At 53.7% G+C, this 57,671-nt stretch carries 53 protein-coding genes, 1 tRNA gene and 1 pseudogene (1 of these 55 running past the window's edge); 32 read left to right on the top strand and 23 right to left on the bottom strand.

The window, feature by feature from the left end:
* From glnS to chiQ, 3 genes are all read left to right on the top strand, one after another.
* A protein-coding gene (gene glnS, locus NA389_RS07435; protein WP_001287186.1) for a glutamine--tRNA ligase crosses the window boundary here: on the top strand, positions 1–757 show its final stretch. Its footprint begins 911 nt before the window's first position; 757 of the gene's 1,668 nt are visible here — the last part of the coding sequence; the start codon falls outside the window, past its left edge; the stop codon is at positions 755–757.
* Positions 758–1,208: 451 nt separating this feature from the next.
* Positions 1,209–2,615 carry a chitoporin ChiP gene (gene chiP / locus NA389_RS07430; protein WP_001258803.1) on the top strand — a complete coding sequence of 469 codons (1,407 nt, stop codon included), beginning with the start codon at positions 1,209–1,211 and terminating at the stop codon, positions 2,613–2,615.
* Positions 2,616–2,664: 49 nt separating this feature from the next.
* Entirely contained in the window at positions 2,665–2,997 is a 333-nt protein-coding gene (chiQ, locus tag NA389_RS07425; protein ID WP_000722262.1) for a ChiQ/YbfN family lipoprotein, read from the top strand.
* Between the two features lie 48 nt (positions 2,998–3,045).
* On the opposite strand, the gene tcuC is transcribed toward chiQ, so the two are convergent.
* The 9 genes and pseudogenes from tcuC to ybfF form a co-directional block, all read right to left on the bottom strand.
* Positions 3,046–4,350 (bottom strand): tricarballylate/proton symporter TcuC, encoded by a 1,305-nt coding sequence (tcuC, locus tag NA389_RS07420; protein WP_000057014.1) that lies wholly within the window; start codon positions 4,348–4,350, stop codon positions 3,046–3,048.
* Between the two features lie 50 nt (positions 4,351–4,400).
* The gene (gene tcuB / locus NA389_RS07415) at positions 4,401–5,540 is read right to left on the bottom strand and encodes a tricarballylate utilization protein TcuB (RefSeq protein WP_000811136.1); all 1,140 of its coding nucleotides are present in this window, start codon (positions 5,538–5,540) and stop codon (positions 4,401–4,403) included.
* Positions 5,527–6,930 carry an FAD-dependent tricarballylate dehydrogenase TcuA gene (gene tcuA, locus NA389_RS07410; RefSeq protein ID WP_000228705.1) on the bottom strand — a complete coding sequence of 468 codons (1,404 nt, stop codon included), beginning with the start codon at positions 6,928–6,930 and terminating at the stop codon, positions 5,527–5,529. The genes tcuB and tcuA overlap by 14 nt, the downstream gene beginning before the upstream one ends.
* A gap of 97 nt (positions 6,931–7,027) precedes the next feature.
* On the bottom strand, positions 7,028–7,954 hold the full coding sequence (tcuR, locus tag NA389_RS07405; RefSeq protein WP_000423371.1) for a tricarballylate utilization LysR family transcriptional regulator TcuR: 927 nt from the start codon (positions 7,952–7,954) through the stop codon (positions 7,028–7,030).
* A 114-nt stretch (positions 7,955–8,068) separates the two neighbouring features.
* Positions 8,069–8,521 (bottom strand): ferric iron uptake transcriptional regulator, encoded by a 453-nt coding sequence (gene fur / locus NA389_RS07400; protein ID WP_000131699.1) that lies wholly within the window; start codon positions 8,519–8,521, stop codon positions 8,069–8,071.
* Positions 8,514–8,599 (bottom strand): annotated as a pseudogene (locus NA389_RS07395) (fur leader peptide). Before NA389_RS07395 ends, fur begins: the two are co-directional and overlap by 8 nt.
* A 203-nt stretch (positions 8,600–8,802) precedes the next feature.
* Positions 8,803–9,333: a flavodoxin FldA gene (gene fldA, locus NA389_RS07390; protein WP_001018621.1), complete on the bottom strand. Its 531-nt coding sequence runs from the start codon at positions 9,331–9,333 to the stop codon at positions 8,803–8,805.
* 150 nt (positions 9,334–9,483) lie between these two features.
* Entirely contained in the window at positions 9,484–9,777 is a 294-nt protein-coding gene (ybfE, locus tag NA389_RS07385; protein WP_001040939.1) for a LexA regulated protein, read from the bottom strand.
* 133 nt (positions 9,778–9,910) lie between these two features.
* Positions 9,911–10,681 carry an esterase gene (gene ybfF, locus NA389_RS07380; protein WP_000773249.1) on the bottom strand — a complete coding sequence of 257 codons (771 nt, stop codon included), beginning with the start codon at positions 10,679–10,681 and terminating at the stop codon, positions 9,911–9,913.
* A 184-nt stretch (positions 10,682–10,865) separates the two neighbouring features.
* On the opposite strand from ybfF, the gene seqA reads away from it, so the two are divergent.
* Both seqA and pgm read left to right on the top strand, forming a co-directional pair.
* Positions 10,866–11,408: a replication initiation negative regulator SeqA gene (gene seqA / locus NA389_RS07375; protein WP_000848399.1), complete on the top strand. Its 543-nt coding sequence runs from the start codon at positions 10,866–10,868 to the stop codon at positions 11,406–11,408.
* Positions 11,409–11,432: 24 nt separating this feature from the next.
* Positions 11,433–13,073 (top strand): phosphoglucomutase (alpha-D-glucose-1,6-bisphosphate-dependent), encoded by a 1,641-nt coding sequence (gene pgm, locus NA389_RS07370; protein WP_000974372.1) that lies wholly within the window; start codon positions 11,433–11,435, stop codon positions 13,071–13,073.
* A gap of 114 nt (positions 13,074–13,187) precedes the next feature.
* Here pgm and NA389_RS07365 read toward each other — a convergent pair whose 3' ends face one another.
* From NA389_RS07365 to kdpF, 10 genes are all read right to left on the bottom strand, one after another.
* Positions 13,188–13,673, bottom strand: a complete 486-nt coding sequence (locus NA389_RS07365; RefSeq protein ID WP_000070056.1) for a pyridoxamine 5'-phosphate oxidase family protein — start codon at positions 13,671–13,673, stop codon at positions 13,188–13,190.
* 64 nt (positions 13,674–13,737) lie between these two features.
* Positions 13,738–15,057 carry a putrescine-ornithine antiporter gene (gene potE / locus NA389_RS07360; RefSeq protein ID WP_000042658.1) on the bottom strand — a complete coding sequence of 440 codons (1,320 nt, stop codon included), beginning with the start codon at positions 15,055–15,057 and terminating at the stop codon, positions 13,738–13,740.
* Positions 15,054–17,252, bottom strand: a complete 2,199-nt coding sequence (speF, locus tag NA389_RS07355) for an ornithine decarboxylase SpeF (RefSeq protein WP_001292402.1) — start codon at positions 17,250–17,252, stop codon at positions 15,054–15,056. The genes potE and speF overlap by 4 nt, the downstream gene beginning before the upstream one ends.
* 380 nt (positions 17,253–17,632) lie before the next feature.
* Positions 17,633–17,737 (bottom strand): leader peptide SpeFL, encoded by a 105-nt coding sequence (gene speFL / locus NA389_RS07350; RefSeq protein WP_015632840.1) that lies wholly within the window; start codon positions 17,735–17,737, stop codon positions 17,633–17,635.
* A gap of 277 nt (positions 17,738–18,014) precedes the next feature.
* A complete protein-coding gene (kdpE, locus tag NA389_RS07345; RefSeq protein WP_000186053.1) occupies positions 18,015–18,692 on the bottom strand; it encodes a two-component system response regulator KdpE in 678 nt (225 codons plus the stop codon).
* Positions 18,689–21,373 (bottom strand): two-component system sensor histidine kinase KdpD, encoded by a 2,685-nt coding sequence (kdpD, locus tag NA389_RS07340; RefSeq protein ID WP_000997492.1) that lies wholly within the window; start codon positions 21,371–21,373, stop codon positions 18,689–18,691. The genes kdpE and kdpD overlap by 4 nt, the downstream gene beginning before the upstream one ends.
* The gene (kdpC, locus tag NA389_RS07335; protein WP_023214137.1) at positions 21,370–21,954 is read right to left on the bottom strand and encodes a potassium-transporting ATPase subunit KdpC; all 585 of its coding nucleotides are present in this window, start codon (positions 21,952–21,954) and stop codon (positions 21,370–21,372) included. Before kdpC ends, kdpD begins: the two co-directional genes overlap by 4 nt.
* A gap of 8 nt (positions 21,955–21,962) precedes the next feature.
* Positions 21,963–24,011 carry a potassium-transporting ATPase subunit KdpB gene (kdpB, locus tag NA389_RS07330; RefSeq protein WP_000088026.1) on the bottom strand — a complete coding sequence of 683 codons (2,049 nt, stop codon included), beginning with the start codon at positions 24,009–24,011 and terminating at the stop codon, positions 21,963–21,965.
* A 20-nt stretch (positions 24,012–24,031) separates the two neighbouring features.
* A complete protein-coding gene (gene kdpA, locus NA389_RS07325) occupies positions 24,032–25,711 on the bottom strand; it encodes a potassium-transporting ATPase subunit KdpA (RefSeq protein ID WP_000730068.1) in 1,680 nt (559 codons plus the stop codon).
* The gene (gene kdpF, locus NA389_RS07320) at positions 25,711–25,800 is read right to left on the bottom strand and encodes a K(+)-transporting ATPase subunit F (protein ID WP_001670793.1); all 90 of its coding nucleotides are present in this window, start codon (positions 25,798–25,800) and stop codon (positions 25,711–25,713) included. The genes kdpA and kdpF overlap by 1 nt, the downstream gene beginning before the upstream one ends.
* Before the next feature lie 336 nt (positions 25,801–26,136).
* On the opposite strand from kdpF, the gene NA389_RS07315 reads away from it, so the two are divergent.
* Together NA389_RS07315 and phrB are read left to right on the top strand one after the other, a co-directional pair.
* Positions 26,137–26,343: a YbfA family protein gene (locus tag NA389_RS07315; RefSeq protein ID WP_000401433.1), complete on the top strand. Its 207-nt coding sequence runs from the start codon at positions 26,137–26,139 to the stop codon at positions 26,341–26,343.
* Positions 26,344–26,453: 110 nt separating this feature from the next.
* Positions 26,454–27,875 carry a deoxyribodipyrimidine photo-lyase gene (phrB, locus tag NA389_RS07310; RefSeq protein WP_001142021.1) on the top strand — a complete coding sequence of 474 codons (1,422 nt, stop codon included), beginning with the start codon at positions 26,454–26,456 and terminating at the stop codon, positions 27,873–27,875.
* Positions 27,876–27,913: 38 nt separating this feature from the next.
* On the opposite strand, the gene NA389_RS07305 is transcribed toward phrB, so the two are convergent.
* Positions 27,914–29,395, bottom strand: a complete 1,482-nt coding sequence (locus NA389_RS07305) for an MFS transporter (protein WP_001041123.1) — start codon at positions 29,393–29,395, stop codon at positions 27,914–27,916.
* A 328-nt stretch (positions 29,396–29,723) separates the two neighbouring features.
* Here NA389_RS07305 and ybgI point away from each other — a divergent pair, with 328 nt between their 5' ends.
* From ybgI to nei, 5 genes are all read left to right on the top strand, one after another.
* Positions 29,724–30,467, top strand: a complete 744-nt coding sequence (gene ybgI / locus NA389_RS07300; protein ID WP_000798844.1) for a radiation resistance protein YbgI — start codon at positions 29,724–29,726, stop codon at positions 30,465–30,467.
* Positions 30,468–30,482: 15 nt separating this feature from the next.
* Positions 30,483–31,139 carry a 5-oxoprolinase subunit PxpB gene (gene pxpB / locus NA389_RS07295; RefSeq protein WP_001188366.1) on the top strand — a complete coding sequence of 219 codons (657 nt, stop codon included), beginning with the start codon at positions 30,483–30,485 and terminating at the stop codon, positions 31,137–31,139.
* Entirely contained in the window at positions 31,133–32,065 is a 933-nt protein-coding gene (pxpC, locus tag NA389_RS07290) for a 5-oxoprolinase subunit PxpC (protein WP_000932036.1), read from the top strand. Before pxpB ends, pxpC begins: the two co-directional genes overlap by 7 nt.
* Entirely contained in the window at positions 32,055–32,789 is a 735-nt protein-coding gene (pxpA, locus tag NA389_RS07285; RefSeq protein ID WP_001017913.1) for a 5-oxoprolinase subunit PxpA, read from the top strand. The genes pxpC and pxpA overlap by 11 nt, the downstream gene beginning before the upstream one ends.
* A 121-nt stretch (positions 32,790–32,910) precedes the next feature.
* Entirely contained in the window at positions 32,911–33,702 is a 792-nt protein-coding gene (gene nei, locus NA389_RS07280) for an endonuclease VIII (protein WP_001113962.1), read from the top strand.
* 54 nt (positions 33,703–33,756) lie between these two features.
* On the opposite strand, the gene NA389_RS07275 is transcribed toward nei, so the two are convergent.
* From NA389_RS07275 to NA389_RS07265, 3 genes are all read right to left on the bottom strand, one after another.
* Entirely contained in the window at positions 33,757–34,803 is a 1,047-nt protein-coding gene (locus NA389_RS07275; protein ID WP_001122054.1) for an AbrB family transcriptional regulator, read from the bottom strand.
* A 136-nt stretch (positions 34,804–34,939) separates the two neighbouring features.
* Positions 34,940–36,223 carry a citrate synthase gene (locus tag NA389_RS07270; protein ID WP_000785811.1) on the bottom strand — a complete coding sequence of 428 codons (1,284 nt, stop codon included), beginning with the start codon at positions 36,221–36,223 and terminating at the stop codon, positions 34,940–34,942.
* Positions 36,224–36,448: 225 nt separating this feature from the next.
* The gene (locus tag NA389_RS07265) at positions 36,449–36,580 is read right to left on the bottom strand and encodes a hypothetical protein (protein WP_418142699.1); all 132 of its coding nucleotides are present in this window, start codon (positions 36,578–36,580) and stop codon (positions 36,449–36,451) included.
* A gap of 382 nt (positions 36,581–36,962) precedes the next feature.
* On the opposite strand from NA389_RS07265, the gene sdhC reads away from it, so the two are divergent.
* The 20 genes from sdhC to NA389_RS07165 all read left to right on the top strand — a co-directional run bounded on the left by sdhC (position 36,963) and on the right by NA389_RS07165 (position 57,670).
* Positions 36,963–37,367, top strand: coding sequence for a succinate dehydrogenase cytochrome b556 subunit (gene sdhC, locus NA389_RS07260; protein WP_000263340.1), 405 nt, complete (start codon positions 36,963–36,965; stop codon positions 37,365–37,367).
* Positions 37,361–37,708, top strand: a complete 348-nt coding sequence (gene sdhD, locus NA389_RS07255; protein WP_000254356.1) for a succinate dehydrogenase membrane anchor subunit — start codon at positions 37,361–37,363, stop codon at positions 37,706–37,708. Before sdhC ends, sdhD begins: the two co-directional genes overlap by 7 nt.
* Positions 37,708–39,474: a succinate dehydrogenase flavoprotein subunit gene (gene sdhA, locus NA389_RS07250; RefSeq protein WP_000775561.1), complete on the top strand. Its 1,767-nt coding sequence runs from the start codon at positions 37,708–37,710 to the stop codon at positions 39,472–39,474. The genes sdhD and sdhA overlap by 1 nt, the downstream gene beginning before the upstream one ends.
* Before the next feature lie 16 nt (positions 39,475–39,490).
* Entirely contained in the window at positions 39,491–40,207 is a 717-nt protein-coding gene (gene sdhB, locus NA389_RS07245) for a succinate dehydrogenase iron-sulfur subunit SdhB (RefSeq protein ID WP_001537859.1), read from the top strand.
* Between the two features lie 525 nt (positions 40,208–40,732).
* Positions 40,733–43,534: a 2-oxoglutarate dehydrogenase E1 component gene (gene sucA / locus NA389_RS07240; RefSeq protein ID WP_001181500.1), complete on the top strand. Its 2,802-nt coding sequence runs from the start codon at positions 40,733–40,735 to the stop codon at positions 43,532–43,534.
* Between the two features lie 14 nt (positions 43,535–43,548).
* Positions 43,549–44,757, top strand: coding sequence for a 2-oxoglutarate dehydrogenase complex dihydrolipoyllysine-residue succinyltransferase (gene odhB / locus NA389_RS07235; protein ID WP_000099858.1), 1,209 nt, complete (start codon positions 43,549–43,551; stop codon positions 44,755–44,757).
* 141 nt (positions 44,758–44,898) lie between these two features.
* The gene (gene sucC, locus NA389_RS07230) at positions 44,899–46,065 is read left to right on the top strand and encodes an ADP-forming succinate--CoA ligase subunit beta (protein WP_001048590.1); all 1,167 of its coding nucleotides are present in this window, start codon (positions 44,899–44,901) and stop codon (positions 46,063–46,065) included.
* Positions 46,065–46,934 carry a succinate--CoA ligase subunit alpha gene (sucD, locus tag NA389_RS07225; protein ID WP_000114631.1) on the top strand — a complete coding sequence of 290 codons (870 nt, stop codon included), beginning with the start codon at positions 46,065–46,067 and terminating at the stop codon, positions 46,932–46,934. The genes sucC and sucD overlap by 1 nt, the downstream gene beginning before the upstream one ends.
* A gap of 1,581 nt (positions 46,935–48,515) precedes the next feature.
* A complete protein-coding gene (cydA, locus tag NA389_RS07220; RefSeq protein ID WP_000884369.1) occupies positions 48,516–50,084 on the top strand; it encodes a cytochrome ubiquinol oxidase subunit I in 1,569 nt (522 codons plus the stop codon).
* A 15-nt stretch (positions 50,085–50,099) separates the two neighbouring features.
* A complete protein-coding gene (gene cydB / locus NA389_RS07215; RefSeq protein WP_000568258.1) occupies positions 50,100–51,239 on the top strand; it encodes a cytochrome d ubiquinol oxidase subunit II in 1,140 nt (379 codons plus the stop codon).
* 14 nt (positions 51,240–51,253) lie between these two features.
* Positions 51,254–51,367 carry a cytochrome bd-I oxidase subunit CydX gene (gene cydX / locus NA389_RS07210; RefSeq protein ID WP_000270278.1) on the top strand — a complete coding sequence of 38 codons (114 nt, stop codon included), beginning with the start codon at positions 51,254–51,256 and terminating at the stop codon, positions 51,365–51,367.
* Entirely contained in the window at positions 51,367–51,660 is a 294-nt protein-coding gene (ybgE, locus tag NA389_RS07205; protein ID WP_000148790.1) for a cyd operon protein YbgE, read from the top strand. The genes cydX and ybgE overlap by 1 nt, the downstream gene beginning before the upstream one ends.
* 228 nt (positions 51,661–51,888) lie before the next feature.
* The gene (gene ybgC / locus NA389_RS07200; RefSeq protein WP_001046240.1) at positions 51,889–52,293 is read left to right on the top strand and encodes a tol-pal system-associated acyl-CoA thioesterase; all 405 of its coding nucleotides are present in this window, start codon (positions 51,889–51,891) and stop codon (positions 52,291–52,293) included.
* The gene (gene tolQ / locus NA389_RS07195; protein WP_000131318.1) at positions 52,290–52,982 is read left to right on the top strand and encodes a Tol-Pal system protein TolQ; all 693 of its coding nucleotides are present in this window, start codon (positions 52,290–52,292) and stop codon (positions 52,980–52,982) included. Before ybgC ends, tolQ begins: the two co-directional genes overlap by 4 nt.
* Positions 52,983–52,985: 3 nt before the next feature.
* The gene (gene tolR, locus NA389_RS07190) at positions 52,986–53,414 is read left to right on the top strand and encodes a colicin uptake protein TolR (RefSeq protein ID WP_000124676.1); all 429 of its coding nucleotides are present in this window, start codon (positions 52,986–52,988) and stop codon (positions 53,412–53,414) included.
* A gap of 64 nt (positions 53,415–53,478) precedes the next feature.
* Positions 53,479–54,657 (top strand): cell envelope integrity protein TolA, encoded by a 1,179-nt coding sequence (tolA, locus tag NA389_RS07185; protein WP_000030589.1) that lies wholly within the window; start codon positions 53,479–53,481, stop codon positions 54,655–54,657.
* Positions 54,658–54,780: 123 nt separating this feature from the next.
* Entirely contained in the window at positions 54,781–56,073 is a 1,293-nt protein-coding gene (tolB, locus tag NA389_RS07180; protein ID WP_001562341.1) for a Tol-Pal system beta propeller repeat protein TolB, read from the top strand.
* Between the two features lie 34 nt (positions 56,074–56,107).
* Complete coding sequence (pal, locus tag NA389_RS07175) at positions 56,108–56,632, top strand: peptidoglycan-associated lipoprotein Pal (protein ID WP_001176621.1); 525 nt, start codon at positions 56,108–56,110, stop codon at positions 56,630–56,632.
* A 9-nt stretch (positions 56,633–56,641) separates the two neighbouring features.
* Complete coding sequence (cpoB, locus tag NA389_RS07170) at positions 56,642–57,430, top strand: cell division protein CpoB (protein ID WP_079917121.1); 789 nt, start codon at positions 56,642–56,644, stop codon at positions 57,428–57,430.
* Positions 57,431–57,594: 164 nt separating this feature from the next.
* Positions 57,595–57,670 (top strand) — tRNA-Lys (locus NA389_RS07165).
* The last annotated feature ends 1 nt before the right edge of the window (position 57,671 follow it).

The following is a 57,671-nucleotide window of genomic DNA, read 5'->3' as shown; positions in this document are numbered from 1 at the left end:
GGCTTCTATTCGTGAGTTCTGCAAACGCATCGGCGTCACCAAGCAGGACAACACCATTGAGATGGCGTCGCTGGAATCCTGCATTCGCGAAGATCTGAACGAAAACGCGCCGCGCGCAATGGCGGTAATCGATCCGGTAAAACTGGTTATCGAAAACTACCCGCAGGGTGAGAGCGAAATGGTTACCATGCCTAACCATCCGAATAAACCGGAGATGGGCAGCCGTGAAGTGCCGTTTAGCGGTGAGATCTGGATCGATCGCGCAGATTTCCGCGAAGAAGCGAACAAGCAGTACAAGCGTCTGGTGATGGGCAAAGAAGTGCGTCTGCGTAATGCCTACGTTATTAAAGCGGAGCGCGTAGAGAAGGATGCCGAAGGGAATATCACCACCATCTTCTGTACCTATGATGCCGATACGCTGAGTAAAGATCCGGCTGACGGGCGTAAAGTGAAAGGCGTAATCCACTGGGTTAGCGCAGCACATGCGCTGCCGATTGAAATCCGTCTCTACGACCGTCTGTTCAGCGTGCCGAACCCGGGCGCCGCGGAGGACTTCCTGTCTGTTATCAACCCCGAATCATTAGTGATTAAGCAGGGGTATGGCGAGCCGTCGCTGAAAGCGGCGGTAGCAGGAAAAGCTTTCCAGTTTGAACGTGAAGGCTACTTCTGCCTCGACAGCCGCTATGCAACGGCCGATAAGCTGGTCTTTAACCGCACCGTGGGCCTGCGTGATACCTGGGCGAAAGCGGGCGAATAAGCACTGCACCTACAGGCGAATACTGTAAAAATACCTTATCAACGCCGCGTTCTGCGGCGTTTTTTCTCTGCATTTCTAAGTCGATTCTCTTTTTTGCGAGGCGAATTAATTATTCTCTGAAAATTATTGATCTGATAAATGATTATTAATCTAAATGTTATAAGCGTCAGGTCAACAGGAGACAATTATTTTCATGCCTATGGAAAACAAGTCAATTTTCTTTCTGGCGGTCTGCTTCCCCCACCAGCAGCCGAATGTAACAGAAAGCAATTAAATATGTGCGGTTGCTCATATTATTACATACTGGTTACAGAAAGAGATTGATAATTCGCATCGCGAAAAATAGTCTATTTAACGTAGTAAATGAGGTTTCTCAGCGCTACTTTTTATTTTTATTTTTTCGCTGTTCGCTTTTGTCGGCAGCAATTTATACGTCAAAGAGGATTAACTTATGCGTACGTTTAGTGGCAAACGTAGTACGCTGGCTCTGGCTATCGCCGGTATCACAGCAATGTCGGGGTGGATCGTTGTTCCGCAGGCGCAAGCCTCCGGCTTTTTCGACGACTCCACGTTAACGGGCGGCATCTATTATTGGCAGCGTGAACGCGATCGCAAAGATGTGACCGACGGCGACAAATATAAAACTAACCTTTCTCATGCGACCTGGAACGCTAACCTGGATTTTCAGTCTGGTTACGCTGCGGATATGTTCGGTCTGGATATCGCAGCGTTTACCGCGATTGAAATGGCAGAAAACGGCGACAGCGGTCATCCAAACGAAATTGCCTTCTCGAAAAAGAATAAAGGCTACGACGAAGACTATTCCGGCGATAAGAGCGGTATCAGTCTTTATAAAGCCGCCGCGAAATTTAAATATGGCCCGGTCTGGGCGCGTGCCGGTTATATTCAGCCTACCGGTCAGACGCTGTTAGCGCCGCACTGGAGTTTTATGCCGGGTACCTATCAGGGTGCGGAAGCCGGCGCCAGTTTTGACTATGGCGATGCGGGCGCGTTAAGTTTTTCCTACATGTGGACTAACGAATATAAAGCGCCGTGGCATACCGAAATGGATAAGTTTTATCAGGCGGATAAAAAAACCAATGTGGATTATCTCCACTCCATCGGCGCGAAGTACGACTTCAAAAATGATCTGGTGCTGGAAGCGGCGTTTGGTCAGTCCGAAGGCTATGTCGATCAATATTTCGCGAAGGCCAGCTATAAATTTGATTTAGGCGGCAATCCGTTCACCACCAGTTACCAGTTCTACGGCGCGCGCGACAAAGTAGACGATCGCAGCGTGAATGATATTTACGACGGTACGGCCTGGCTGCAGGCGTTGACCTTCGGCTACAAAGTCGCGGAAGTGGTTGACCTGCGTCTGGAAGGCACCTGGGTGAAAGCGGACGGTCAGCAGGGCTATTTTCTGCAACGTATGACGCCAACCTACGCCTCTTCAAACGGTCGTCTGGATATCTGGTGGGATAACCGCTCCGACTTTAACGCTAACGGTGAAAAGGCGGTTTTCTTCGGCGCGATGTATGACCTGAAAAACTGGAATCTGCCGGGCTGGGCTGTGGGCGCGTCTTACGTTTACGCCTGGGATGCTAAACCGGCAACCTGGCAAAGTAACCCGGATGCTTACTACGACAAAAACCGCACTATCGAAGAGTCCTCATACAGTCTGGATGCGGTCTATACCCTGCAGGAGGGGCGTGCCAAAGGCACCATGTTCAAACTGCACTTCACCGAATATGACAACCACTCCAATATTCCAAGCTGGGGCGGTGGTTACGGCAACATCTTCCAGGATGAACGTGACGTGAAATTTATCGTTATTGCGCCATTCACTATTTTCTGATGTCAGATGCGGCAGGCTGCCGGTCTGCCGCGCTGTTGAGGAACGACCTATGAAAAAAATTTTACTCATCGCCAGCATGACCGCCGGTTTGACGGCCTGCGCGTCATCATCCGCGCCGGAAGAAGATAGTCGGCTGAAAGAGGCGTACAGCGCCTGTATCAATACCGCACAGGGCTCGCCTGAGAAGATAGAGGCCTGCCAAAGCGTGCTGAATGTCCTTAAAAAAGAGCGTAAACATCAGCAATTTGCTAACGAAGAAAGCGTGCGGGTACTGGACTATCAGCAGTGCATTCAGGCGACGCGCACGGGTAACGATCAGGCGGTCAAGGCTGACTGCGATAAGGTCTGGCAGGAAATTCGCAGTCATAATAACGTGCAATAAAACCCTGCCTTGCCACCCACGGGCGAATGTTTTCCGCCCGTGGTTTTTTCAGGCTTTATTTTCTGCCGCGATATAGCCGCGACTCAGACGTACAAACAGCATCGCCGTCGCGGCAAGTCCACATAACGCTGCGCACATCAGCCACCAGCCGGGCGAGCTTTTATCGCCGGTTAACTTTACCAGCGCGGTAGAGATGGCCGGCGTCAGGCCGCCAAAAATCGCCGTCGCCAGGCTAAAGGCCAGCGAGAAACCAACGGTACGCACATAGACTGGCATCACTTCGGTTAACGCCGCGACCATTGCGCCGTTATACATGCCAAAAAAGAAAGAGAACCACAGCAGTACCAGCGTCATGCGGGTAAAGTCGGGCGCGGCGGTCAGCCACTGCATGACGGGCCAGGTGGTGATCAGCGCCAGCAACGTAATGCCCATTAACACGGCGCGACGGCCAATCCGGTCGGAAATCGCGCCGCCAATGGGTAACCAGATAAAATTGGACACCCCCACTAACATGGTGACGATCAAACTGTCCCGCGCGCTGAGATTAAGCACGGTTCTGCCATAGGTCGGCGTATAAACGGTGATAAAATAAAACGTTGTGGTGGTCATCGCCACCAGCAGCGTTCCGGCTGTAATAATGCGCCAGTTTTTGGCGATAGTTGCAAAAATTTCCCTGGTGTCGGGGCGATGCTTGCGTTGTAAAAACGCTTCTGTTTCTTGTAATGAACGACGTAAAACAAAAATCAGCGGAATGATCATACAGCCGATAAAGAACGGAATTCGCCAGCCCCACTCCGATATCGCGTCGTGTCCCAGCGTGATATTCAGGCTATAACCAATCAACGCGGCGACAACAATCGCGACCTGCTGACTGGCGGATTGCCAACTGGTATAAAACCCTTTATTGCCTGGCGTTGCGATTTCGGACAGATAGACCGAGACGCCGCCTAACTCAACGCCCGCAGAAAATCCTTGTAATAACCGGCCCAACAGCACCAACGCAGGCGCTGCCAGGCCGATCGTTTGGTAGCCGGGGACGAGGGCGATGAGCAACGTACCGCAGCCCATAATCGCCAGCGTCACCATCAGCCCTTTACGACGTCCGATTCTGTCAATATAGGCGCCAAGCACAATCGCGCCGACGGGGCGCATTAAAAAACCGGAGCCAAAGACGGCAAAGGTCAACATTAATGAGGCAAATTCGCTTTCCGCCGGAAAAAACGTTCTGGCGATATAGGTGGCGTAAAATCCGAACAAGAAAAAATCAAACTGTTCAAGAAAATTGCCGCTTGTCACGCGCAGTATTGCGCCGAACGTGCCGGCGCGCGATGTTGCAGGTGTGTGTTGTGCCATAGGGTTTGCTCTCCACTGTCTTTATTGTTTTATGGGTAAGATGTTGCGGGTCAGTTGCCTGTATCCCCCGCATGTTTTCCGCGTCGCTTCTCAATTGCCCATTTGAGTAAGGCCGCGCAGCGGAAAAATCCGTGGGCGAATTTTCCGTAGGGAAGGGTGAGAAAGAGCGCCATCACCACGCCTAAATGGAGCGCCAGCAGTATGCCCATTCCGCTGGTGTCTCTGCCTGCCAGCAGCGCCAGCCCGGTAAGACTGGTTAAGAACAGCAGCAGAATAAAGCTGCGATCCATGGGTTTCTGGCGCGCATCGCCATGTAACGGCGACCGCCGCAGATTGAGCCACAGTAGCCCGGCCGGGCCGATAAGCAGACCGATACCGCCCAGCGTGCCGAGCATGACCGGCAGGCTAAAAAACGGGTAGGGCGCTTCCCAACCGGCGACATAGTGATAGCCCGTCGCCACGACCGTGGCGGCAAAACAGAGCATAAAACCGTAGAAGGTAAAGTGATGAAAGCGACGGCGCAGCAGCGTGAACGCATCGTCCGCTTCGTTACAACCTTTGCCGTGACCGCCGTCGAGATATTTCAGCGTTAACGCATTGTGCGACGCTTCCGCAATCTCCGCCGAACGCGGTACGCCCGGCGAGATCTCACGCCAGAAGCGAATTACGCCCGCCATAAGCAAACCGATTGCCAGCACAAAAACTGAGCCAAACATCCATGCCAGCAGGCTATGCGGAAAAATTTGATAGAAGTCACCGGCCAGCGGTGGATGAATCAGCGACCCTTTCAGCGCCATCGCCAGTAATAAAAAGAGCGTCAGACCGACTATCAGCGCCAGCGCGACGGTGATCCCCGCCCGGCGGTATAACGCGCCAAAAGCGGCGGGCTGGGCATACTGTTGATACGTCTCCAGGCGGGCTTGCGCCATCGCTTTCGGCACGTTAATGGCAAATTCATGGGGCGGCGCGTACTGGCACGCGTGCAGGCAGGCGCCGCAGTTATGACATAAATTCGCCAGATAATGAATATCGGCTTTACCGAATTCGAGCCGCTGGGTCATCGCCGGAAATACCGCGCAAAAACCTTCGCAGTAGCGACATGCGTTACACACTTGCATGACGCGTTCGACCTCGGCTTCCGGTTCGGTAAGCACGGTGGCCTCAATGATTAATTTTTCAAGCTGTTTCATGCTGCGCCTCCTTGTGCGCCGCGCGGGCGGCTTCTATTCCCGCAATGCGGCCAAAGGTTGTGCCGATAGACATGCCTACGCCTGCGGTATACCCCTTGCCCAGTACATTTCCTGCCATCATCTCGCCGGCAACAAACAGGTTGCGGCTTGGATGACCGGCAAAATGCACTGCGGCACGTTCGTTAACTTTCAGGCCCAGGTAGGTAAACGTGATGCCGGGTCGCAGCGCATAACCGTAGTAGGGCGGCGCATCAAGCGGGCGCGCCCAGTGGGTTTTCGCCGGCGTCAGGTTTTTGGTGGCGCAGTCATCAAGCAAGGTATGATCAAAATGACCGGGTTGGCAGGCCTGGTTATACTGCGTGACGGTATGGGTAAATTTTTCCGCGTCCAGCCCCAACTGGCAGGCCAGTTCTGCCAGCGTATTGGCCTGCGCGCCAGGAAAAACCGGCGGCATAAAGTGGCCGATGGCTTTGCTGTCAATAATCGAATAGCCAATTTGTCCTGGCTGTTGAGCCACCAGCCGCCCCCAAATGGCGTAACGCTTCGGCCAGAAATCTTCGCCTTCATCATAAAAACGTTCGGCGTCGCGATTCACGACAATACCCAGCGATACGCAATCCACGCGAGTACAAATACCGCCGTCGTACAGCGGCGCCCTGGCATCAATCGCTACGCAGTGCGACTGGGACGGATCGCCAATGATATCCGCGCCGGCATCCATCATAAATTTGAGTAATACGCCCTGGTTAAAACGCGTGCCGCGAATCAGGAAATTATCCGCGGGCCATTCGCCGCGGGCGTTTTCTCCCCAGGCTTCCCGCAGCCATTCACGGTTTGATTCGAAACCGCCAGCCGCTAATACGCAGGCTTTGGCGGTAATACGTTCGCTACCCGCCAGCGCTGCCACGAATTCGCCGTCATGAAGTTCAAGCGCGTGAACCGGCGTGTTATAGCGAATCTGTACGCCCAGCCGTTCGGCGCTACGGTAATAGGCATTGACGAGCGCTTTCCCGCCGCCCATAAAAAACGCATTGGTGCGCGCAACGTGGAGCGCCCCAGACAGTGGCGGTTGAAAGTTAACGCCATGTTTGCGCATCCAGTCGCGGCATTGCGAAGAGGTGCGAATGACCAGCCGCGCCAGCGCCTCGTTGGTGTTGCCGTCGGTGACTCGCCACAGATCCTGCCAGAATTCCTCTTCAGGATAGCTTTCTACCAGCACATCCTGCGGCGCATCATGCATACAGCGCAGGTTTCGTGTGTGCTGAGAATTTCCGCCGCGCCATTCCCGCGGGGCAGCCTCCAGCAGCAGAACCGATGCGCCCGCTTCCCGTGCGGTCAGGGCGGCGCATAATGCGGCATTGCCTCCGCCTATCACCAGTACATCAACCATCTTATACTCCCGTACCATTTAACTATTTGTTAAATTTGTAATTGAAATGTATACGGATAAATAAGCGGCGCGCTATCAGGTAGCGCTAAACAGGGGTTTAGTAAGCGTAAAGGGTTGCGCCTGGCCATTCACCGGCGTCGACTAACTGACGCATAACTTTGGTAAGGACTACTCTGGCGGCAAGGCCGGCGGGCGTCAGTTCATCATCCGACAGGCTGACTAAAAAATTGGGGCGGCTGAGTACCGGATTATGGACGCCGATCACGCGTAGCGCGTCGTTATCCAGATGAGAAATCGCCGCGCCGGGCTGCAACGTGGCGCCAAGACCGTCGCGCACGGCGCGCATCAACAACGCCAGGCCGTCAATTTCCGCGACGATTTCAACGTTAAGCGCATGTTCCTGGCAGACAGCGTCCAGCCTGCCGCGCAGCCCGTGTCCCTGGCTTGGCATAATGAGCGGAATGCCTGCCAGTTGTTCAGGTGTGATCGGGTTATCAGGAAGCGCCGCCAGCAGGGCATGGGAGCCAATCAGAAAAAGCTGTTCTTCAAGGATCGGTCTGGCGCTCCAGCGCAGGATTTTATCTTTTTGAAAGACAACGGCTAAATCAATCTGGCGGGTATTGATCATTCTTTCCAGATTACCGGACAAGCTTTCCACCACATGCAGTCGGACATCGGCATAGTTTTCCTGCATGGCATGGATAAACGGTATACCCAGTATGGAGGCGGTACTGGGGGCCATTCCTACGCTCACATGACCGGAAAGGCGCGCTTCTCTGGCGGCGAGAATCGCGTCGTCAGCATGACGCAGGGCGAGTTGCGCCTGTGAATAAAAGGCCAGCCCGGCGTTGGTTGGCGTTACGCCGCGCGAGGTGCGCTGCAGCAGACGGATGGCGAGCTCGTTTTCCAGACGGGACATCTGTTGACTTAATGCTGAAACGCCAATATCAAGATCCTGTGCGGCGCTGCCCATACTGCCGGTTTCAATAATACGCACGAAATAGCGTAACTGGCGAAGCTCCATTCCTGCTCTCCTGAGATGCGATAGCGTTTTTTACATTAAATCAACATCAAGCGGCAGGAAAGAGGAGGATATAAAAAAGCCAACCGGGCGGTTGGCTCTTCGAAAGATTTACACTTATTTAGTCGCGTCATCGTGCGCGTGCTCGTCTTCGCGGCAGTCGCCTTCAGCGCAGTGGCCGTAAAGATAGAGGCTGTGATTAGTTAAACGAATACCGTGTTTCGCCGCAATTTCACGCTGGCGCGCTTCAATAGAGTCATCACTAAATTCAATCACTTTTCCGCAGTCAAGGCAGATAAGATGGTCGTGATGATGCTGTTGCGTCAGTTCAAAAACGGATTTACCGCCTTCAAAATTATGGCGGGTCACGATACCGGCATCGTCAAACTGGTTCAGCACACGGTATACGGTTGCCAGACCGATTTCTTCACCCATGTCGATCAGGCGTTTGTATAAATCTTCCGCACTGACGTGATGGTTATCTGGTTCCTGAAGAACTTCCAGAATTTTTAAACGAGGAAGCGTTACTTTCAGGCCAGCCTTCTTTAATGCGGTATTGTTGTCAGTCATGCGGAATCTGTCCTGTTGCTAAACGATTCACTTCATTAGAGAAGTGACAGAAATTGCACTCAAGATAATGCGTATCATTATAGGACTGCCATGCCGAAATGAAAACCGCAAGTCTCTCGCAGATGTTAATAAAACTGTGGTTTTGCCTGCAAATTCTGGCGCCACCTGATTACACCCGGACATTGTACAGGGATGGGTGCGAAAGTTACAAATTTGTAGCAATTATTTTGATTGGTCTTGTCTATTGATGCGGCGCAGATATAACGCTGCGCCGCATAAGATTAGGCGTTGAGGATGTCGTCGAGGTGCAATTCAGCTGAAACTTGCTTAACCCATTTTTCAACACGCTCGGCGGTCAGTTCAGGCTGACGGTCTTCGTCAATCGCCAGGCCGACAAAATGATCGTCGTCAGCCAGACCTTTAGAGGCTTCAAAATGATAGCCTGCGGTTGGCCAGTGACCCACAATCGTGGCGCCGCGCGGCTCAATAATGTCGCGAATCGTGCCCAGCGCATCACAGAAGTATTCCGCGTAGTCTTCCTGATCGCCACAGCCAAACAGCGCCACCAGCTTACCGTTAAAGTCAATCTCTTCGAGAGTCGGGAAGAAGTCATCCCAGTCACATTGCGCTTCGCCATAGTACCAGGTTGGGATGCCCAGCAGCAGAATGTCATACCCTTCCAGGTCTTCTTTACTGCTTTTTGCAATGTCATGCACATCGGCAACGTCTTTACCAAGCTGTTTTTGAATCATTTTTGCGATATTTTCGGTATTACCGGTGTCGCTGCCGAAAAAGATGCCAGTGATTGCCATGAGTAAAATAACCTCTTGAAACTTATTGAAATGGTGGTGGCGAATTGCCCACGGATAAGGGCAATCATAGCAGAACAGGCAGATATGCGGAAACAGCAATCACGCGGGACTGCACGCTCTGCTACACGAAATATGAAACAAAACTTATTTTCAGACTAAACCCTGGCCGCGCAGCGCCATAAGCTGCTTCATTAATATTTCTTCAATGAGCTCGCTGCGGCTAATGTTGCGCGCTTCGGCCAGCTCATTCAGCGCGTCAACCGCTTGTGCGTTGAGTTTTAATTCGACACGCTTGAGGCCACGAACTTTGTCGCGTTTTAACTGGTTGCGCTTGTTGATGCGTAACTGTTCATCGCGCGAAAGCGGATTCGTTTTAGGTCGTCCCGGGCGACGCTCGTGCGCGAACAGATCTAATGTCGTACGGTCCGTTTGTTCTTTGGCCATGATTTTGGTGACTTCGGGGGAAACAATCAGCCAGGCTTATGCCCGGATGGATAGCGCGCCATCATACATCAGCGAGGAAGCGACGCCAACGCCCGCGCGCGTAATCGCGCACAGGCGATGAGTTTTTAATCAGTTAGCGTTTATCGTGCAGATAACGGCGGATGGCGCGCAGAACCGCCTCTGGTTTTTCAGCATGTACCCAGTGGCCCGCGCCGGCGATCACATGCGCGCGCGCCAGAGGGAATTGCGCCAGCAGCGCGTCGCGGTACGCTTCGGTCACGTACGGCGAGTTACCGCCTGGAATAAACAGCGCCGGATATTCCCAGGGCGGAATGGTTTCCCAGCCGACGATATGCGGATACTGCTCCCATAATACCGGAACATTAAAACGCCATTCGCCTTCAGCCCAGGATTTTAACAGAAACTGGATCACGCCTTCTTCGTTGAGGTGCTGGCGCATAATCCCTGCCGCCTGTTGGCGGGATGTCGCGTCGGATTCGCTGACGGCGTTAATGGCCGCGAAAATGCGATCGTGGCGGCGAACGTGATAATCCACGGGGGCGATATCAATCGCGACCAGACGATCGATGCGATCGGGCGCCAGCGCCGTCAGCGCCATTACCGCTTTTCCGCCCATGGAATGACCAATAAACGTCGCTTTTTCAATCTGCTGCGCGTCAAGCGTATCCAGAAGATCCTGGGCCATTGCCGGATAATCCATGACCGGATCGCGCGGCGATAAACCATGATTGCGCATATCGACCTGAATAATGTCGTGATCGGTCACCAGATCGCGCGCCAGTACGCCGAGGTTGTCCAGGCTGCCAAACAGACCATGAACGAGAACGATGGGGGAATTATTGTGCAGGTTTTGTGCAGATTGCGCTCGGATGTTTAATTTCATGGCAAAGTTCTTTTTTTCGCTCTGTCGGGTTAGGGTATTATGTTGACCATTCTGCCACTGGGCTGCAACCTCTAAGGTTTACTCCGAGTTTTTTTGTCAGCCGGGCTTAACGCTATCCGCTGTTGGGATTTGTTCCTATAATCCCAATGACTTGTATTCAGCAAAGACATCGCACTGGATTAAGATGAAAACGATTGAAGTTGATGATGAACTCTATAGCTATATTGCCAGCCACACCAAGCATATCGGCGAGAGCGCATCCGACATTTTACGGCGTATGTTGAAGTTTTCCGCCACGACACAGCCAACGACTTCAGCGGTGAAGGGGACGCCTGCGGCGCAACCCGTTGCCGAAGCGAAACCGGTCAACCCGGTAAAAGACAAAGTTCGCGCGATGCGTGAGCTGCTGTTGTCTGACGAATATGCCGAGCAGAAAAAAGCGGTCAACCGCTTTATGCTGATTCTGACTACACTCTATTCACTGGATCACCACGCGTTTGCGGAGGCGACGGAGTCGTTGCATGGCCGCACGCGCGTCTATTTTGCGGCGGATGAACAAACGCTGCTGAAAAATGGGAATCAAACTAAACCTAAGCACGTTCCCGGCACGCAGTACTGGGTGATCACCAACACCAACACCGGCCGTAAATGCAGCATGATCGAACACATCATGCAGTCAATGCAATTCCCGGCGGAATTGATTGAAAAGGTTTGCGGAACAATTTAATCCTTGCATTAGAAGGACCAGGCAATGGCAATCCACAACCGCGCAGGACAACCCGCGCAACAGAGTGATTTGATTAACGTCGCCCAACTGACGGCGCAGTATTATGTACTGAAACCGGAGGCAGGGAATGCAGAACATGCCGTGAAATTTGGCACTTCCGGCCATCGCGGTAGCGCAGGTCGTCACAGTTTCAACGAACCGCATATTCTGGCGATCGCCCAGGCGATTGCTGAAGAGCGGGCGAAGAATGGCATTACCGGCCCCTGCTATGTGGGGAAAGACACCCATGCGCTCTCGGAACCGGCCTTCATTTCCGTGCTGGAAGTGCTGGCGGCAAACGGCGTAGACGTTATCGTGCAGGAAAATAATGGCTTCACGCCAACGCCTGCCGTGTCAAATGCTATCCTGGTCCATAACAAAAAAGGCGGCCCGCTGGCTGATGGTATTGTCATTACGCCGTCGCACAACCCGCCGGAAGATGGCGGTATTAAATATAATCCGCCCAATGGCGGCCCGGCGGACACCAACGTCACTAAAGTGGTAGAAGATCGCGCCAATGCGCTGCTGGCGGATGGCCTGCAAGGCGTTAAGCGCATCTCTCTGGATGCGGCAATGGCCTCGGGCCACGTTAAAGCGGTAGATCTGGTGCAGCCATTTGTCGAAGGGCTGGCGGATATCGTTGATATGGCGGCGATTCAGAAAGCCGGTCTGACGCTGGGTGTCGATCCGCTGGGCGGCTCCGGTATTGAATACTGGAAACGTATCGCTGAGCATTACAAGCTTAACCTGACGTTAGTTAACGATCAGGTTGATCAAACCTTCCGCTTTATGCACCTTGATAAAGATGGCGCGATCCGTATGGATTGCTCCTCCGAATGTGCGATGGCGGGTTTGCTGGCGCTGCGTGACAAGTTTGACCTGGCCTTCGCCAACGACCCGGACTACGACCGTCATGGCATCGTGACGCCTGCAGGGCTGATGAACCCGAACCATTATCTGGCGGTCGCCATTAACTATCTGTTCCAGCATCGTCCGCTGTGGGGCAAAGACGTGGCTGTCGGTAAAACGCTGGTCTCTTCCGCGATGATTGACCGCGTGGTGAATGATTTGGGACGCAAGCTGGTAGAAGTGCCGGTTGGCTTCAAATGGTTTGTTGACGGTTTGTTCGACGGCAGCTTTGGTTTCGGCGGGGAAGAGAGCGCGGGCGCTTCGTTCCTGCGTTTCGACGGTACGCCGTGGTCTACCGATAAAGACGGTATCATCATGTGCCTGCTGGCGGCAGAAATCACCGCCGTTACCGGGAAAAACCCGCAAGAGCATTACAATGAACTGGCAGCGCGTTTTGGCGCGCCGAGCTATAACCGTCTGCAGGCGGCAGCGACCTCGGCCCAGAAAGCGGCATTGTCTAAACTGTCTCCGGAAATGGTCAGCGCCAGCACGCTGGCAGGCGACCCGATCACCGCGCGTCTTACCGCAGCGCCGGGTAATGGCGCATCGATTGGCGGCCTGAAGGTAATGACCGATAACGGCTGGTTCGCCGCGCGTCCATCCGGTACGGAAGACGCTTACAAGATCTATTGCGAAAGCTTCCTGGGGGAAGAACATCGCAAGCAGATTGAGAAAGAAGCCGTTGAAATCGTTAGCGAAGTATTGAAAAACGCCTGATGGGCGATATGGAAGAAAAAGGAGCCGTAAGGCTCCTTTTTTATATTAACGGCGCTGCGCTTATCAGGCCTGTAAACCGCCTCCAGGCCGGATAAGGCGCTTGTGCTATCTGACTTATTCGCTCTGAGTCGCCAGATGTCGGCGGCAGGTGAGGGCGTCGCATTCAATACGCACCACGCAAACCGCTTTCATCATATCTTCCCGATAACTGAAGGTTTTTCCCGGATCGGTCTGACGCATAATGACGTCCAGGCCGTAGCGCATCTCCTCGCGTGTTTGCAATATCGATGCCAGTCCGGTGGCGAAAACGCTGGTGTAGGCGTAGCTATAATCACAGGGGTCATCGGCACGTAGTAATGCATGGTCGCCGTCCATTTCAATGCATACTGCCGGGTTCTTACGTAACAGACGCATCTTTTTCCCGGTGCGTGCGCCGTGAAAATAAAATATCCAGCGTCCGTTCTGATACTCGTAGCCAAAATTTACGGGGACAACATACGGACAGAGATTGTCGTTAAACCCTATCCGACACACTTCGTGTTTACTGAGAATAGCCAGTATTTCTGCTATATCAGTGACTTCCCGTTCTGGATTACTCATTTCTATTATCTTATTCAAAGTGTGAAAATGCCCGGACTACCGTTACCGCAGCCCGGGCGCGCCATCAGCCGTGTTTATTTTTCAATTCAAAACGCGGTGAGACCAGGCCGTATAACGTCCAGCCGAGGAAGGTCACAATTGAGCCGTACAGCATGGCTTCTTCACCGGAGGAATAGAGCGCGTAGAAGCTATACATGGCACCAACGAAGGCCACGAAGTTAGCGACTTTCGCTTTTGATGACGGCACATTCGCCATTTTCTGAATGATAACCAACGCGGCCATCGACAGAATATACGGAATAATGTTCGTCACCACCGCCAGGTTAACCAGGACGTTAAACTGACTATTCAGCGACGGGCTAATGGTCATCAGCGACAGGCCAGTCTGAATAATCACAATAATCAGCATCCCCTGTACCGGCGCGTCGACTTTCGTTACACGAGAGAAGACTTTCGGGAAATAGCCTTCGTCAGCGGAGGATTTAAAGACCTGGGCGATAGTGAACTGCCAGCCCAGCAGCGAGCCGCAGCAGGACATTACCATCAGCGCCATGATCACTTTACCTACCGCAGGCGTGAACATCTGTGCAAACGCCAGACCAAACGGCGCCGTGGAGTTCGCCAGATCCATGTTCGGCACAATCCCGGCAATCACGTTAGTCGAAACGATATAGATGACCGCCGCGCCCAGCGTACCGCCCAGTACCGCAATGGGGACGTTCTTTTCCGGATTCTCGACCACGTCTGCGTTGGCGCAGGCGGATTCCAGTCCAAGAAATGCCCACAACGTCATGGCGATGGAAGAACCGACCGCGCTAAAGAACGGAACATGGTGCGGGTTCCATGACGCTACGTACATGCTGGGGCTAAACCAGAACCAGCCAATGATGCACAGGCCGACAACCGGAATGATGACGCCCCAAACGGTAACGCTACTGATCTGTCCGGTAATACGCGCGCCGCCAAAGTTTGCGATGGTACAAACCCACAATACGGCGATAGTCGCCAGACCGATCTGGAGCGGCGTCAGCGCGGCGCCGAACAGTTCGGTACCATAGCCGACAGCGGAGATGGCGATAGCCACGTTGGCGATCAGCAGCGAGACGCCGTAGGTATAGTTCGCCATAAAGTTGCCGGATTTACCGAAGGCATATTCGGCGTAACCGCCCATGCCGCCGGATTTACGGCTAAACATACCGCATTTCGCAAACGCCCAGGCCAGTGCCATCGAGCCGACGGCGGTGACCAGCCAGGAGATAATGGATATCGTGCCGACTTCAGACAGTTTGGTCGGTAGCATGATGATCCCGGAGCCCATCATGTTGACCATAGTCAGAATTGTGAGCTGCACGACACCCATTTTATTGGATTTAGGTTTACTCATAATTTTTCCTCCTTCAGCAGGGAGCGCTGCGCGTCACGAGGTTTAATGACGTAGCACCAGACCTGCTTACGGCCGTCGTGTTCTTCGATATAAACGCCCTGCAGTTCAGGCGCAAAGCCCGGCAGCAGGTTGATCCCTTCTTCCAGGGCGCTGAAGTAACGCAGGACAGAACCGCCCCAGATTTCACCCGGAACTACACACAGCACTCCCGGCGGGTAAGGCAGAGCGCCTTCAGCCGCGATACGACCTTCCGCTTCCGGCAGGCGAACCAGTTCGACCTCGCCGCGCAGATAGGCATAGTTGGCCTCTTGCGGATTCATACTGACTTTCGGGAAATGCGATTTACGGAACATCTCTTTTTGCAGCTGTTTCACGTTGTGCCGCGCATAGAGATCGTGCATCTCCTGGCAAAGCTGACGCAGGGTGTAGCCGGCATAACGCGCTTCATGCTGTTTGTAGATGGACGGTAATACTTCCGCTAACGGCGCATCAGCTTCCAGCAGTTTTTCGAAACGAGCCAGCAGGGCGACAAGCTGTTGTAACTTCGCCATGTCTTCTGCCGGCGTCAGCAGGAACAGAATGGAGTTGAGGTCGCATTTTTCCGGCACAACGCCGTTCTCGCGCAGGAAGTTGGCGAGGATCGTGGCAGGAACGCCAAAGTCTTCATATTCGCCGCTCGCTGCATTAATGCCCGGTGTGGTGAGCAGCAGTTTGCAAGGGTCGACAAAGTACTGATGTTCGGCATAGCCTTCAAACGCATGCCAGTGTTCTCCCGGAACGAAGTGGAAGAAGCGCAGATCGCTGGCGATCTCTGACGTCGGGTATGACTGCCACGGCTTACCATCAATCAGTTCCGGTACGAACGGACGGATGTGATGACAGTTTTCGAGGATCAATTTACGGGCATCGATGCCGTTAACCACGCAATCCATCCACATATTGCGACCGCTGACGCCTTCGTGCATTTTGGCGTTAACATCCAGCGCGGCGAACAGCGGATAGAACGGGCTGGTGGAGGCGTGCATCATAAAGGCGTTGTTCATGCGCTTATGCGGAACGTAGCGCGATTGCCCTTTGATATGGCTATCTTTTTTATGGATCTGCGAGGTCTGGGAGAAACCGGCTTGTTGTTTGTGAACGGACTGCGTCACCAGAATACCCGGATCGTTTTCGTTCAGTTCCAGCAGCAGCGGCGAACAATCAGCCATCATCGGAATAAATTGTTCATAGCCGACCCAGGCGGAGTCAAACAGGATGTAGTCGCACAGATGACCAATTTTATCGACGACCTGACGGGCGTTATAAATGGTACCGTCGTAGGTGCCTAACTGGATGACGGCCAGACGGAATGGACGTGCTTCGCGGGCGCGCTGCGGCGCGACTTCGCTAATCAGCTCGCGCAGGTAATCTTCTTCGAAGCAGTGAGCGTCGATCCCGCCGATAAAACCATACGGGTTACGCGCGGTTTCCAGGTAAACTGGTGTTGCGCCCGCCTGCAATAATGCGCCGTGGTGGTTAGATTTGTGGTTGTTACGGTCAAACAGTACCAGATCGCCCGGCGTTAACAGCGCGTTGAGTACGACTTTGTTAGAGGAGGAGGTCCCGTTCAGCACAAAGTAGGTCTTATCGGCGTTAAAGACTTTCGCCGCATGTTGCTGCGCAATGCAAGGCGCGCCTTCGTGAATCAGCAGATCGCCCATCGCCACGTCCGCGTTGCATAGGTCGGAGCGGAAGAGCGTTTCGCCAAAGTATTCCACGAACTGATTACCGGCAGGATGACGGCGGAAGAATTCGCCGCCCTGATGCCCCGGGCAGTCAAATGCGCTGTTGCCCTGGTTGACATAATCCACCAGCGCGCGGAAAAACGGCGGACGTAACTGCGTTTCGTAGTGGCTTGCTGCGGTTTCCAACTGGCGACCATAGAAGGCAGTACGGGATTCATTATATTCGAATACACCAGAGATACGCGGCAAATACTCAGGCGGTACGCGCCCTTCGTCATGAGTCGCGACAAACACGGGAATACCGTAACCCGTTGCGTCGATTTCATCGAGTTTTCCGTGTTCAATGTCGTCGATGGATAACACGATGGCAGCCACGTCGATGAAACGACTCTCATCAACATTTACAATATTACGGTGTGTAGAAAAACAATCCGGGCAATGACGGCTAACGGCAATTTTTAATTCTGACATTTTTTCATCTCTTTATTTCAGGTAATAGCAGGCCCTCAATTTCTCGCATGAGAAACTGATTCTTCCGGAAAAAATCAAAGCTATCCCGCTGATAAAAAAATCAGTAAATTAGCTTTATTTTAGATGTAATAAATCCCAACCCGTCCGGTTGCAGGAAATTCAGGATTTAAGGAGTTGAGTACTACGATATACAGGCAGAAACCGTGATAACTAAAATTGCGCTGAGTCGGAATTTCTTCTATCAAACCAGATGGTTAGCTGGCTTGGTGTAAAGGAATTACCGTGCTGTCGCTTTTAACAATTCGAGTTATTTAGGCAATAGACCTGAATGACATAAGGGTCGGAAAGACCTGTATGCTGAAGTACCCGTAGCAGAAAAACTACCGGGCATTAAAGAAATGAAAATCGAAACTATTACGGTGGGCAAACATCATAATATGCGTTGTCCGCCTTATATGGGGCATAAAACGATTATTATTTTCCATTTTGAGGTCCTTTCATTGATTTATTGAAAGCATGGATATTTTATCCAGGGAGCGCCAGCGATCTGTGAACCAGATCAACAAAAAACGATCATTTGAAAAATAATTAGTCGGCGATTATGCATATCGTGCTGTGAAATAACGGATTGTTTCTTAAATGTTAATTATATGTTTTTTATATCCTTCATAAAATATAATATCGCCGCGAAAATAATTATTCGCGACGCCGAAAATAAATGACATAAAAATTAGAAGTTATTTAAAAATAATGAATGGCTATTCACGGCATAAAGCGATAGCCAATTCCGGTTTCGGTAATAAAATGGCGTGGGCGGGTGGGATCTTGTTCCAGTTTCTGGCGTAAATGTCCCATATAGATGCGCAAATAGTGGCTATGCTCCACGGCGTTAGGGCCCCAGACCTGGTTTAATAACTGCCGTTGGGTTAATACCTTGCCGGCATTATTGAGTAATACCGCCAGCAGGCGGAACTCAATCGGCGTCAGATGGATTTCTTCGTCGCCACGGTGGATCAACCGTGCGGCGAGATCGACCGTCACGCCGGAAAAGCGGACGATCGGATCGGCGCAAGGGCTGGCGGCGTGCCGTCGCAGCGCGACACGCAAACGCGCCTGCAACTCGCCAATGCCGAATGGCTTGCTCAGGTAATCATCAGCTCCGGCGTCAAGCGCGGCAATCTTATCGCTTTCTTCGCTGCGGGCGGAAAGGACAATCACCGGTATTGCGCTCCACTGACGCAGGTCGCGAATAAAATCGATTCCATCGCCGTCCGGCAGGCCGAGATCGAGAATAATCAGATCGGGCTTTCGCGTGGCGGCTTCCAGTAAACCACGTTGTAATGTTTCAGCTTCATACACGCGCAGGCCGTCGCCTTCCAGCGCAGCGCGCAGAAAGCGGCGGATGGCCTGTTCATCTTCAACAATCAGAACGTTTGTCACATATCCTCATGAAAATCATCAAGTTCAGGGGGCTTTCCTTGCGGCAGCGTCACACGGAAACAGGCGCCGCCCTGCGGTCGATTATAGGCGGTAAGCGTGCCGCCGTGTACCTCTACGATAGCATGGCAAATCGCCAGCCCCAGCCCCACGCCGGGGACGGAGGACTCTTTGTTGCCGCGGGCGAACTTATCGAAAATCTTCTGTTCTTGCCCCGCAGGAATACCCGGCCCGTTATCCCAGACATCCAGTTGTAAACGATCGTCCTTAACCGCAGCATCAATGCCGATACTGGCCTGCGGCCCGGCGTACTTAACGGCGTTTTCCAGCAAGTTGATCAGGACACGCTCAAATAAGGGGCCATCGACATGGATAAGCGTTAACTGTTGCGGCAGCGACAATGTAATCGGATGCAATAAACCCGGCTCTAACATCTGTAACGCGCTACCGACGACCTCTTCCAGCGTCAGCCACTCTTTTTTAAGATTAAACCCGCCGGACTGAATACGCGCCATATCCAGCAAATTATTCACCAGCCGGGTGGTGTTGAGAATATGCTGGCGGATTTCACTGGCCTGACGCGCGTGGGGCGATCCTGCGCTGGCTAAATCCAGCGTCAAAATTTCCGCCTGGCCGAACAATACCGTCAGCGGCGTGCGTAAATCATGCGATAGCGCCGCCAGCAGAGCGTTGCGAATACTTTCGCGCTCGCTGGCGAGACGCGCCTGTTCTTCGCTGGCGGTTAGCGTCAGTCGTTCCAGCGCGTTGGCGACAAGCAGAGTAAATGTTTCCAGCAGGCGTTGCTGTTCCGGCACCATTAACTGACGCAAATTACCCGGTTCGACGATAGCCAGACCGTATGTTTTATCGGCGCTTTTCAGCGGCAGGATTTGATAAGGCACGCCTGGGAGGGTATCGGTGCCTGCGCCGGCAGGCTGGCCTTTATCAAAACTCCAGCGCGCAATTGCGTCGTCCCACGGCGTCATGCCTTGCTGGTGGGTGAGAGGCCGCAACTTACCGTTAGCATCAGGTAATAAAATTTGGCTGCGCGCCTGAAACGTCGAGGCGATAAACCGCTCGCTGGTCGCGGCGATATCATGTTCGCTACGCCCGACGGCCAGTGCTTTAGACATTTCATATAAATGGCGGGTACGTTGTTCCCGATAACGGGCGACGCGCGCCTGATAGCGCACCCCGGCAGTAAGATTACCAATTACCAGACCAACCGTCAGCATCACAGCAAAGGTCAGCAAATACTGCACGTCCGAAACGGCGAGCGTACCGCGTGGCGCGATAAAAAAGAGATCGAAACTCGCCACGTTAATCACCGTCGCCACCACCGACGGCCAGCGTCCGTAAAGCAGCGCAATCACCACTACGCCCAGCAAATAGAGCATCACCAGATTGGCGGCGTCGAAGGTGACAAGCCACTGCATAGCGATAAGCGTGGTGATGGCGCAAAGCGCCACGGCGACCAGACAGCCCTGAATCTGCCCACGCCATTTCTCTTTAAAAGGTCGGTTATCAGGCGTTTGCGCCAACGCGCGGGCAGGCGGTTCTTCCAGCGCGACGATCACCTGATCGAGATCCGGCGCGCGACTGGCAAGACGGTCGGCGAAAGCGTCACGTCGCCACCAGCGTCGCGACGCCGGGCGGCCCATGACGATTTTCCCCAGATTATGCTCGCGGGCATAGCGCACGACCGCTTTCTCTTCGGCGGGATCGGACAGGGTGGCGGTTTCCGCGCCAAGCTCCTGCGCCAGGCGCAGCGCGCTTAAAATGGCCCGTCGTTGCTTTTCCGGTAAGCGGTGTAACGTTGGCGTTTCGACATAGACGGCGTGCCAGACGCTGCCGAGCCGGGAGGCCAGACGCGCCGCGGTACGCACCAGTTTTTCGCTGCCGGTGTTATGCCCGATACACAGTAAAATCGCATCGCGGGTATGCCATACTTTTTCTTCGCCCGGATGCGCGCGCCAGGCGCGCATCTGATCGTCCACGCGATCGGCTGTCCGGCGTAGCGCCAGCTCGCGGAGGGCGATCAGATTGCCCTTGCGGAAAAAATGTTCAATAGCGCGTTCCGCCTGACCGGCGATATACACTTTACCTTCGTTGAGCCGTTGGCGCAGATCGTCGGGCGGCAGATCGACCAGTACGACTTCATCGGCGGCATCAAAAAAGGGATCGGGGACAGTTTCGCGCACCTGAATCCCCGTGACGCCGCTCACCACATCGTTCAGACTTTCCAGATGTTGTACATTCACGGTGGTGAAAACGTCGATTCCCGCTTCCAGCAGCTCTTCAATATCCTGCCAGCGCTTAGGATGGCGTGAGCCAGGCGCGTTACTGTGCGCCAGCTCATCCATTAAAATCAGCGCCGGACGCCGGGCGAGGGCGGCATCCAGGTCAAATTCGCGGATTTGCCGCCCCCGGTGCGAGTGACGTTTTGGCGGCAGAATGGTCAGCCCGTCAAGTAGCGCGGCGGTCTCTTTACGGCCATGCGTTTCTACCACGCCGATCACCACATCCAGCCCCTGCGCTCGCAGCCGCTGCGCTTGCGCCAGCATCGCCCAGGTTTTTCCGACGCCTGCGCAGGCGCCGAAGAAAATTTTCAACTTCCCCCGGTGGGGCGGGGGCGTTTGTTCCAACAAGCGATCCGGATCAGGACGCAAGGGTTCGTCGTTCATTTCGCTCTGTGTCCCTGTAGCGCATCCAGCGCCAGATTAAGCTCAACAATATTCACCACCGGTTGCCCAAGAAAGCGCGCCAGCGGCCTGTGCGTATATTCTGCAACCAGTTGCGCGACCTGTTCAACGGGAAGCTGGCGAGCCGCCGCCACGCGGGGGATTTGCCATGCCGCGGCGCCGGGTGTCAGATTATTATCCAGCCCGCTTGCCGATGCTGTCGCCAGCTCAACCGGAACCGCGGAGCTCGCCTGGGGGTTAGCGGCGCGTAGCGCGGCGACGCGGGCCTGTATTTGCGCATCCAGTTCGGGATTGCTGGCGGCCAGGTTGCTTCCGCCCGACGCCAGTGGATTATAAGGCGTATCGGCGGTGGCGGAGGGCCGGCCATGAAAATAGCCCGCGGCGGTAAACGATTGTCCGATAAGCGCTGAGCCGCGTATCACATGGTCTTTATGAATCAGCGAGCCATTAGCCTGCCAGGGAAACCACCACTGCCCCAGCGCCGTGGTCAGAAGCGGATACACGCCGCCGGTCAATAACAGCAGAAATAACATTGTCGAAAAAGCAGGACGTAAACCGATCATCATACACCTCACGCCAGACCCAGCAGGGTCAGCAGCACATCAATCACTTTGATGCCAATAAACGGCACCACCAGACCACCCAGACCATAGATCCATAAATTACGGCGCAGCATGGCCGATGCGGAAAGCGGCTTATAACTCACGCCTTTTAATGCCAGCGGGATCAGAAAAATGATAATCAGGGCGTTAAAGATCACCGCGCTCAGAATGGCGGAGTTCGGCGAATGCAGCCCCATCACGTTGAGCGCGTTTAGCTGCGGATAGGTAGCGGCAAACGCGGCGGGAATAATGGCGAAATATTTCGCTACATCATTCGCGATACTGAAAGTGGTGAGCGAGCCGCGCGTCATCAGCATCTGCTTACCGATATGCACCACTTCAATCAACTTGGTCGGGTTAGAGTCCAGATCCACCATATTACCGGCTTCTTTTGCCGCCTGGGTGCCGGAGTTCATCGCCACCGCGACGTCAGCCTGCGCCAGCGCCGGGGCATCGTTAGTGCCGTCGCCGGTCATGGCGACCAGCCGTCCTTCCGCCTGATATTGACGGATCAGCGCCAGCTTGGCTTCCGGCGTGGCTTCGGCAAGAAAATCGTCCACACCGGCTTCGGCGGCAATCGCTGCCGCCGTCAGGCGGTTATCGCCAGTGATCATCACCGTTTTAATGCCCATCTTTCGTAGCTGGGCGAAACGTTCTTTAATACCGCCTTTAACGATATCCTTGAGGGCGATAACACCCAGTACGCGCGCGCCTTCCACGACCACCAGCGGCGTCGCGCCAAGACGCGCCACGTTCTCGACGTTTTGCTCGACATCGGCGGGAAAATGGCCGCCATTGCTCTCGACATGACGCCGAATCGCGTCCACCGAGCCTTTACGGATCATCCGGTTATCGATATTAATTCCGCTCATGCGGCTTTGCGCGGTAAACGGAACAAAGGTGGCATGAAGCGACTGCACATCGCGTTCACGCAGGTTAAAGCGCTGTTTGGCGAGGATCACAATGCTTCGGCCTTCCGGCGTTTCGTCGGCCAGCGAAGCGAGCTGCGCGGCGTCAGCCAGCGTGCGTTCGTCCACCCCTCGGGCGGGAATAAAATCGGACGCCTGGCGATTGCCGAGCGTGATAGTGCCGGTTTTATCCAGCAGTAACACGTCGACATCGCCCGCGGCTTCTACGGCGCGGCCGCTGGTGGCGATGACGTTCGCGCCCAACATTCGGCTCATTCCGGCTACGCCAATGGCGGAGAGTAGCCCGCCGATGGTAGTGGGGATCAGGCACACCAGCAACGCCACCAACACGGTGACGCTGACCGCGTTACCGCCCCAGGCGGAGAAGGGCCACAGAGTGGCGGTCGCCAGTAAAAAGACAATGGTCAGGGCAATGAGCAAAATCGTCAGGGCAATCTCGTTAGGTGTTTTCCGCCGCTGTGCGCCTTCCACCATCGCGATCATCCGGTCAAGAAAGGTTTCGCCAGGATTGACGCTACAGGCAATCACCAGCCAGTCGGAAAGAATTCGCGTGCCGCCGGTGACAGAGGCGAAATCGCCGCCGGACTCGCGGATCACGGGGGCGGATTCGCCAGTAATCGCACTTTCATCCACCGACGCGCCGCCTTCGATCACCTCGCCGTCGCAGGGAATAATATCGCCCGCTTTGACCAGGACAATGTCGCCTTTCCGCAGTTCAGCGGCGGGCACGTTATCGGCCTGCGCATCATGGCGCGGGGCGCGCAGGCGGCGAGCGAACGCGGTCTTTTTCACTCCTTTCAGACTGTTTGCCTGAGCTTTGCTGCGGCCTTCCGCCAGCGCTTCGGCAAAATTGGCGAACAGTACGGTGAACCATAACCACAGGCTGATAATCCCTGTAAACAAGGCGCTTCCCGCTATTTGTCCTGTTACCATAGCGAGCGTTAACAGAGTGGTTAGCACGCTGCCGGCCCAGACCACAAACATCACCGGGTTACGCCATTGGGCGCGTGGGCTTAATTTTTTTACGGCATCCGTTAGCGCCTGTACGAGTAAAACAGGTTCAAACAGCGCCAGTTGCTTGCGACTCATATCAATGTACTCCGCATCGCTCAAGGTAAAGAGAAATGTTCCGCTACCGGGCCAAGCGCCAGGGCAGGAATAAATGTCAGTGCGCCGACCAGCAGTACCGTGCCGATAAGCAGTCCAATAAATAGCGCGCCGTGGGTCGCCAGCGTTCCCTGACTGGCCGGCTGTACTTTTTTACTGACCAGCGATCCGGCGATGGCCATGACAGGAATAATCACGCCGAAACGGCCGACGAACATGCAGAACGCCAGCAAACAATTCCAGAAAGGCGAGTTAGCGCTCAGACCTGCAAAGGCGCTACCGTTGTTGTTGGCGGCAGAGGAGACGGCATATAGCACTTCGCTAAAACCGTGCGGGCCAGGGTTCAGCATTGCGCTGCGTCCGGCATCCGTCATCATCGCCAGCGCCGAACCCAACAAGACCAGCATCGGCGTGACCAGAATCGCCAGCGCGGTCATTTTCATTTCGCGCACGTCGATTTTTTTCCCCAGATATTCCGGTGTGCGACCGATCATCAGCCCCGCGATAAACACCGCCAGCAGGACAAACAGCAACATGCCGTACAGCCCTGAACCGACGCCGCCAAAGACCACTTCGCCAATTTGCATCAGCCACATCGGCACCATACCGCCCAGAGCGGTAAACGAGTCGTGCATGGCATTTACCGCCCCGCAGGACGCCGCGGTCGTGACGACGGCAAACAGGCTGCTGGCCAGCACGCCAAAGCGTGTTTCTTTACCCTCCATGTTGACGCTACTGTCCGCGCCTGCCGCCAACAGATGTGGATTTCCCTGAACTTCCGCCCACATCACTACCGCTACGCAGACCACAAAAATGAATGACATTGCCCACAGTAGCGCGCGTCCCTGACGGCGATCGCCCGCCGCTTCGCCAAAGGCGAAACAGAGCGCGGCTGGAATCAAAAATATCGCCAGCATCTGCGCCAGATTAGTGAGCGCGGTGGGGTTTTCGAACGGATGCGAAGAGTTGGCGTTAAAGAAACCGCCGCCGTTGGTGCCAAGCATTTTGATCGCCTCCTGCGAAGCAACCGGACCCATCGGCAAGAGTTGTTTAGCGCCTTCAAGAGTGGTGATGGGCTGATAAGCCGACAGGTTTTGCGGTACGCCTTGTTGGATAAAAAACAGCGCGATAATTAACGCGACAGGAAATAATATCCATAGCGTAATGCGTACCAGATCTTGCCAGGCATTACCCAGCGTGTGCACATTCTGGCGCGTAAAGGCGCGGATAAGTGCAAAAACCACCGCAATCCCGGTCGCCGCCGACAGGAAATTTTGCACCGTCAGCCCCGCCATCTGGCTAAAGTAGCTCAGCGTGCTTTCGCCGCTGTAGGCTTGCCAGTTGGTATTGGTGACAAAGCTGACGGCGGTATTCAGCGCCAGATCCCAGGACAGACCCGGTAGCCGCTGCGGATTTAAGGGAAGCCACTCCTGCCAGAACAGCAGGCAAAACAGGATGCCCAGTCCCAGCAGATTGAGCGTCAGTAGCGCCAGTAAATACTGACGCCAGTTCATTTCGTGGTCGGTAATGCCAAGAGTTCGCCAGAGGATACGCTCAATGCCAGCCACGCCCGGCAACGGAACGGCGGCGATGAGCCTTGCCAGGCCCGAACCCAACGGTTTCGCCAGTACCAATAAAATCAGTAAAAAACTGGCGATCAGTAAAAATCCTTGCGCGGCCATCAGAACGCCTCCGCATTAATCAGGGCATAGACCAGATAACCTAAAAGTAAGAAAACCAGCACGATGCCGGTTATCACGCCTGCACTCACAGAGCACCTCCAGTGGCATTGTTTTACTCCTGAGAAAGGTAATTTTTTGGCTGCAAAGATTTCGCAAAAATTGGCGGGCGGAGTGTAAAAAAAGTATAAAAATGGCAAAGACCATTATTTAACTAATGTTTAGTATTAATTTAACCTTTTTGTAACTAATTTACGCTTTGAATGTAAATCTGCTGGAAAAGCGTGAAAATAAGTGGTCGGATGAGTAGTAAAATTACACCGAAAGCGGTACTATTTTAATCAGGTAACGAGGTTCAATTTTTCGGTGCTATTCACCGATTCAATCTATACCGGGGCGGGTAGCGTCGGTATAAAGGGGGAAAACGTATGGAACACTATAAAGACTATCCGGCGCATGTCATTTTTGCCCGTCGTGCTTTCGCGGTGATCGCAGGCGTGCTGGCGCTGCCGGTGATGCTCTTCTGGAAAGACCGCGCGCGTTTTTATAGTTATCTGCACCGTGTCTGGTCGAAAACCAGTGATAAGCCGGTATGGATGGCGCAGGCTGAAAAAGCCACCTGCGACTTTTATTAATCGCGACCAGCCTGAAAAACCGTCAGCCGCCACGCTGGCGGTTTTTTTATGCGCCAGGGTCTACACTGTTTAACGCTATTCGCCATGACGTTTCATCTTTCAGGAGTTGTATGCCCACCCATTTAGTCTGGTTCAGGCGCGATCTGCGTTTACAGGATAACCTTGCGCTGGCCGCCGCCTGCCGCGATGCATCCGCGCGGGTGCTGGCGCTTTATATTTCCACCCCCGCGCAGTGGCAGGCCCATGATATGGCGCCGCGGCAGGCGGCATTCATCAGCGCGCAGCTCAACGCGCTACAGACGGCCCTTGCAGAGAAAGGGATTCCGCTGCTGTTTCATGAAGTGGCGGATTTTAACGCCAGTATTGAAACGGTCAAAAACGTTTGCCGACAGCATGACGTCAGCCATCTGTTTTATAACTATCAGTATGAGTTTAACGAGCGTCAGCGTGATGCGGCGGTGGAAAAAACGCTGCCATCTGTCATCTGCGAAGGCTTTGACGATAGCGTGATTCTGGCGCCCGGCGCGGTGATGACCGGCAATCATGAAATGTATAAAGTTTTTACGCCGTTTAAAAACGCCTGGTTGAAACGGCTAAAAGAGGATATTCCGCCATGCGTTCCGGCCCCGAAGATCCGGGTGAGCGGCGCGCTTTCTACACCCTTAACGCCAGTCTCGCTTAACTACCCGCAACAGGCGTTTGACGCCGCGCTTTTCCCGGTGGAAGAAAACGCGGTTATCGCGCAGCTACGTCAGTTTTGCGCGCAGGGCGCAGACGGGTATGCGTCACGGCGCGATTTCCCTGCGGTTGAAGGCACCAGTCGGCTTTCCGCCAGCCTGGCGACGGGAGGACTGTCGCCGCGACAGTGCCTGCACCGATTACTGGCGGAGCAGCCGCAGGCTCTGGACGGCGGACCGGGAAGCGTCTGGTTGAATGAACTCATCTGGCGGGAATTTTACCGTCATTTAATGACCTGGTATCCGGCTTTATGCAAACACCAGCCGTTTATCCGCTGGACAAAACGCGTCGCGTGGCAGGAGAACCCGCACTATTTTCAGGCATGGCAGAAAGGCGAAACCGGTTATCCCATTGTCGATGCGGCGATGCGCCAGCTTAACGCGACGGGCTGGATGCATAACCGTTTACGCATGATTACCGCCAGCTTTCTGGTAAAAGATCTGCTAATTGACTGGCGGTTAGGGGAGCGCTATTTCATGTCGCAGCTTATTGACGGCGATCTTGCCGCCAATAATGGCGGCTGGCAGTGGGCCGCTTCAACCGGTACTGATGCCGCGCCTTATTTTCGTATTTTTAATCCCACGACTCAGGGAGAGAGGTTCGATCGCGACGGCGAATTTATCCGCCAGTGGCTACCGGCATTACGCGATATCCCTGGAAAAGCGATTCACGAGCCGTGGCGGTGGGCGGAAAAAGCGGGAGTCGTGCTTGATTATCCTCGGCCTATTGTGGAGCACAAACAGGCGAGAATCGCGACGCTTTCCGCCTATGAGGCGGCGAGAAAAGGGGCGTGATACAGGCCCGGTAGCGCAAACTACCGGGCCTTCTGCTATCAGGATTCGACGGCCAGCGCGCGGCTTTTGAATTTGAAGGACTGATACAGCCAAATCAGCAGGACAACCCCTACGCAGGCTAACGCGCCCCAGGTGATCTGTTCAAAAACATCCACATAGGCGTTGATGGCGTAATTAACCGCGCCGCTGGCGTCGAAGGCGCTTTGCGAAGTCTGGTCAGCGATGACGCCTGCCAGATAGTTAGCTATCGCGCCGGACAGCAGCATATAAATTCCGGTTAATACGCCGGTGACGCCGGGGATGTCAATGCGCGTAATTTGCGACATGGCGACCGGGTCGATAAACAGCTCGGCAAAGCCCATCACCGCCAGTCCCAGCACCATTAGCGGCATTGAAGAGTGTCCGTAAGCGGCGGACCAGCGTGCGCTCAGGGTCAGAATACAGAATCCGGCGCTCATCAGACCGAGACCCAGCGCGAATTTGCCCCAGATACGCACGGTGCGATTACCGCTTACGCTCTCTTTAACCAGCCAGGCCAGGACGACCCCACACAGCATCACGGCAAAGGCGTTCACCGACTGGAACATGGCGGTAGGAACGGAATAGCCCAGAATATCGCGGTTCACAAAGCGGTCGATATACAGGCTGATAGAACTGCCGCCCTGCTGGGCAAACGCCCAGAACAGCATACTGAACAGGGTCAGGGTGACAATCAGCCCCAGTTCTTTGCGTTGTTTGGCCGTTTGCGCCTGGCGATAAATTTTTGCCAGCACGACCAGGCCGATCGCGGTCGCCACGATTAAGGCATAGACAGACCATTCTTTCCAGAACAGAACGGTAATCAGCAACGGCGCCGCTACCAGCAGAATTAACAGCCAGCCCCAGTTCGGCAGCAGGTAGTTTCTGGCGCACAACACGGCTTTATTCACGCCGGTGGTGTGGGTGAAATGACGATTTCCACACAGGAAGATCACTAACCCCGCCAGCATACCAATGGCGGCGAGCGCAAAGCCCATCGCCCAACTGTACTCCTCTTGCACATAGCCGCAGGCGATAGGCGCCACGATCGAACCAATATTACCCGCTGCGTAAAGCAGCGAGAACCCGCCGTCGCGGCGCGGATCTTCAGGCTGGTACAGTTCGCCCAGCAGGCAGCTAATATTCGATTTAAACAGGCCGTAGCCGCAGACAATGATCGCCAGCGACAGATAAAGGAATGTCGGCGCGATCTCACTGGCGCCCAGCACTAAATGACCGATCGCCATTAAAAATGCGCCCAGCATGACTGCCATTCGGTTGCCAAGCACCTTATCCGCCAGATAGCCGCCAAGAATCGGCGTTACGTAGACCAGCGAACAATAAGCGCTGAATAACTCATAGGCGTGGTTATCGTCGTATTTTAGCTGATTGGTGAGATAAAGAATCAGTAGGGCGCGCATACCATAAAAGCTGAAGTACTCCCAAATTTGCAGGGCGACAACGTAGTAAATAGCGCGGGGTTGAGATGCTTGTTTATTCATCGTATTTCCGGGATAGAGACGCTGCGGCAAGAACGCGGCATTCTCAGATAATGCCTTTCTTTGTGGGCTTATTAAGCCTGCCGTATCGCCGTGTTTCCTTAAAGTTACCAACATGATACAGAACTGATTTTTTCTGCAATATGCGTTCTGATTGCATAAATATACATGAAACCGATCGTGTTTTGCTAAGTAATTTGCGCCAAACCCGGGGGTGATTGTTTCTTGATGTGTCAAACAAATGTTTATCGACGAACGGCTAACGGGAGGCTATGTTAACGGAGACTGAACCCGTAACGGGAAAGTAGAACGTGGGTTAAAGGGAGCGATGATGAAAAACACCGAGCTGGAACAACTGATTAACGACAAGCTGAACAGTGCGGCAATAAGCGATTATGCGCCGAATGGTTTACAGGTCGAAGGAAAAGAGACGGTACAGAAAATCGTTACCGGCGTGACCGCAAGTCAGGCGCTGCTCGATGAGGCGGTGCGTTTGCAGGCCGATGCGGTCATTGTTCATCATGGTTACTTCTGGAAAGGCGAGTCTCCGGTTATTCGCGGCATGAAACGCCGTCGCTTAAAAACGTTACTGGCAAATGATATTAACCTTTACGGTTGGCATCTGCCGCTGGATGCGCACCCTGAGCTGGGCAACAATGCGCAGTTGGCGGCGCTATTGGGCATTACCGTGAAAGGAGAAATTGAGCCGCTGGTGCCGTGGGGAGAGCTCTCAATGCCGGTGCCGGGGCTGGAACTGGCCTCATGGATTGAAGCGCGTCTGGGGCGTAAACCGCTATGGTGCGGCGATACCGGGCCAGAGAATGTGCAGCGTGTCGCCTGGTGTACCGGCGGCGGACAAAGTTTTATTGATAGCGCCGCCCGCTTCGGCGTGGATGCTTTTATTACCGGCGAGGTGTCTGAACAGACCATTCATTCCGCGCGCGAACAGGGGCTGCATTTTTATGCCGCCGGGCACCATGCCACTGAACGCGGCGGTATTCGCGCCCTGAGCGAATGGTTGAACGAAAACACGGCGTTGGATGTGACGTTTATTGATATCCCTAACCCGGCATAACTGAGAGGTAATAAAGTGCAGCGAGCGCGTTGTTATCTGTTAGGCGAAACAGCGGTCGTCCTGGAACTTGAACCGCCGATTACGCTGGCGAGCCAGAAACGCATCTGGCGTCTGACGCAGCGTCTGGTCGATATGCCGAACGTGGTGGAAGCCATTCCCGGGATGAACAATATCACCGTGATCTTGCGGGAACCGCAAACCCTGGCGCTGGATGCGATTGAGCGTCTGCAGCGCTGGTGGGAAGAGAGCGAGGCGCTGGAGCCGGACTCGCGTTCGATTGAGATCCCGGTGATCTATGGCGGCGCAGGCGGGCCGGATCTGGCGGCGGTGGCACGGCACAGCGGTTTGAGTGAAAAGCAGGTCGTGGAGCTACATGCCTCCGTTGAGTATGTCGTCTGGTTTTTAGGCTTTCAGCCTGGCTTTCCCTATCTTGGGAATTTACCAGAACCGCTCCATATGCCCAGACGCGCGGAGCCGCGCCTGCAGGTTCCGGCCGGTTCTGTCGGCATCGGCGGCGCGCAGACGGGGATTTATCCATTATCCACGCCGGGCGGCTGGCAGCTGATCGGCCTCACGCCGTTGAAGTTATTCGATCCGATGCGGGAGCTCCCGGTTCTGTTACGCCCTGGCGATAGCGTACGCTTTGTGCCGCAAAAGGAGGGAATATGCTGAATATTATTCGCGCGGGGATTTACACCTCCGTGCAGGATAGCGGGCGTCACGGCTTTCGTCAGTCGGGGCTGAGTCACTGCGGTGCGCTGGATAAACCCGCCTTTCAGACCGCTAATCTCCTGGTCGGGAACGATGCGAATGCCCCGGCGCTGGAAATCACTCTCGGTCAACTGGTTGTCGAATTTGAAAATGAGACCTGGTTCGCTCTTACCGGCGCAGGCTGCGAGGCGCAGTTGGATGATCAACCGGTCTGGACAGGCTGGCGATTGCTGGTAAAAGCGGGTCAACGTCTTACGCTGCATCGACCGCTTCACGGGATGCGTAGCTATCTGGCGGTAGCGGGTGGTATTGCTGTGCCGGAGGTGATGGGATCGTGTAGTACCGATCTGAAGTCCGGTATCGGTGGGCTGGAAGGACGGCTGCTAAAAGATGGCGATCGGCTGGCGACGGGTAAAGCATCGCGACAGTTTAGCGGGCCGCAGGGCGTGAAGCAGTTACTGTGGGGGAATCGCATCCGTGCGCTGCCGGGGCCGGAATACCGTGAATTCGATCGCGCCTCGCAAGAAGCGTTCTGGCGTTCGCCGTGGCAACTCAGTCCGCAAAGTAATCGCATGGGCTATCGTTTGCAGGGACAATCGTTAACGCGGACAACGGATCGCGAACTGCTGTCGCACGGTTTGCTGCCCGGTGTCGTACAGGTGCCTTACAACGGTCAACCTATTGTGCTAATGAATGATGCCCAGACAACTGGCGGCTATCCGCGCATTGCCTGCATCATCGAGGCAGATATGTACCATCTGGCGCAGATCCCGCTAGGGCAACCGATCCATTTTGTGCAATGTTCGCTGGAAGAGGCGCTCAACGCGCGACGCGAGCGTCAGCGCTATCTGGAACAGCTTACCTGGCGACTTCAGCATGAACATTGATTTAAATGCGGATTTGGGCGAAGGTTGCGCCAGCGACAGCGAATTATTAACGCTGGTCTCCTCCGCCAATATCGCCTGTGGTTTTCACGCCGGTGATGCGCAAACCATGCTGACCTGCGTGCGCGAGGCGCTGAAAAACGGCGTGGCGATCGGCGCGCATCCCAGCTTTCCGGATCGGGATAATTTTGGGCGGACGGCGATGGTTTTACCGCCGGAAACGGTATACGCCCAGACGCTGTACCAAATCGGCGCGCTGGGGGCGATTGTTCAGGCGCAAGGCGGCGTGATGCGCCATGTTAAACCGCACGGTATGCTCTATAACCAGGCGGCGAAAGATCCCCGTCTGGCACAGGCGATTGCGAAAGCGGTACACGACTATGATCCGTCACTGATACTGGTTGGACTGGCGGGAAGTGAGCTGATCCGGGCCGGTGAACGCTATCGCCTGGTGACGCGGCAGGAGGTGTTTGCCGATCGCGGCTATCAGGCCGACGGTAGCCTGGTGCCGCGCACGCAACCTGGCGCGCTGATTCACGACGAAGAGCAGGCGCTGGCGCAAACGCTGGATATGGTGCAAGCCGGGAGAGTGAAAAGTGTTACTGGTGTGTGGACGACTGTCACGGCGCAAACGGTGTGCATTCATGGCGACGGCGAGTATGCGCTTGCATTCGCACGCAGGCTACGCGCCGCGTTCAATGCGCGTAATATACACGTTATAGCCTGAGAGCCCGACGATTGAAGCTATTATATTACGGCTGTGGATGTTCATTATGGCGTTCGATGTGCATTCCAGACAGTCAGAGGCGGGGTAGTCCATTAATCAACTGTTAACAAAGGATATTATCATGCCTGAAGGCCCGGAAATTCGTCGTGCGGCGGATAATCTGGAGGCGGCAATCAAAGGCAAACCCTTAACCGATGTCTGGTTTGCCTTTGCACAGTTAAAACCGTATGAATCGCAGCTTACCGGTCAAATTGTTACCCGGATAGAGACGCGGGGAAAAGCGTTATTGACCCACTTTTCAAATGGCCTGACGCTCTACAGCCACAACCAACTCTATGGCGTATGGCGGGTGATCGACACTGGTGAAATACCGCAGACCACGCGTATATTGCGCGTCAGGCTACAAACGGCGGATAAAACTATACTGCTTTATAGCGCGTCTGATATCGAAATGCTGACAGCAGAGCAGCTCACGACGCACCCCTTTTTACAGCGAGTCGGTCCGGATGTGCTGGACGCGCGTCTCACTCCGGAAGAGGTTAAAGCTCGATTGCTGTCGCCGCGTTTTCGCAACCGACAATTTTCCGGACTGTTGCTGGATCAGGCCTTTCTGGCGGGATTGGGGAATTATCTGCGCGTTGAAATCCTCTGGCAGGTAGGGTTAACCGGACAGCATAAAGCGAAAGATCTCAACGAGGCGCAACTGAATGCGCTTTCTCACGCGCTGTTGGATATTCCGCGCCTGTCCTACACGACTCGCGGTCAGGCGGATGAAAACAAGCATCATGGCGCACTGTTTCGCTTTAAGGTTTTCCACCGTGACGGCGAAGCGTGCGAGCGGTGTGGCGGCATTATTGAAAAGACAACACTGTCCTCACGCCCGTTTTACTGGTGCCCGCATTGCCAGAAATAGCCGGAACCGCCATCGGCGAGCGGCTATTGCCTGATGGCGCGACGCTTATCAGTCCTACAAAGGTTGTCTGGGCGCATAGGTTGATATAAAACGGGCCACTGCTGGCCCAGTTAACAGAATGCTGAACAGCCGTAGGGTTTGCATTGCCATGATGAGCGCCATATCGGCACTGCTTCCTGCCGCGATCGCGGCAACCGTATCCAGACCCCCGGGACTGGTGGCGAGATAAGCCGTCATAAAATCAATCTGCATGTAGTAAGCCATTCCCCACGCCATCGCGGCGCAAATCGCCATCAGCGCGAAAATTGACAATAAGATTTGCGGCAATGGCCGCAGCGCCATAAAAAACACCTGTCTGTCAAAACCCAGCCCAATACGCCAGCCTATCGCCATATACGCCACGGCCAGCAGCCATTCGGGTAATTCAATCTCAATGATGCCTTGCGAATGGAGAAGCGCGCCTGCCAACATGGGGAGCAGCATCGTGCCGGAAGGGATACGCATCAGGCGACCGGCAATGCCCGCCACGATCGCTAATAGCAGCGTCGTCAATAAATTACCGCTAAGCGGCGGAAACCAGATCACCTGTTGGCTGACCGCTGCCGCGCTGTCGCCGAGTATCAGGCGTGTCACCAGCACCGCCGCGCCAGCCACAAACAGTACCCGTAGATACTGCATAAACGCCACCAGGCGGATATCCGCCCCGTAATCTTGCGCCATCGCTACCATTGCCGCTGCGCCGCCCGGCGATGACCCCCATGCGCCGGTGTTGCCGGGCAGCGAGCTGTAGCGTACCAGCAGCCAGCCGACTATCGCGCTGGAAAGCAGCGTCACCAGCAACACTAAAAGCACGACCGGCCAGTAGAGGGCGAGGGTGGTCAATATCGAACCGGTTAGATTTTGGGCGATCATACAGCCGAGAATCGCCTGTGCGGCGAGAAAAATACCGCGCGGAAGTTGTAGCGTACTACCTCGCAAACTCAACACGATACCCGCAATCATTGGACCGAGCAGCATCGCCGCCGGAAGGTGCAGATAGAGAAAAATAAGGGAAATGAGCAGCGATAACAGGAACAACAAAAACCACTGCAGAATCGGCATTCCATGCTCCCTGAATGATATTTAGCGAAACCTTAATTAATCATAGAGAGTAACGGGGTAAGAATAAAATAATGAGGATAAGAAAAAAGGGAAAATGTAACGGATGGCGAGGGTTGCGTCGCCATCCGGTTGTCAATTAACGCTTCAGCGCCGATTTAAAGTCGCGTTTATCGTAGCCGGTATACAGCTGACGAGGACGGGCGATTTTCATGCCATCAGTGTGCATTTCATTCCAGTGTGCAATCCAGCCAACGGTACGCGCCATGGCGAAGATCACGGTGAACATGGAGGATGGAATGCCCATCGCTTTCAGAATGATGCCGGAGTAGAAGTCTACGTTCGGGTACAGTTTCTTCTCGATGAAGTACGGGTCGTTCAGCGCAATGTGCTCAAGCTCCATCGCCACTTCCAGCAGATCATCTTTGGTGCCCAGCTCTTTCAGCACTTCGTGGCAGGTTTCACGCATCACGGTGGCGCGCGGATCGTAGTTTTTGTAAACACGGTGACCGAAGCCCATCAGGCGGAAAGAATCATTCTTGTCTTTCGCACGACGAACAAATTCCGGAATGTGTTTAACAGAGCTGATTTCTTCCAGCATTTTCAGCGCGGCTTCGTTTGCGCCGCCGTGCGCGGGTCCCCACAGGGAGGCGATCCCGGCGGCAATGCAGGCGAACGGGTTGGCGCCGCTTGAACCTGCGGTACGTACCGTTGACGTAGAGGCGTTCTGCTCATGGTCAGCGTGCAGGATCAGAATACGGTCCATCGCGCGCTCCAGTACCGGATTCACTTCATAGGTTTCACACGGCGTGGAGAACATCATGTTCAGGAAGTTACCGGCGTAGGAAAGGTCGTTGCGCGGATAAACAAACGGCTGACCGATGGAATATTTGTAACACATCGCCGCCATGGTCGGCATTTTGGACAGCAGGCGGAACGCCGCGATTTCACGGTGGCGCGGATTGTTCACATCCAGCGAGTCGTGGTAGAACGCCGCCAGCGCGCCAGTGATCCCGCACATTACCGCCATCGGATGTGAGTCGCGACGGAAAGCATGGAACAGGCGAGTGATTTGCTCATGGATCATCGTATGGCGGGTGACTGTCGTTCTGAACTCGTCATACTCTTCCTGCGTCGGTTTTTCGCCGTACAGCAGGATGTAACAGACTTCCAGATAGTTGGAATCGGTAGCAAGCTGGTCAATCGGGAAACCGCGATGCAACAAAATGCCTTCGTCGCCGTCGATGAAGGTGATTTTAGATTCGCAGGATGCGGTAGAGGTGAAACCAGGGTCAAAAGTAAAAACTCCTTTTGAACCGAGACTACGAATATCAATAACATCTTGACCGAGTGTACCTTTTAGCACATCCAGTTCAATAGCAGTGTCACCAGTAAGGGTGATTTTTGCCTTTGTATCAGCCATTTACGGTCTCCTTAGCGCCTTATTGCTTAAGACTGCCGGAACTCAGACTTGCCTTCTCCACGTCACCTTCCCTGTCGTTAGCGCAGGGAAGATTCTGTGTATGCATCAATCAACCGTTACCAGTTTGTTATTTGGCTCGCCGCTCTGTGAAAGAGGGGATGACCTGGGTACAGAGCAATGGGCGCTTGCAGGTAACGGATTGATTAATTTCGAATTAGCAGCAAATCAGGAACGTAGCAATCCGAGTAATGTAACCTGTCTATCACTAATAACTGTCCTGAAAGAATGGGTCAATATCATTGTACTGTTGCATAACTTATTAACAGGTGAAAGAGTGACCCCATAACTTTTACGCATTATATGCTTTTTCTGGTGTTGTTTGTAACAATTTTGTTTAATGTTTGTCAAATCAGATGATTGAAAATTAAAAAAATGTTGTTATCGTGACCTGTGTCACTGTTCAGGATAAAACCTGACAAACTATATGTAGGTTAATTGTAATGATTTTGTGAACGTCCTATACTGCCGCCAGGTCTCCGGAATACCCTGCAATCCCGAGCCACCCAGCGTTGTAACGTGTCGTTTTAGCTACTGGAAGCAGTGTTTTACATGACGCGCAGTTATAGAAAGGACGCTGTCTGACCCGCACGCAGACCGGAGGAAGGAAATCCCGTCGTCTTTCTGGCTACAGGTAGATTCACCTCTGTAACCGAAGTCTTAAGGGAATAATAAGAACAGCATGTGGGCGTTATTCATGATAAGAAATGTGAAAAAACAAAGACCTGTCAATCTGGATCTACAAACGATTCGGTTCCCCATCACAGCGATAGCGTCCATTCTCCATCGCGTATCCGGTGTGATTACTTTCATCGCCGTCGGCATACTACTGTGGCTACTGGGCACCAGCCTCTCTTCTCCGGAAGGATTCCAGCAGGCCGCCGACATTATGGACGGCTTCATCGTTAAATTTATCATGTGGGGCATCCTTACCGCGCTGGCGTATCACGTCATCGTGGGAATTCGTCACATGTTAATGGATTTTGGCTATCTGGAAGAAACATTCGAAGCGGGTCAACGCTCTGCCAAAATCTCTTTTGTTATCACTGTCGTGCTTTCACTTCTCGCAGGAGTCCTCGTATGGTAAGCAACGCCTCCGCATTAGGACGCAATGGCGTACATGACTTCATCCTGGTCCGTGCTACCGCTATCGTTCTGACGTTATACATCATCTACATGGTGGGTTTTTTCGCCACGAGCGGCGAACTGACCTTTGAAGCCTGGACCGGTTTCTTCTCATCGGCCTTCACCAAAGTCTTCACCCTGCTGGCGCTTTTTTCCATCTTGATTCATGCCTGGATCGGCATGTGGCAGGTGTTAACCGACTACGTTAAACCACTAGCAGTGCGTCTGATACTGCAACTCGTTATTGTTGTTGCGCTGGTGGTTTACGTCATCTATGGATTTGTTGTGGTGTGGGGTGTGTAATGAAACTGCCAGTCAGAGAATTTGATGCTGTTGTGATTGGTGCCGGTGGCGCAGGTATGCGCGCGGCGCTGCAAATTTCCCAAAGCGGCCAAACCTGTGCGCTGCTCTCGAAAGTCTTCCCGACCCGTTCCCATACCGTTTCCGCGCAGGGCGGTATCACCGTGGCGCTCGGCAATACCCATGAAGATAACTGGGAATGGCACATGTACGACACCGTTAAGGGGTCGGACTACATTGGTGACCAGGATGCCATCGAATATATGTGTAAGACCGGACCGGAAGCGATTCTGGAACTGGAGCACATGGGGCTACCGTTCTCCCGTCTTGATGATGGACGTATCTATCAGCGCCCGTTCGGCGGCCAGTCGAAAAACTTTGGCGGCGAGCAGGCGGCACGTACCGCGGCAGCGGCTGACCGTACCGGTCACGCCTTGCTACATACGCTGTATCAACAGAATTTGAAAAACCACACCACGATTTTCTCCGAATGGTATGCGCTGGATCTGGTGAAAAACCAGGATGGCGCGGTGGTGGGGTGTACCGCACTGTGCATCGAAACCGGTGAAGTGGTGTACTTCAAAGCCCGCGCGACGGTGCTGGCGACCGGCGGCGCAGGCCGTATCTACCAGTCCACCACCAACGCTCATATCAATACCGGTGACGGTGTCGGTATGGCGCTGCGTGCCGGTGTCCCGGTGCAGGACATGGAAATGTGGCAGTTCCACCCGACCGGTATCGCCGGGGCGGGCGTGCTGGTGACAGAAGGCTGCCGCGGCGAAGGCGGTTACCTGCTGAACAAACACGGCGAGCGCTTTATGGAGCGTTATGCGCCGAACGCCAAAGACCTGGCGGGTCGTGACGTGGTGGCGCGTTCCATCATGATCGAAATCCGTGAAGGTCGCGGCTGTGATGGTCCGTGGGGGCCGCACGCTAAACTGAAACTGGATCACCTGGGTAAAGAGGTGCTGGAATCTCGCCTGCCGGGTATCCTGGAGCTGTCCCGCACATTCGCCCACGTTGACCCGGTGAAAGAGCCGATTCCGGTTATCCCGACCTGCCACTACATGATGGGCGGTATTCCGACTAAAGTGACCGGTCAGGCGCTGACCGTGAACGAGCAGGGCGAAGATGTGGTGATTCCGGGGCTGTTTGCGGTAGGCGAAATCGCCTGTGTATCGGTTCACGGCGCCAACCGTCTGGGCGGTAACTCACTGCTGGATCTGGTGGTCTTTGGCCGTGCGGCGGGGCTGCATTTACAGGAATCCATCGCCGAGCAGGGCGTGCTGCGCGACGCCAGCGAGTCTGACGTTGAAGGTTCTCTGGAGCGCCTGAATCGCTGGAACAATAACCGCAATGGCGAAGATCCGGTGGCTATCCGCAAAGCGTTGCAGGAGTGTATGCAGCATAACTTCTCCGTATTCCGTGAAGGCGACGCGATGGCGAAAGGGCTTGAGCAGTTGAAAGTGATCCGCGAGCGTCTGAAAAACGCCCGTCTGGATGACACGTCCAGCGAGTTTAATACCCAGCGTGTTGAGTGTCTGGAGCTGGATAACCTGATGGAAACCGCCTACGCCACTGCCGTATCAGCCAACTTCCGGACGGAAAGCCGCGGCGCGCATAGCCGCTTCGATTTCCCGGAGCGTGATGATGCCAACTGGTTGTGTCATACCCTGTATCAACCGCAAACGGAATCCATGACGCGCCGAAGCGTCAATATGGAACCGAAACTGCGTCCGGCGTTCCCGCCGAAGATTCGTACTTATTAATTGCGGAGACAGGATGATGAAACTCGAATTTTCGATTTATCGTTATAACCCGGATGTCGATAACGCTCCGCGTATGCAGGACTACACCCTGGAAGGCGAAGAAGGGCGTGACATGATGCTGCTGGATGCGTTAATCCAGCTTAAAGAAAAAGATCCCAGCCTTTCTTTCCGCCGTTCCTGCCGCGAAGGCGTGTGTGGTTCTGATGGTTTGAATATGAACGGTAAGAATGGTCTGGCCTGTATTACCCCTATTTCGGCGCTGACTCAGCCGGGTAAGAAGATTGTGATTCGCCCGCTGCCCGGTTTGCCGGTGATCCGCGATTTGGTGGTAGACATGGGGCAATTCTACGCACAATATGAGAAGATTAAGCCTTACTTATTGAATAATGGGCAAAATCCACCGGCTCGTGAGCATCTGCAGATGCCGGAGCAGCGTGAAAAACTCGATGGGCTGTATGAATGTATTCTTTGCGCCTGTTGCTCAACATCCTGCCCGTCATTCTGGTGGAACCCGGATAAGTTTATCGGTCCGGCGGGTCTGCTCGCGGCGTATCGCTTCCTGATCGATAGCCGTGATACCGAGACCGATAGTCGTCTGGAAGGGATGAGCGATGCATTCAGCGTATTCCGCTGTCACAGCATTATGAACTGCGTCAGTGTATGTCCTAAGGGACTGAACCCGACGCGCGCTATCGGCCATATTAAGTCGATGCTGTTGCAGCGTAGCGCATAAGTAGTTGTAGTAGTTGCCGGATGGCGACGTACCGTCTTATCCGGCCTACAGGTTACGTATTCTGTGGGCCTGATAAGCCAGGCGCCATCGGGCAATAGAAGTGCAGGAAACCTCTAAAAACTGCCATATGATTAGTAATAATCGAGATGTTCAGAGCGAGACAAGGCGCGGTCTGAACGAATCTTCGGGAGCATAGTTAACTATGTGACCGGAGTGAGCGAAGGCCGCAACGCAGTCGTAGCCTGAACAGCGAAGATTATTAGACAGTTTTTAAAGGTTCCTTAGCGGACGCAGATGACACGACAGTCCGCAACAAGTGAACCCCGGCACGCATACAGCGTATGCGTGGTTAGTATCCACGGCGAAATACTCGTCATAGATCACGTTGCATGTGCGTTGGCTGCACTTGCTCACCCCGGTCACTTACTGGATGTAAGCTCCCAGGGATTCGCAAGCTTGCCGCCTTCCTGAAACGTGACCTATTTAGAGTATTAAATAAGCAGAAAAGATGCTTAAGGGATCACGATGCAGAACAGCGCTTTGAAAGCCTGGTTGGACTCTTCTTACCTCTCTGGTTCGAATCAGAGCTGGATAGAACAGCTCTATGAAGACTTCTTAACCGATCCTGACTCGGTAGACGCTAACTGGCGTTTGACGTTCCAGCAGTTACCTGGTACCGGAGTCAAACCGGATCAACTCCATTCAAAAACACGTGAATATTTCCGGCGGCAGGCGTTGGCTGGCTCACGTCACTCTTCTACGATTTCCGACCCTGACACCAATGTGAAGCAGGTTAAAGTCCTGCAGCTTATCAACGCTTATCGTTTCCGTGGCCATCAGCATGCAAACCTCGATCCGCTGGGACTGTGGAAACAAGAACGCGTGGCGGATCTGGATCCTTCTTTCCATGATTTGACCGAGGCCGATTTCCAGGAAACCTTCAATGTCGGCTCCTTTGCCAGCGGCAAAGAGACGATGAAGCTGGGCGAGCTGCTCGACGCGCTCAAACAGACCTACTGCGGCCCGATTGGCGCTGAGTATATGCACATCACCAGCACCGAAGAGAAACGCTGGATCCAACAGCGCATCGAATCCGGTCGCGCGGCCTTTAGCGCTGACGAGAAAAAACGCTTCCTGAACGAGCTGACCGCCGCTGAAGGGCTGGAACGTTATCTGGGTGCCAAATTCCCGGGTGCGAAACGTTTCTCGCTCGAGGGGGGAGATGCGCTGATACCCATGCTGAAAGAGATGGTTCGCCATGCGGGTAACAGCGGCACTCGCGAAGTGGTGCTGGGGATGGCGCACCGCGGTCGCCTGAACGTGCTGATCAACGTACTGGGTAAAAAACCGCAGGATCTGTTCGACGAATTTGCCGGTAAGCATAAAGAACATCTGGGTACCGGCGACGTGAAGTATCACATGGGCTTCTCGTCAGATATCGAAACCGAAGGCGGTCTGGTTCACCTGGCGCTGGCGTTTAATCCATCGCATCTGGAAATTGTGAGCCCGGTGGTGATGGGCTCCGTGCGCGCCCGTCTGGACAGACTGGACGAACCGAGCAGCAACAAAGTGTTGCCGATCACTATTCACGGCGACGCCGCGGTGACCGGCCAGGGCGTGGTTCAGGAAACCCTGAACATGTCGAAAGCGCGCGGTTACGAAGTGGGCGGTACGGTACGTATCGTTATCAACAACCAGGTGGGTTTCACCACCTCTAACCCACTGGATGCGCGTTCAACGCCTTACTGCACCGATATCGGTAAAATGGTCCAGGCGCCGATTTTCCACGTCAATGCGGACGATCCGGAAGCCGTAGCTTTTGTGACCCGTCTGGCGCTGGACTTCCGTAATACCTTTAAACGCGATGTGTTCATCGATCTGGTGTGCTACCGCCGTCACGGCCACAACGAAGCCGACGAGCCAAGCGCAACCCAGCCGCTGATGTACCAGAAAATCAAAAAGCATCCGACGCCGCGTAAAATCTACGCCGACAAACTGGAAGCTGATAAGGTCGCAACGCTGGAAGATGCCACCGAAATGGTCAACCTCTATCGCGATGCGCTGGATGCAGGCGAATGCGTGGTGAAAGAGTGGCGTCCGATGAATATGCACTCGTTCACCTGGTCGCCGTATCTAAACCACGAATGGGATGAAGCATACCCGAACAAGGTAGAAATGAAGCGCCTGCAGGAGCTGGCAAAACGTATCAGCACCGTGCCGGAAGCCATTGAAATGCAGTCTCGCGTGGCGAAAATTTATGGCGACCGTCAGGCAATGGCGGCAGGCGAGAAATTGTTTGACTGGGGCGGCGCGGAAAATCTGGCTTACGCCACGCTGGTCGATGAAGGCATTCCGGTGCGCCTGTCCGGGGAAGACTCTGGTCGCGGCACCTTTTTCCATCGTCATGCGGTGATCCACAACCAGACGAACGGCTCAACGTATACGCCGTTGCAGCATATTCACAGCGGTCAGGGACAGTTTAAAGTCTGGGACTCCGTGCTGTCTGAAGAAGCGGTGCTGGCTTTTGAATACGGTTATGCCACGGCGGAACCACGTACCCTGACTATCTGGGAAGCGCAGTTTGGCGATTTTGCCAACGGCGCGCAGGTGGTGATTGACCAGTTCATCTCCTCCGGCGAGCAGAAATGGGGTCGGATGTGCGGTCTGGTGATGCTGTTGCCGCACGGCTATGAAGGGCAGGGGCCGGAGCACTCCTCCGCGCGTCTGGAACGTTATCTGCAACTTTGCGCCGAGCAGAATATGCAGGTTTGCGTGCCGTCCACTCCGGCGCAGGTCTACCATATGCTGCGCCGTCAGGCGCTGCGCGGGATGCGTCGTCCGCTGGTGGTGATGTCGCCGAAATCGCTGCTGCGTCACCCGCTGGCGGTTTCCACGCTTGATGAACTGGCGAACGGTTCCTTCCAGCCGGCCATTGGCGAAATTGACGAGCTGGACCCTAAAGCCGTAAAACGCGTGGTAATGTGTTCTGGTAAGGTTTATTACGACCTGCTGGAACAACGTCGCAAAAACGACCAGAAAGATGTCGCTATCGTGCGCATCGAACAGCTCTATCCGTTCCCGCATAAAGCGGTGCAGGAAGCGCTGCAACCATACGCTCACGTCCATGATTTTGTCTGGTGCCAGGAAGAGCCGCTCAACCAGGGCGCATGGTACTGCAGCCAGCATCATTTCCGTGAAGTGATTCCGTTTGGGGCCGCTCTGCGTTATGCAGGTCGCCCGGCCTCCGCCTCTCCGGCGGTAGGGTATATGTCCGTTCACCAGAAACAGCAACAAGATCTGGTTAATGACGCGCTGAACGTCGATTAAATAAAGGATAAATAATGAGTAGCGTAGATATTCTTGTTCCCGACCTGCCTGAGTCCGTAGCGGACGCGACCGTCGCCACCTGGCATAAAAAACCGGGCGATGCGGTTGTTCGTGACGAAGTGCTGGTAGAAATCGAAACTGACAAAGTGGTACTGGAAGTACCGGCATCAGCGGACGGCATTCTGGATGCGGTTCTGGAAGAAGAGGGGACGACTGTCACCTCTCGCCAGATCCTGGGTCGCCTGCGTGAAGGCAACAGCGCGGGTAAAGAGACCAGCGCGAAATCTGAAGAGAAAGCGTCTACGCCGGCACAGCGCCAGCAGGCGTCGCTGGAAGAACAAAACAACGATGCGCTCAGCCCGGCGATCCGTCGCCTGCTGGCTGAACACAATCTGGAAGCCAGCGCCATTAAAGGCACTGGTGTGGGTGGGCGTCTGACCCGTGAAGATGTGGAAAAACATCTGGCGAAAGGCGAGTCTAAAGCACCCGCTGTTGAACCTGCAGCACAACCCGCTCTGGGCGCGCGCGGCGAAAAACGCGTGCCAATGACCCGCCTGCGTAAGCGCGTGGCCGAGCGTCTGCTGGAAGCGAAAAATTCCACCGCCATGCTGACGACCTTCAATGAAGTCAACATGAAGCCGATTATGGATTTGCGTAAGCAGTATGGCGAAGTGTTTGAAAAACGTCATGGTATCCGCCTGGGCTTTATGTCCTTCTACGTGAAAGCGGTAGTGGAAGCGCTGAAGCGTTATCCGGAAGTGAACGCCTCTATCGACGGCGATGACGTGGTGTATCACAACTACTTTGATGTGAGCATGGCGGTGTCTACGCCGCGCGGCCTGGTCACGCCGGTCCTGCGTGACGTGGATACGCTGGGCATGGCTGACATTGAGAAAAAAATTAAAGAACTGGCTGTCAAAGGCCGCGACGGCAAGCTGACCGTAGAAGACCTGACCGGCGGTAACTTTACCATTACCAACGGCGGCGTATTCGGTTCGCTGATGTCTACCCCGATCATCAACCCGCCGCAGAGCGCGATTCTGGGAATGCATGCTATTAAAGACAGGCCGATGGCGGTGGATGGCAAGGTAGAAATCCTGCCGATGATGTACCTGGCGCTCTCTTACGATCATCGCCTGATCGATGGTCGCGAATCCGTGGGCTTCCTGGTCACCATCAAAGAGTTGCTGGAAGATCCGACCCGTCTGCTGTTGGACGTGTAGTCAGCAAGAGCATCACCTGCTACCTGTAGGCCGGACAAGGCGTTCACGCCGCCATCCGGCGATGGTGTAATGCCTGATGGCGCGCAGCTTTCAGGCCTACAGGTCTAAAGATAACGATTACCTGAAGGATGGACAGAACACATGAACTTACATGAATATCAGGCAAAACAACTTTTTGCCCGCTATGGCTTACCGGCGCCGGTGGGTTATGCCTGTACTACTCCGCGTGAAGCCGAAGAAGCCGCGTCTAAAATCGGCGCCGGCCCGTGGGTAGTGAAATGTCAGGTTCACGCTGGCGGCCGCGGCAAAGCGGGCGGTGTGAAGGTAGTAAAAAGCAAGGAAGAGATTCGCGCCTTTGCGGAAAACTGGCTGGGCAAACGTCTGGTGACCTATCAAACAGACGCTAATGGCCAACCGGTAAACCAGATTCTGGTTGAAGCGGCGACCGACATCGGCAAAGAACTGTACCTCGGCGCGGTAGTTGACCGTAGTTCTCGTCGCGTGGTCTTTATGGCGTCTACCGAAGGCGGCGTAGAGATCGAAAAAGTCGCGGAGGAAACCCCGCATCTGATCCATAAAGTCGCGCTCGATCCGCTGACCGGCCCGATGCCGTATCAGGGGCGTGAACTGGCGTTCAAACTGGGTCTGGAAGGTAAACTGGTGCAGCAGTTCACCAAAATCTTTATGGGCCTGGCAACCATTTTCCTTGAGCGCGACCTGGCGCTAATCGAAATTAATCCGCTGGTGATCACTAAGCAGGGCGATCTGATTTGCCTCGACGGCAAGCTGGGCGCTGACGGCAACGCGCTGTTCCGCCAGCCGGATCTGCGTGAAATGCGTGACCAGTCTCAGGAAGATCCGCGTGAAGCGCAGGCGGCGCAGTGGGAACTGAACTACGTCGCGCTGGACGGCAACATCGGTTGCATGGTGAACGGCGCGGGCCTGGCGATGGGCACCATGGACATCGTTAAGCTGCATGGCGGCGAACCGGCTAACTTCCTTGACGTGGGCGGCGGCGCAACCAAAGAGCGCGTCACCGAAGCGTTTAAAATCATCCTCTCGGATGACAACGTGAAAGCGGTTCTGGTTAACATCTTCGGCGGTATCGTCCGTTGTGACCTGATTGCCGACGGTATCATCGGCGCGGTGGAAGAAGTGGGCGTTAACGTTCCGGTGGTGGTGCGTCTGGAAGGCAACAACGCTGAACTCGGCGCGAAGAAACTGGCTGACAGTGGCCTGAATATTATTGCAGCGAAAAGTCTGACGGATGCAGCTCAGCAGGTTGTTGCCGCAGTGGAGGGGAAATAATGTCCGTTTTAATTAATAAAGATACCAAGGTTATCTGCCAGGGCTTTACCGGTAGCCAGGGGACTTTCCACTCCGAACAGGCGATTGCTTACGGTACGCAAATGGTCGGCGGCGTAACGCCGGGCAAAGGCGGCACTACGCATCTGGGTCTGCCGGTGTTCAACACCGTGCGCGAAGCGGTAGAAGCTACCGGTGCGACTGCATCCGTTATCTACGTCCCGGCGCCGTTCTGCAAAGACTCCATTCTGGAAGCGATCGACGCAGGCATCAAACTGATTATCACCATCACCGAAGGTATTCCGACGCTGGATATGCTGACCGTGAAAGTGAAGCTGGACGAAGCGGGCGTACGCATGATCGGCCCGAACTGCCCAGGTGTGATCACCCCGGGCGAATGCAAAATCGGCATCATGCCGGGTCACATTCATAAGCCGGGTAAAGTGGGTATCGTTTCCCGTTCCGGCACGCTGACCTATGAAGCGGTTAAGCAGACCACCGACTACGGTTTCGGCCAGTCCACCTGTGTGGGTATCGGCGGTGACCCGATTCCGGGCTCTAACTTCATCGACATCCTGAAACTGTTCCAGGAAGATCCGCAGACTGAAGCGATCGTGATGATCGGCGAGATCGGCGGTAGCGCAGAAGAAGAAGCGGCGGCTTATATTAAAGACCACGTGACCAAGCCGGTTGTTGGCTATATCGCGGGTGTTACCGCGCCGAAAGGCAAGCGTATGGGCCACGCTGGCGCCATCATTGCCGGTGGTAAAGGCACTGCGGATGAAAAATTCGCCGCGCTGGAAGCCGCGGGCGTGAAAACCGTTCGCAGCCTGGCCGATATCGGCGAAGCGCTGAAAGCAATTATAAAATAAAACTCGCTGTTCCTGCGGGAACAGATAAATGTCCGTTTTCGACATGGTTGGCCACCTTTACGGTGGCCTTTTTTATGGCTTTATTGTTTGTGGCAAAGTACGGGTGAAGCATCCGGGATATAAAATTATTGGCTTTGTAAATATTGAACTATAGGAAAATAATGCCTCATTAAAAAACATGGTGGAGTCTAAAAATAATTGATAATAACTGTCTGGCAGCGGCAGTAAATTTACTCAGTTTGCCGGTTAACTCTTTTGCAGCAAATACAGATGCTGTCTTAGTGAAAGACCTGCCGACCTCACTGGAGACGGATTATGCGCTTTCCGCCATGAAAAAAACGCATTGCAGCATTACACTATGTTGACGCTAACCTCTATAGTAAATTGACGCTTGACTCTGTGGCCGCGCATGTTTGCCTGAGCGCGAACTACATGTCTCCTCAGATGTATCGCGCTTACACAGACTGCTTGTTTAATGGCAGAATAAAACAGCTATTTTAATCATAAGAGTACCGGCATTATTTCCCTGAAGTATTAAAGATATCGTTTAATAAATTATATGAACTTTTGCTGGTTAAAAGAGGTTAACTTTAAAAATTATTAAGAACTTATTGACACTATTCGTTCGTGATTAATCATGTTTAAAGGGTATTTATGGCTGCGAATAAACAGAATTATCACTATGAGTGACGTAGAAATTGAGGGTAAATCTGTGAAGGTGATAACAGAATCTTCACTATAATAATTATAGAGAGGCAAATACGGTGTTATTGAAATAAAGAAAAATTAGCGAATAAAATGTTTGTTTCTGGCTATCTGGAAAGCTTATTAGCGATAATTAAGGCGATAACCTGGCAAGATGATCCTGGCCGTTAGTCGTCGGGAAAGGGAAGTTGGGGCAGGGTAATCCCGGTGGGATGATGGCGCGTGTGCAATGAGATAGTTTCTTTGCGGTGTTAATTATAAGTAAAATAAAAATAGACTAAATGTATAAAATAATAAGTGTTGATAACCTACAGAAAAAATCTGTGAGCTATTTAGCAATAATTGAACATCAATGTGGAATGTTTTTTACTGGATGAGGGGCAGTAAAAAACGCACAAAATGTTTAGCCTTACCGAATAAGCCTCTTTTTACAGGGGGTTTGAAATTACTCTTTGCAAAAACAAAAAGTTAACAAAAAATTCACCATGCATTCAATGAATAAACATTATTAACATTAACTTCAAAAATTGATTTTAATCAATATTTAAATGTTGGAAAAGAGCATCAAAACTGGTTAAATTGTCCGTGATCAAATTCCCTGAAAAGCGATAGATTAGCCATAAATTGATCGCTGTCGAAAAAAGCAAATCTGACCCACTAAAAACCTGTTTATTGTAAGGGTTTTACGGCGTAATATATTTGCGGGATCAATTTGGGTTTTTTATTAACATGTTTGTAACCTTTCATCATTACTGTTTCCTTCCCGAGGGGATAGTACGATGGAAGGCCGCAAATAAATTTGTATTGGGGCATGCGTGTGACCCTTTCTAACGGGGTTCACTCTCGGAGTCTTCATGCGATGAGCAAGGAGTCATGATGTTAGATATAGTCGAACTGTCGCGCTTACAGTTTGCCTTGACCGCGATGTACCACTTCCTGTTTGTGCCGCTAACGCTCGGTATGGCGTTCCTGCTGGCCATTATGGAAACGGTATACGTCCTTTCCGGCAAACAGATTTATAAAGATATGACCAAGTTCTGGGGCAAGTTGTTTGGTATCAACTTTGCTCTGGGTGTGGCTACCGGTTTGACCATGGAGTTCCAGTTCGGGACAAACTGGTCGTACTACTCCCACTATGTTGGGGACATCTTCGGTGCGCCGCTGGCCATCGAAGGTTTGATGGCCTTCTTCCTCGAATCCACCTTTGTAGGTCTGTTCTTCTTCGGCTGGGATCGTCTGAGTAAAGTTCAGCATATGTGCGTCACCTGGCTGGTGGCTCTGGGGTCCAACCTCTCCGCGTTGTGGATTCTGGTAGCGAACGGCTGGATGCAAAACCCAATCGCTGCGGATTTCAATTTCGAAACCATGCGTATGGAAATGGTGAGCTTCTCTGAACTGGTGCTGAACCCGGTAGCACAGGTGAAATTTGTTCACACTGTGGCGTCCGGCTATGTCACCGGCGCGATGTTCATCCTCGGTATCAGCGCTTACTACATGCTGAAAGGTCGTGACTTCGCCTTTGCTAAACGCTCCTTTGCTATTGCCGCCAGCTTCGGTATGGCTGCCGTACTGTCCGTTATCGTACTCGGTGACGAATCCGGTTACGAAATGGGCGACGTGCAGAAAACCAAGCTCGCTGCGATTGAAGCCGAATGGGAAACGCAACCTGCTCCGGCCTCCTTTACCCTGTTCGGTATTCCTGACCAGGACAAACAGGAAAACCATCTGGCGATTCAGATCCCTTATGCGCTCGGCATTATCGCTACACGTTCCGTGGACACGCCGGTTATTGGCCTGAAAGATCTCATGGTTCAGCATGAAGAGCGTATCCGTAACGGGATGAAAGCCTATGAACTGCTGGAACAGCTGCGCGCCGGTTCTACCGACCAGGCCGTTCGCGACCAGTTCAACAGCATGAAGAAAGATCTCGGTTACGGCCTGCTGCTGAAACGCTATACGCCTAATGTGACTGACGCGACCGAAGCGCAGATCCAGCAAGCGACGAAAGATTCCATTCCTCGCGTTGCGCCGCTGTACTTCGCTTTCCGTATCATGGTGGCGTGCGGCTTCCTGCTGCTGGCGATCATCGCACTTTCCTTCTGGAGCGTGATTCGTAACCGCATCGGTGAGAAAAAATGGCTGTTGCGCGCGGCGCTGTACGGTATTCCACTGCCGTGGATTGCGGTTGAAGCAGGTTGGTTCGTCGCCGAGTATGGTCGTCAGCCGTGGGCGATCGGCGAAGTGTTGCCGACAGCCGTGGCGAACTCATCGCTGACCGTAGGCGATCTGCTGTTCTCCATGTTCCTGATTTGCGGCCTGTATACCCTGTTCCTGGTGGCAGAATTGTTCCTGATGTTCAAATTTGCACGCCTTGGCCCAAGCAGCCTGAAAACCGGTCGCTATCACTTTGAGCAGTCCACCGTGACTTCTCAGCCGGCACGCTAAGACAGGAGTCGTCAAATGATCGATTATGAAGTACTACGTTTTATCTGGTGGCTGCTGGTTGGCATTTTGCTAATTGGTTTCGCTGTCACCGATGGGTTCGACATGGGGGTGGGGATGCTCACCCGTTTCCTCGGTCGTAACGACACCGAACGTCGAATTATGATTAACTCTATCGCCCCGCACTGGGACGGTAACCAGGTGTGGTTGATCACCGCGGGCGGCGCGTTGTTTGCTGCCTGGCCGATGGTTTACGCTGCGGCGTTCTCCGGTTTCTATGTGGCGATGATCCTGGTGCTGGCGTCTTTGTTCTTCCGTCCGGTCGGTTTTGATTACCGTTCCAAGATTGAAGACCCGCGCTGGCGCAACATGTGGGACTGGGGCGTGTTCATCGGTAGCTTTGTGCCGCCGCTGGTGATTGGCGTGGCCTTTGGCAACCTGTTGCAGGGCGTACCGTTCCATGTGGATGAGTATCTGCGTCTGTACTACACCGGTAACTTCTTCCAGTTGCTGAACCCGTTTGGTCTGCTGGCGGGTATCGTAAGCGTAGGCATGATCATCACGCAGGGGGCGACTTACCTGCAAATGCGTACCGTTGGCGAACTGCACCTGCGCGCGCGCGCCACCTCGCAGATTGCGGCGCTGGTGACATTAGTGTGCTTTGCGCTGGCGGGCGTTTGGGTAATGTATGGTATTGATGGTTATGTCGTGACATCCGCGATTGATCATCATGCCGCCTCTAACCCGCTGACTAAAGAAGTGGCGCGTGAAGCTGGCGCCTGGCTGGTGAACTTTAATAATGCTCCGATCCTGTGGTTGGTTCCGGCTCTGGGCGTGGTTCTGCCGCTGCTGACTATCCTGACTTCCCGTATGGAGAAAGGCGCGTGGGCATTCCTGTTCTCTTCGCTGACCCTGGCCTGCATTATTCTGACGGCGGGTATCGCTATGTTCCCGTTTGTGATGCCGTCCAGCACGATGATGAATGCCAGTCTGACCATGTGGGATGCGACATCCAGCCAGATGACGCTGAACCTGATGACCTGGGTTGCGGCGGTGTTCGTACCGATCATTCTGATCTACACCAGCTGGTGTTACTGGAAAATGTTCGGTCGTATCACTAAAGAACATATTGAAAGCAACACCCACTCTCTGTACTAAGTAAGGAGCTTAAAATGTGGTATTTCGCATGGATTCTGGGAACGCTTCTTGCCTGTGCATTCGGGATCATTACCGCCCTGGCGCTTGAGCACGTTGAAGCGGGTAAAACCGGTCAAGAAGAAAGCTAATGACCCATATTATCGCAAAACTGTATGCGGTAATGGACAAGCGCCCGTTAAGGGCGCTTTCCTTCGTGATGGCGATAGTGCTGGCAGGATGTATGTTCTGGGACCCGTCACGGTTTGCCGCCAGGACCAGCACGCTTGAAATCTGGCACGGATTACTGCTGATGTGGGCGGTTTGCGCAGGCATAATCCACGGCGTGGGTTTTCGCCCTGAATCCGTACACTGGCAAGGGATTTTTTGTCCGCTCCTTGCGGATATTGTCCTTATCGTCGGCCTGATTTTCTTCTTCTTGTGAATAAGAAACCTCCTTAAAAATATAGGGGCTTGCATAAGCCCATATATTTTTACTCTCCCTTAACTTCCCCCCATTCCCAAGCCTCATTCCCGCGCGTATAGTAGCAACGTTTAAAAGCTCTACTTTTGTTGCATTACCGGGATGTAAAGTGAATACAAGGCGATATACAACGGCATTCTTGAGGCATTACGGCGGCAAGCGGATGACGCCAACAAAGAGGCTGCAGGGATGAATAAGTATATGTTTCGATGGCCAATTCGAGTTTATTACGAAGACACGGACGCCGGCGGTGTGGTTTATCACGCCAGCTATGTCGCTTTTTATGAAAGAGCGCGCACGGAGATGCTGCGTCACCATCACTTCAGCCAACAGGTGCTGCTGGCGGAGCGGGTCGCCTTTGTGGTGCGCAAGATGACGCTGGAATACTATGCGCCTGCGCGGCTCGACGATATGCTTGAAGTTCAAACAGAAATTACGTCAATGCGTGGCACCGCTTTGGTTTTCACGCAACGCATTGTCAACGCAGAGAACACGCTGCTAAATGAAGCAGAGGTTCTGATTGTTTGCGTTGATCCACTCAAAATGAAGCCTCGTGCGCTTCCTAAGTCTATTGTCGCGGAGTTTAAGCAGTGACTGACATGAATATCCTTGATTTGTTCCTGAAGGCAAGCCTTCTGGTTAAACTTATCATGTTGATTTTGATTGGTTTTTCAATAGCATCCTGGGCCATCATTATCCAGCGAACGCGTATCCTGAACGCCGCTGCGCGTGAGGCGGAAGCGTTTGAAGATAAATTCTGGTCCGGAATCGAACTATCGCGTCTGTACCAGGAAAGCCAGGGGAGACGCGATAGTCTGTCGGGCTCGGAACAAATCTTTTATAGCGGGTTCAAAGAGTTTGTCCGGCTCCATCGCGCCAACAGCCATGCACCGGAGGCCGTGGTAGAGGGGGCGTCGCGTGCGATGCGCATCTCCATGAACCGAGAGCTGGAAACGCTGGAAACGCATATCCCGTTTCTTGGCACGGTAGGCTCTATCAGTCCTTATATCGGTCTGTTTGGCACCGTATGGGGGATTATGCATGCGTTTATCGCCCTGGGCGCGGTGAAACAGGCGACTCTGCAAATGGTTGCGCCGGGTATTGCCGAAGCATTGATTGCCACGGCGATTGGTTTGTTTGCCGCCATCCCTGCGGTTATGGCTTACAACCGACTGAATCAGCGCGTGAACAAGCTGGAACTGAATTACGACAACTTTATGGAAGAGTTCACCGCGATTCTGCACCGCCAGGCGTTTACCGTAAGCGAAAGCAACAAGGGGTAAGCCATGGCCAGAACGCGTGGACGAGGTCGTCGCGAACTTAAGTCCGAAATCAATATTGTACCGCTGCTCGACGTACTGTTGGTGCTGCTGCTGATCTTTATGGCAACCGCGCCGATCATTACCCAGAGCGTGGAGGTCGACTTGCCGGAGGCGAATCAGTCGCAAGCGGTCAGTAGTAACGACGATCCACCGGTCATTATTGAGGTTTCCGGAGTAGGGCAATACAGCGTAGTGGTTGATAAAGATCGAATGGATCAACTGCCGTCTGAACAGGTGATCGCAGAAGTAAAGCGTCATCTGCAGGCTAATCCGAAAACAGTCTTTTTAATCGGCGGCGCGAAAGAGGTGCCGTACGATGAAATAATTAAAGCGCTGAACTTGTTACACAGCGCGGGCGTAAAATCGGTTGGCTTAATGACGCAGCCAATCTGAAGTCTGCGTCCCGTTGGCTTGAAAGACGGCGAGTAACAGGCGAACAGTTTTTTGGGAACCGAGAGTGTCAAAGGCAACCGAACAAAACGACAAGCTCAAACGGGCGATAATTATTTCAGCCGTGCTGCATATCATCTTATTTGCAGTGCTGATCTGGAGTTCGTTTGATGAGCATATAGAGGCTTCTGCCGGCGGCGGCGGTGGTTCCGCTATCGACGCGGTGATGGTCGATCCTGGCGCCGTTGTGCAGCAGTACAACCGTCAGCAGGATCAACAGGCCAGCGCCAGACGCGCGGAAGAAGAGCGTAAAAAGCTGCAACAGCAGCAAGCAGAGGAGCTGCAGCAGAAGCAGGCTGCCGAACAGGAGCGGTTGAAACAACTTGAGAAAGAACGTTTAGCGGCTCAGGAGCAGCAAAAGCAGGCTGAAGAAGCGGCAAAACTGGCGCAACAGCAGCAGCAACAGGCCGAAGAAGCGGCGAAAGCGGCGGCGGACGCGAAGAAAAAAGCGGAGGCCGAGGCGGCGAAAGCGGCGGCGGACGCGAAGAAGAAAGCAGAGGCCGAGGCGGTAAAAGCGGCAGCGGACGCGAAGAAGAAAGCGGAAGCCGAAGCGGCGAAAGCGGCGGCGGACGCGAAGAAGAAAGCAGAGGCCGAAGCGGCGAAAGCTGCGGCGGAGGCGAAGAAGAAAGCGGAGGCCGAAGCGGCGAAAGCTGCGGCGGAGGCGAAGAAGAAAGCGGATGCCGAGGCGGCGAAAGCGGCGGCGGAGGCGAAGAAGAAAGCGGATGCCGCGGCGGCGAAAGCAGCGGCGGACGCTAAGAAGAAAGCGGCTGCCGAAAAAGCGGCCGCCGCAGAAGGCGTCGACGATCTGCTTGGCGATCTCAGCTCGGGTAAGAATGCGCCGAAAACCGGCGGCGGCGCGAAAGGGAATGGCCAGCCATCGAAAGATAGCGGTACATCGGGCGCTAACGGTGGGGCGACAGGCGCTGATATCAGCGCCTACGCGAAACAGATTCAGGTCGCCATTCAGAGCCGCCTGTATGATGCGAGCCTGTACCAGGGCAAACAATGTGTCTTGCATATTAGCCTGGCGCCGGATGGCTCATTAAAAAGCATTACGTCTGAGGGCGGCGATCCGGCGCTTTGTCAGGCGGCGTTAATGGCGGCAAAAACCGCGAAAATTCCTAAACCGCCAAGCCAGGCTGTTTATGAGAAAATAAAGGATGCCAAACTAGACTTTAAACTGTAGATACTTTTCTTTATGGAAGTTGGAGCAGTTGAGTTGTTACTGGTCCTGGTGGTTTTGTGTATTTGAGTTTGTTAACATTCTGCTAAATTATCGTGGGTCGCAGGCCCAGGTATGGGAGATATGATGAAGCAGGCATTACGAGTAGCATTTGGTTTTCTGATGCTGTGGGCGGCGGTGCTGCACGCAGAAGTCCGTATCGAGATCACCCAGGGGGTGGACTCGGCGCGACCGATTGGCGTTGTGCCTTTTAAATGGGCCGGGCCGGGCGCTGCGCCTGAAGATATCGGCGGCATCGTGGCGGCTGATTTACGCAATAGCGGTAAATTTAATCCGTTAGACCGGTCCCGACTGCCGCAGCAGCCAGCCACCGCTCAGGAAGTTCAGCCTACCGCATGGTCTGCGCTGGGTATTGATGCCGTCGTCGTTGGGCAGGTCACGCCGAATCCGGACGGTTCCTACAATGTTGCTTATCAGCTGGTTGACACTGGCGGCGCGCCGGGGACTGTACTGGCGCAAAACTCTTATAAAGTGAACAAGCAGTGGCTGCGTTATGCAGGCCATACCGCCAGTGACGAAGTCTTTGAAAAACTGACGGGCATTAAGGGCGCGTTCCGTACTCGTATCGCCTATGTGGTACAGACTAACGGCGGTCAGTTCCCGTATGAACTGCGTGTGTCGGATTACGATGGTTACAATCAGTTTGTGGTGCACCGTTCTCCGCAGCCGTTGATGTCTCCGGCGTGGTCTCCGGACGGCTCAAAACTGGCTTACGTGACATTTGAAAGCGGTCGCTCCGCGCTGGTTATCCAGACGCTGGCAAACGGCGCAGTGCGTCAGGTTGCGTCCTTCCCGCGTCACAACGGCGCGCCGGCCTTCTCGCCGGATGGGACGAAACTGGCGTTCGCGTTATCGAAAACCGGAAGTCTGAACCTGTACGTTATGGATCTCGCCTCCGGCCAGATTCGTCAGATAACGGACGGGCGTAGCAACAATACGGAGCCGACCTGGTTCCCGGACAGCCAGACTCTGGCCTTTACCTCTGACCAGGCTGGACGTCCGCAAGTGTATAAAATGAACATTAACGGCGGTGCGGCGCAGCGTATTACCTGGGAAGGTTCGCAAAACCAGGATGCGGATGTCAGCAGCGACGGTAAATTTATGGTAATGGTAAGCTCAAATAACGGGCAGCAGCACATTGCCAAACAAGATCTGGTGACGGGTGGCGTACAGGTTCTGTCGTCAACGTTCCTGGATGAAACGCCAAGTCTGGCACCTAACGGCACGATGGTAATCTACAGCTCTTCTCAGGGGATGGGATCTGTGCTGAATTTGGTTTCTACAGATGGGCGTTTCAAAGCGCGTCTTCCGGCAACTGATGGTCAGGTGAAATCGCCTGCCTGGTCGCCGTATCTGTGATAATAATTAATTGATTACTAAAGGAATTAAAGAAATGCAACTGAACAAAGTGCTGAAGGGCCTGATGATTGCCCTGCCTGTTATGGCAATCGCGGCATGTTCTTCCAACAAGAACGCCAGCAATGACGGTAGCGAAGGCGGCATGCTGAACGGCGCCGGCACTGGTATGGACGCTAACGGCAACGGCAACATGTCATCTGAAGAGCAAGCGCGTCTGCAGATGCAGCAGCTGCAGCAGAACAACATCGTTTACTTCGATCTCGACAAGTACGATATCCGTTCTGACTTCGCGGCAATGCTGGATGCGCACGCTAACTTCCTGCGTAGCAACCCGTCTTACAAAGTCACCGTAGAAGGTCACGCGGACGAACGTGGTACGCCTGAATACAACATCTCCCTGGGCGAACGTCGTGCTAACGCCGTTAAAATGTACCTGCAGGGTAAAGGTGTTTCCGCTGACCAGATCTCCATCGTTTCTTACGGTAAAGAAAAACCTGCCGTACTGGGCCACGACGAAGCGGCTTACGCTAAGAACCGTCGCGCTGTACTGGTTTACTAAGAGAATTGCATGAGCAGTAACTTCAGACATCACCTGTTGAGTCTGTCGTTACTGGTTGGCATAGCGGCCCCCTGGGCCGCTTTTGCTCAGGCGCCAATCAGTAGTGTCGGCTCAGGCTCGGTCGAAGACCGCGTCACTCAACTTGAGCGTATCTCTAACGCTCACAGCCAGCTTTTAACCCAACTTCAGCAGCAGCTCTCCGATAATCAGTCCGATATCGATTCTTTGCGCGGCCAAATCCAGGAAAATCAGTATCAACTGAATCAGGTGATGGAACGCCAGAAGCAAATTATGCTGCAGCTGGGGAGCTTAAATAATGGCGGCGCAGCGCAGCCAGCAGCTGGTGACCAGAGCGGGGCGGCAACCGCTGCGACCCCCGCCCCGGATGCCGGTACGGCAACCTCAGGGGCGCCGGTACAAAGTGGCGATGCGAATACCGATTACAATGCGGCAATTGCGCTGGTGCAGGATAAGTCTCGCCAGGATGACGCGATTGTGGCGTTTCAGAACTTCATCAAGAAATACCCTGATTCTACTTATCAGCCGAACGCCAATTACTGGCTGGGCCAGTTGAATTACAACAAGGGTAAAAAAGATAATGCCGCCTATTATTTCGCCTCGGTAGTAAAAAACTATCCTAAGTCGCCGAAGGCTGCGGACGCGATGTACAAAGTTGGCGTTATCATGCAGGACAAAGGTTATACGGCAAAAGCGAAAGCGGTTTATCAGCAGGTGATTAACAAATATCCTGGCACTGATGGCGCGAAACAGGCGCAAAAGCGCCTTAACGCGATGTAATGCGTACCATGCGACCAGAAAACGCCTTTTTTCTGGTCGCGTCGTGCGATTCCTAAGCAGTTGAGCCCCCTGCGTCGAAATTTTTGTTGCGCTCAAATCTGAAATCAGTAATATATGCCGCCGTTGCCACGGGATATTAAACAACTCGAAAGCAACGTAAAAGTGGGTCGTTAGCTCAGTTGGTAGAGCAGTTGACTTTTAATCAATTGGTCGCAGGTTCGAATCCTGCACGACCCACCAA

This window comes from Salmonella sp. NW645, from assembly GCF_051703725.1.
Taxonomy (GTDB): domain Bacteria; phylum Pseudomonadota; class Gammaproteobacteria; order Enterobacterales; family Enterobacteriaceae; genus Salmonella; species Salmonella enterica.
This window is presented reverse-complemented; position numbering and strand designations above follow the sequence as displayed.

Excerpts from the sequence above, each read along its gene's own strand:
- chiP (WP_001258803.1), top strand. The coding sequence starts at position 1,209 with ATGCGTACGTTTAGTGGCAAACGTAGTACGCTGGCTCTGGCTATCGCC.
- chiQ (WP_000722262.1), top strand. The coding sequence starts at position 2,665 with ATGAAAAAAATTTTACTCATCGCCAGCATGACCGCCGGTTTGACGGCC.
- tcuC (WP_000057014.1), bottom strand. The coding sequence starts at position 4,350 with ATGGCACAACACACACCTGCAACATCGCGCGCCGGCACGTTCGGCGCA.
- tcuB (WP_000811136.1), bottom strand. The coding sequence starts at position 5,540 with ATGAAACAGCTTGAAAAATTAATCATTGAGGCCACCGTGCTTACCGAA.
- tcuA (WP_000228705.1), bottom strand. The coding sequence starts at position 6,930 with ATGGTTGATGTACTGGTGATAGGCGGAGGCAATGCCGCATTATGCGCC.
- tcuR (WP_000423371.1), bottom strand. The coding sequence starts at position 7,954 with ATGGAGCTTCGCCAGTTACGCTATTTCGTGCGTATTATTGAAACCGGC.
- fur (WP_000131699.1), bottom strand. The coding sequence starts at position 8,521 with ATGACTGACAACAATACCGCATTAAAGAAGGCTGGCCTGAAAGTAACG.
- fldA (WP_001018621.1), bottom strand. The coding sequence starts at position 9,333 with ATGGCAATCACTGGCATCTTTTTCGGCAGCGACACCGGTAATACCGAA.
- ybfE (WP_001040939.1), bottom strand. The coding sequence starts at position 9,777 with ATGGCCAAAGAACAAACGGACCGTACGACATTAGATCTGTTCGCGCAC.
- ybfF (WP_000773249.1), bottom strand. The coding sequence starts at position 10,681 with ATGAAATTAAACATCCGAGCGCAATCTGCACAAAACCTGCACAATAAT.
- seqA (WP_000848399.1), top strand. The coding sequence starts at position 10,866 with ATGAAAACGATTGAAGTTGATGATGAACTCTATAGCTATATTGCCAGC.
- pgm (WP_000974372.1), top strand. The coding sequence starts at position 11,433 with ATGGCAATCCACAACCGCGCAGGACAACCCGCGCAACAGAGTGATTTG.
- NA389_RS07365 (WP_000070056.1), bottom strand. The coding sequence starts at position 13,673 with ATGAGTAATCCAGAACGGGAAGTCACTGATATAGCAGAAATACTGGCT.
- potE (WP_000042658.1), bottom strand. The coding sequence starts at position 15,057 with ATGAGTAAACCTAAATCCAATAAAATGGGTGTCGTGCAGCTCACAATT.
- speF (WP_001292402.1), bottom strand. The coding sequence starts at position 17,252 with ATGTCAGAATTAAAAATTGCCGTTAGCCGTCATTGCCCGGATTGTTTT.
- speFL (WP_015632840.1), bottom strand. The coding sequence starts at position 17,737 with ATGGAAAATAATAATCGTTTTATGCCCCATATAAGGCGGACAACGCAT.
- kdpD (WP_000997492.1), bottom strand. The coding sequence starts at position 21,373 with ATGAACGACGAACCCTTGCGTCCTGATCCGGATCGCTTGTTGGAACAA.
- kdpC (WP_023214137.1), bottom strand. The coding sequence starts at position 21,954 with ATGATCGGTTTACGTCCTGCTTTTTCGACAATGTTATTTCTGCTGTTA.
- kdpB (WP_000088026.1), bottom strand. The coding sequence starts at position 24,011 with ATGAGTCGCAAGCAACTGGCGCTGTTTGAACCTGTTTTACTCGTACAG.
- kdpA (WP_000730068.1), bottom strand. The coding sequence starts at position 25,711 with ATGGCCGCGCAAGGATTTTTACTGATCGCCAGTTTTTTACTGATTTTA.
- NA389_RS07315 (WP_000401433.1), top strand. The coding sequence starts at position 26,137 with ATGGAACACTATAAAGACTATCCGGCGCATGTCATTTTTGCCCGTCGT.
- phrB (WP_001142021.1), top strand. The coding sequence starts at position 26,454 with ATGCCCACCCATTTAGTCTGGTTCAGGCGCGATCTGCGTTTACAGGAT.
- NA389_RS07305 (WP_001041123.1), bottom strand. The coding sequence starts at position 29,395 with ATGAATAAACAAGCATCTCAACCCCGCGCTATTTACTACGTTGTCGCC.
- ybgI (WP_000798844.1), top strand. The coding sequence starts at position 29,724 with ATGAAAAACACCGAGCTGGAACAACTGATTAACGACAAGCTGAACAGT.
- pxpC (WP_000932036.1), top strand. The coding sequence starts at position 31,133 with ATGCTGAATATTATTCGCGCGGGGATTTACACCTCCGTGCAGGATAGC.
- pxpA (WP_001017913.1), top strand. The coding sequence starts at position 32,055 with ATGAACATTGATTTAAATGCGGATTTGGGCGAAGGTTGCGCCAGCGAC.
- nei (WP_001113962.1), top strand. The coding sequence starts at position 32,911 with ATGCCTGAAGGCCCGGAAATTCGTCGTGCGGCGGATAATCTGGAGGCG.
- NA389_RS07275 (WP_001122054.1), bottom strand. The coding sequence starts at position 34,803 with ATGCCGATTCTGCAGTGGTTTTTGTTGTTCCTGTTATCGCTGCTCATT.
- NA389_RS07270 (WP_000785811.1), bottom strand. The coding sequence starts at position 36,223 with ATGGCTGATACAAAGGCAAAAATCACCCTTACTGGTGACACTGCTATT.
- NA389_RS07265 (WP_418142699.1), bottom strand. The coding sequence starts at position 36,580 with ATGCGTAAAAGTTATGGGGTCACTCTTTCACCTGTTAATAAGTTATGC.
- sdhC (WP_000263340.1), top strand. The coding sequence starts at position 36,963 with ATGTGGGCGTTATTCATGATAAGAAATGTGAAAAAACAAAGACCTGTC.
- sdhD (WP_000254356.1), top strand. The coding sequence starts at position 37,361 with ATGGTAAGCAACGCCTCCGCATTAGGACGCAATGGCGTACATGACTTC.
- sdhA (WP_000775561.1), top strand. The coding sequence starts at position 37,708 with ATGAAACTGCCAGTCAGAGAATTTGATGCTGTTGTGATTGGTGCCGGT.
- sdhB (WP_001537859.1), top strand. The coding sequence starts at position 39,491 with ATGAAACTCGAATTTTCGATTTATCGTTATAACCCGGATGTCGATAAC.
- sucA (WP_001181500.1), top strand. The coding sequence starts at position 40,733 with ATGCAGAACAGCGCTTTGAAAGCCTGGTTGGACTCTTCTTACCTCTCT.
- odhB (WP_000099858.1), top strand. The coding sequence starts at position 43,549 with ATGAGTAGCGTAGATATTCTTGTTCCCGACCTGCCTGAGTCCGTAGCG.
- sucC (WP_001048590.1), top strand. The coding sequence starts at position 44,899 with ATGAACTTACATGAATATCAGGCAAAACAACTTTTTGCCCGCTATGGC.
- sucD (WP_000114631.1), top strand. The coding sequence starts at position 46,065 with ATGTCCGTTTTAATTAATAAAGATACCAAGGTTATCTGCCAGGGCTTT.
- cydA (WP_000884369.1), top strand. The coding sequence starts at position 48,516 with ATGTTAGATATAGTCGAACTGTCGCGCTTACAGTTTGCCTTGACCGCG.
- cydB (WP_000568258.1), top strand. The coding sequence starts at position 50,100 with ATGATCGATTATGAAGTACTACGTTTTATCTGGTGGCTGCTGGTTGGC.
- cydX (WP_000270278.1), top strand. The coding sequence starts at position 51,254 with ATGTGGTATTTCGCATGGATTCTGGGAACGCTTCTTGCCTGTGCATTC.
- ybgE (WP_000148790.1), top strand. The coding sequence starts at position 51,367 with ATGACCCATATTATCGCAAAACTGTATGCGGTAATGGACAAGCGCCCG.
- ybgC (WP_001046240.1), top strand. The coding sequence starts at position 51,889 with ATGAATAAGTATATGTTTCGATGGCCAATTCGAGTTTATTACGAAGAC.
- tolR (WP_000124676.1), top strand. The coding sequence starts at position 52,986 with ATGGCCAGAACGCGTGGACGAGGTCGTCGCGAACTTAAGTCCGAAATC.
- tolB (WP_001562341.1), top strand. The coding sequence starts at position 54,781 with ATGAAGCAGGCATTACGAGTAGCATTTGGTTTTCTGATGCTGTGGGCG.
- pal (WP_001176621.1), top strand. The coding sequence starts at position 56,108 with ATGCAACTGAACAAAGTGCTGAAGGGCCTGATGATTGCCCTGCCTGTT.
- cpoB (WP_079917121.1), top strand. The coding sequence starts at position 56,642 with ATGAGCAGTAACTTCAGACATCACCTGTTGAGTCTGTCGTTACTGGTT.